Annotated in this window: 51 protein-coding genes (2 of these 51 only partly in view); 32 read left to right on the top strand and 19 right to left on the bottom strand. The window is 66.8% G+C overall.

Features of this window, described 5'->3' with window-relative positions:
- The 3 genes in view from ACP15H_RS10005 to ACP15H_RS09995 are tightly spaced (at most 26 nt apart) and all read left to right on the top strand, a layout consistent with a single transcriptional unit that may run on beyond the window.
- Positions 1-1,277 carry the 3' portion of a ribonuclease J gene (locus ACP15H_RS10005; protein ID WP_425066043.1) on the top strand. It extends 376 nt beyond the left edge of the window, so the window shows 1,277 of its 1,653 coding nt (coding positions 377-1,653); its start codon lies beyond the left edge, outside the window; its stop codon occupies positions 1,275-1,277.
- 26 nt (positions 1,278-1,303) lie between these two features.
- Positions 1,304-1,708, top strand: coding sequence for a methylmalonyl-CoA epimerase (gene mce / locus ACP15H_RS10000; RefSeq protein WP_295136855.1), 405 nt, complete (start codon positions 1,304-1,306; stop codon positions 1,706-1,708).
- Between the two features lie 13 nt (positions 1,709-1,721).
- Positions 1,722-1,967 carry a DUF1467 family protein gene (locus ACP15H_RS09995; RefSeq protein WP_425066042.1) on the top strand — a complete coding sequence of 82 codons (246 nt, stop codon included), beginning with the start codon at positions 1,722-1,724 and terminating at the stop codon, positions 1,965-1,967.
- A 256-nt stretch (positions 1,968-2,223) separates the two neighbouring features.
- On the opposite strand, the gene ACP15H_RS09990 is transcribed toward ACP15H_RS09995, so the two are convergent.
- Positions 2,224-3,516: an NCS2 family permease gene (locus ACP15H_RS09990; RefSeq protein ID WP_425066041.1), complete on the bottom strand. Its 1,293-nt coding sequence runs from the start codon at positions 3,514-3,516 to the stop codon at positions 2,224-2,226.
- 151 nt (positions 3,517-3,667) lie between these two features.
- Between ACP15H_RS09990 and proS the strand changes: the two genes are divergently transcribed.
- From proS to gloA, 17 genes are all read left to right on the top strand, one after another.
- The gene (gene proS, locus ACP15H_RS09985; RefSeq protein ID WP_425066040.1) at positions 3,668-4,981 is read left to right on the top strand and encodes a proline--tRNA ligase; all 1,314 of its coding nucleotides are present in this window, start codon (positions 3,668-3,670) and stop codon (positions 4,979-4,981) included.
- 19 nt (positions 4,982-5,000) lie between these two features.
- Entirely contained in the window at positions 5,001-6,311 is a 1,311-nt protein-coding gene (locus ACP15H_RS09980) for a lipoprotein-releasing ABC transporter permease subunit (protein ID WP_425066039.1), read from the top strand.
- The gene (locus tag ACP15H_RS09975; RefSeq protein ID WP_425066038.1) at positions 6,304-7,563 is read left to right on the top strand and encodes an ABC transporter permease; all 1,260 of its coding nucleotides are present in this window, start codon (positions 6,304-6,306) and stop codon (positions 7,561-7,563) included. The genes ACP15H_RS09980 and ACP15H_RS09975 overlap by 8 nt, the downstream gene beginning before the upstream one ends.
- On the top strand, positions 7,556-8,239 hold the full coding sequence (locus ACP15H_RS09970; protein ID WP_425066037.1) for an ABC transporter ATP-binding protein: 684 nt from the start codon (positions 7,556-7,558) through the stop codon (positions 8,237-8,239). Before ACP15H_RS09975 ends, ACP15H_RS09970 begins: the two co-directional genes overlap by 8 nt.
- A 31-nt stretch (positions 8,240-8,270) precedes the next feature.
- Positions 8,271-11,717 carry a DNA polymerase III subunit alpha gene (gene dnaE, locus ACP15H_RS09965; protein ID WP_425066036.1) on the top strand — a complete coding sequence of 1,149 codons (3,447 nt, stop codon included), beginning with the start codon at positions 8,271-8,273 and terminating at the stop codon, positions 11,715-11,717.
- Positions 11,714-12,733, top strand: a complete 1,020-nt coding sequence (locus tag ACP15H_RS09960; RefSeq protein ID WP_425066035.1) for a DUF72 domain-containing protein — start codon at positions 11,714-11,716, stop codon at positions 12,731-12,733. The genes dnaE and ACP15H_RS09960 overlap by 4 nt, the downstream gene beginning before the upstream one ends.
- A 163-nt stretch (positions 12,734-12,896) precedes the next feature.
- Positions 12,897-13,685, top strand: a complete 789-nt coding sequence (rpsB, locus tag ACP15H_RS09955) for a 30S ribosomal protein S2 (protein ID WP_425066034.1) — start codon at positions 12,897-12,899, stop codon at positions 13,683-13,685.
- A 75-nt stretch (positions 13,686-13,760) separates the two neighbouring features.
- Entirely contained in the window at positions 13,761-14,687 is a 927-nt protein-coding gene (gene tsf / locus ACP15H_RS09950) for a translation elongation factor Ts (RefSeq protein WP_425066033.1), read from the top strand.
- A gap of 66 nt (positions 14,688-14,753) precedes the next feature.
- Positions 14,754-15,479: a UMP kinase gene (gene pyrH / locus ACP15H_RS09945; protein WP_298308890.1), complete on the top strand. Its 726-nt coding sequence runs from the start codon at positions 14,754-14,756 to the stop codon at positions 15,477-15,479.
- Positions 15,476-16,036, top strand: a complete 561-nt coding sequence (gene frr, locus ACP15H_RS09940) for a ribosome recycling factor (protein WP_425066032.1) — start codon at positions 15,476-15,478, stop codon at positions 16,034-16,036. Before pyrH ends, frr begins: the two co-directional genes overlap by 4 nt.
- Positions 16,036-16,776 carry an isoprenyl transferase gene (locus ACP15H_RS09935; RefSeq protein WP_425066031.1) on the top strand — a complete coding sequence of 247 codons (741 nt, stop codon included), beginning with the start codon at positions 16,036-16,038 and terminating at the stop codon, positions 16,774-16,776. The genes frr and ACP15H_RS09935 overlap by 1 nt, the downstream gene beginning before the upstream one ends.
- Positions 16,745-17,449 (top strand): phosphatidate cytidylyltransferase, encoded by a 705-nt coding sequence (locus ACP15H_RS09930; protein ID WP_425066030.1) that lies wholly within the window; start codon positions 16,745-16,747, stop codon positions 17,447-17,449. The genes ACP15H_RS09935 and ACP15H_RS09930 overlap by 32 nt, the downstream gene beginning before the upstream one ends.
- Positions 17,446-18,648, top strand: coding sequence for a 1-deoxy-D-xylulose-5-phosphate reductoisomerase (locus tag ACP15H_RS09925; RefSeq protein ID WP_425066029.1), 1,203 nt, complete (start codon positions 17,446-17,448; stop codon positions 18,646-18,648). The genes ACP15H_RS09930 and ACP15H_RS09925 overlap by 4 nt, the downstream gene beginning before the upstream one ends.
- A gap of 30 nt (positions 18,649-18,678) precedes the next feature.
- Positions 18,679-20,058 (top strand): RIP metalloprotease RseP, encoded by a 1,380-nt coding sequence (rseP, locus tag ACP15H_RS09920; protein ID WP_425066028.1) that lies wholly within the window; start codon positions 18,679-18,681, stop codon positions 20,056-20,058.
- Between the two features lie 124 nt (positions 20,059-20,182).
- A complete protein-coding gene (bamA, locus tag ACP15H_RS09915) occupies positions 20,183-22,474 on the top strand; it encodes an outer membrane protein assembly factor BamA (protein ID WP_425066027.1) in 2,292 nt (763 codons plus the stop codon).
- A gap of 17 nt (positions 22,475-22,491) precedes the next feature.
- Positions 22,492-22,968, top strand: coding sequence for a 3-hydroxyacyl-ACP dehydratase FabZ (fabZ, locus tag ACP15H_RS09910; protein ID WP_425066026.1), 477 nt, complete (start codon positions 22,492-22,494; stop codon positions 22,966-22,968).
- Positions 22,969-22,993: 25 nt separating this feature from the next.
- Positions 22,994-23,404 carry a lactoylglutathione lyase gene (gloA, locus tag ACP15H_RS09905; RefSeq protein ID WP_425066025.1) on the top strand — a complete coding sequence of 137 codons (411 nt, stop codon included), beginning with the start codon at positions 22,994-22,996 and terminating at the stop codon, positions 23,402-23,404.
- Between the two features lie 142 nt (positions 23,405-23,546).
- On the opposite strand, the gene ACP15H_RS09900 is transcribed toward gloA, so the two are convergent.
- The 5 genes from ACP15H_RS09900 to gltX all read right to left on the bottom strand — a co-directional run bounded on the left by ACP15H_RS09900 (position 23,547) and on the right by gltX (position 29,297).
- Positions 23,547-23,750: a hypothetical protein gene (locus ACP15H_RS09900; RefSeq protein WP_425066024.1), complete on the bottom strand. Its 204-nt coding sequence runs from the start codon at positions 23,748-23,750 to the stop codon at positions 23,547-23,549.
- Positions 23,751-23,779: 29 nt separating this feature from the next.
- On the bottom strand, positions 23,780-25,078 hold the full coding sequence (locus ACP15H_RS09895) for a citrate synthase (RefSeq protein ID WP_422013803.1): 1,299 nt from the start codon (positions 25,076-25,078) through the stop codon (positions 23,780-23,782).
- Positions 25,079-25,199: 121 nt separating this feature from the next.
- The gene (locus ACP15H_RS09890) at positions 25,200-26,099 is read right to left on the bottom strand and encodes a DMT family transporter (protein ID WP_425066023.1); all 900 of its coding nucleotides are present in this window, start codon (positions 26,097-26,099) and stop codon (positions 25,200-25,202) included.
- A gap of 82 nt (positions 26,100-26,181) precedes the next feature.
- The gene (locus tag ACP15H_RS09885) at positions 26,182-27,879 is read right to left on the bottom strand and encodes a glutamine--tRNA ligase/YqeY domain fusion protein (RefSeq protein ID WP_425066022.1); all 1,698 of its coding nucleotides are present in this window, start codon (positions 27,877-27,879) and stop codon (positions 26,182-26,184) included.
- 14 nt (positions 27,880-27,893) lie between these two features.
- Complete coding sequence (gltX, locus tag ACP15H_RS09880) at positions 27,894-29,297, bottom strand: glutamate--tRNA ligase (protein ID WP_425066021.1); 1,404 nt, start codon at positions 29,295-29,297, stop codon at positions 27,894-27,896.
- A gap of 86 nt (positions 29,298-29,383) precedes the next feature.
- Here gltX and ACP15H_RS09875 point away from each other — a divergent pair, with 86 nt between their 5' ends.
- Positions 29,384-31,513, top strand: a complete 2,130-nt coding sequence (locus tag ACP15H_RS09875) for a ComEC/Rec2 family competence protein (protein ID WP_425066020.1) — start codon at positions 29,384-29,386, stop codon at positions 31,511-31,513.
- 67 nt (positions 31,514-31,580) lie between these two features.
- On the top strand, positions 31,581-32,042 hold the full coding sequence (locus ACP15H_RS09870) for a hypothetical protein (protein WP_425066019.1): 462 nt from the start codon (positions 31,581-31,583) through the stop codon (positions 32,040-32,042).
- Between the two features lie 11 nt (positions 32,043-32,053).
- Here the strand turns inward: ACP15H_RS09870 and lexA are convergent, their stop codons facing one another.
- From lexA to trpD, 8 genes are all read right to left on the bottom strand, one after another.
- Entirely contained in the window at positions 32,054-32,803 is a 750-nt protein-coding gene (lexA, locus tag ACP15H_RS09865) for a transcriptional repressor LexA (protein WP_425066018.1), read from the bottom strand.
- 127 nt (positions 32,804-32,930) lie between these two features.
- Entirely contained in the window at positions 32,931-34,103 is a 1,173-nt protein-coding gene (locus tag ACP15H_RS09860; protein WP_425066017.1) for a serine hydrolase domain-containing protein, read from the bottom strand.
- Entirely contained in the window at positions 34,100-34,981 is an 882-nt protein-coding gene (locus tag ACP15H_RS09855) for a sterol desaturase family protein (RefSeq protein WP_425066016.1), read from the bottom strand. The genes ACP15H_RS09860 and ACP15H_RS09855 overlap by 4 nt, the downstream gene beginning before the upstream one ends.
- Before the next feature lie 52 nt (positions 34,982-35,033).
- On the bottom strand, positions 35,034-36,125 hold the full coding sequence (locus ACP15H_RS09850) for a helix-turn-helix domain-containing protein (protein ID WP_425066015.1): 1,092 nt from the start codon (positions 36,123-36,125) through the stop codon (positions 35,034-35,036).
- 28 nt (positions 36,126-36,153) lie between these two features.
- Entirely contained in the window at positions 36,154-37,368 is a 1,215-nt protein-coding gene (gene glp, locus ACP15H_RS09845; protein ID WP_425066014.1) for a gephyrin-like molybdotransferase Glp, read from the bottom strand.
- A 105-nt stretch (positions 37,369-37,473) separates the two neighbouring features.
- A complete protein-coding gene (gene moaC, locus ACP15H_RS09840) occupies positions 37,474-37,956 on the bottom strand; it encodes a cyclic pyranopterin monophosphate synthase MoaC (protein WP_425066013.1) in 483 nt (160 codons plus the stop codon).
- Positions 37,953-38,753: an indole-3-glycerol phosphate synthase TrpC gene (trpC, locus tag ACP15H_RS09835; RefSeq protein WP_425066012.1), complete on the bottom strand. Its 801-nt coding sequence runs from the start codon at positions 38,751-38,753 to the stop codon at positions 37,953-37,955. The genes moaC and trpC overlap by 4 nt, the downstream gene beginning before the upstream one ends.
- Positions 38,750-39,763, bottom strand: a complete 1,014-nt coding sequence (gene trpD, locus ACP15H_RS09830) for an anthranilate phosphoribosyltransferase (RefSeq protein ID WP_425069879.1) — start codon at positions 39,761-39,763, stop codon at positions 38,750-38,752. The genes trpC and trpD overlap by 4 nt, the downstream gene beginning before the upstream one ends.
- A gap of 70 nt (positions 39,764-39,833) precedes the next feature.
- Here trpD and ACP15H_RS09825 point away from each other — a divergent pair, with 70 nt between their 5' ends.
- The 4 genes from ACP15H_RS09825 (at position 39,834) to ACP15H_RS09810 (ending at position 43,435) form a co-directional block, all read left to right on the top strand.
- Positions 39,834-40,034: a heavy-metal-associated domain-containing protein gene (locus ACP15H_RS09825; protein ID WP_296331134.1), complete on the top strand. Its 201-nt coding sequence runs from the start codon at positions 39,834-39,836 to the stop codon at positions 40,032-40,034.
- 135 nt (positions 40,035-40,169) lie between these two features.
- On the top strand, positions 40,170-40,637 hold the full coding sequence (locus ACP15H_RS09820; protein WP_425066011.1) for a MarR family winged helix-turn-helix transcriptional regulator: 468 nt from the start codon (positions 40,170-40,172) through the stop codon (positions 40,635-40,637).
- A complete protein-coding gene (locus tag ACP15H_RS09815; protein ID WP_425066010.1) occupies positions 40,630-41,817 on the top strand; it encodes an HlyD family secretion protein in 1,188 nt (395 codons plus the stop codon). Before ACP15H_RS09820 ends, ACP15H_RS09815 begins: the two co-directional genes overlap by 8 nt.
- A gap of 85 nt (positions 41,818-41,902) precedes the next feature.
- Positions 41,903-43,435 carry a DHA2 family efflux MFS transporter permease subunit gene (locus ACP15H_RS09810; protein ID WP_425066009.1) on the top strand — a complete coding sequence of 511 codons (1,533 nt, stop codon included), beginning with the start codon at positions 41,903-41,905 and terminating at the stop codon, positions 43,433-43,435.
- A 9-nt stretch (positions 43,436-43,444) separates the two neighbouring features.
- Here the strand turns inward: ACP15H_RS09810 and ACP15H_RS09805 are convergent, their stop codons facing one another.
- The 4 genes from ACP15H_RS09805 to ACP15H_RS09790 form a co-directional block, all read right to left on the bottom strand.
- Entirely contained in the window at positions 43,445-44,410 is a 966-nt protein-coding gene (locus ACP15H_RS09805; RefSeq protein ID WP_425066008.1) for a Bug family tripartite tricarboxylate transporter substrate binding protein, read from the bottom strand.
- 93 nt (positions 44,411-44,503) lie between these two features.
- Positions 44,504-45,106 carry an anthranilate synthase component II gene (locus tag ACP15H_RS09800; protein WP_425066007.1) on the bottom strand — a complete coding sequence of 201 codons (603 nt, stop codon included), beginning with the start codon at positions 45,104-45,106 and terminating at the stop codon, positions 44,504-44,506.
- A gap of 87 nt (positions 45,107-45,193) precedes the next feature.
- Positions 45,194-46,210, bottom strand: a complete 1,017-nt coding sequence (locus tag ACP15H_RS09795; RefSeq protein ID WP_425066006.1) for a hypothetical protein — start codon at positions 46,208-46,210, stop codon at positions 45,194-45,196.
- Positions 46,211-46,243: 33 nt separating this feature from the next.
- On the bottom strand, positions 46,244-47,932 hold the full coding sequence (locus ACP15H_RS09790) for an AMP-binding protein (RefSeq protein ID WP_425066005.1): 1,689 nt from the start codon (positions 47,930-47,932) through the stop codon (positions 46,244-46,246).
- Positions 47,933-48,015: 83 nt separating this feature from the next.
- Here ACP15H_RS09790 and ACP15H_RS09785 point away from each other — a divergent pair, with 83 nt between their 5' ends.
- Genes ACP15H_RS09785 through ACP15H_RS09770 form a run of 4 tightly spaced genes read left to right on the top strand, consistent with a single transcriptional unit; the run spans position 48,016 to position 54,415 of the window.
- Entirely contained in the window at positions 48,016-48,900 is an 885-nt protein-coding gene (locus ACP15H_RS09785; protein WP_425066004.1) for an EamA family transporter, read from the top strand.
- Between the two features lie 32 nt (positions 48,901-48,932).
- A complete protein-coding gene (locus ACP15H_RS09780; protein WP_425066003.1) occupies positions 48,933-51,587 on the top strand; it encodes a bifunctional acetate--CoA ligase family protein/GNAT family N-acetyltransferase in 2,655 nt (884 codons plus the stop codon).
- A 45-nt stretch (positions 51,588-51,632) separates the two neighbouring features.
- Positions 51,633-52,766, top strand: coding sequence for a divergent polysaccharide deacetylase family protein (locus ACP15H_RS09775; protein ID WP_425066002.1), 1,134 nt, complete (start codon positions 51,633-51,635; stop codon positions 52,764-52,766).
- 53 nt (positions 52,767-52,819) lie between these two features.
- Complete coding sequence (locus tag ACP15H_RS09770) at positions 52,820-54,415, top strand: gamma-glutamyltransferase family protein (protein ID WP_425069878.1); 1,596 nt, start codon at positions 52,820-52,822, stop codon at positions 54,413-54,415.
- Here ACP15H_RS09770 and ACP15H_RS09765 read toward each other — a convergent pair whose 3' ends face one another.
- Positions 54,416-56,107 carry an amidase family protein gene (locus ACP15H_RS09765; RefSeq protein ID WP_425066001.1) on the bottom strand — a complete coding sequence of 564 codons (1,692 nt, stop codon included), beginning with the start codon at positions 56,105-56,107 and terminating at the stop codon, positions 54,416-54,418.
- A 165-nt stretch (positions 56,108-56,272) separates the two neighbouring features.
- Between ACP15H_RS09765 and ACP15H_RS09760 the strand changes: the two genes are divergently transcribed.
- Entirely contained in the window at positions 56,273-57,268 is a 996-nt protein-coding gene (locus ACP15H_RS09760; RefSeq protein WP_425066000.1) for a Bug family tripartite tricarboxylate transporter substrate binding protein, read from the top strand.
- Positions 57,269-57,300: 32 nt separating this feature from the next.
- On the top strand, positions 57,301-57,671 hold the 5' portion of the coding sequence (locus ACP15H_RS09755; protein WP_425065999.1) for a glutathione S-transferase family protein. It continues 304 nt past the right edge of the window; only the first 371 of its 675 coding nucleotides appear in the window; the start codon lies at positions 57,301-57,303; its stop codon lies off the right edge, out of view.

The raw sequence follows: 57,671 nt of genomic DNA, 5'->3' as shown, positions 1-57,671 counted from the left end.
GCAAATTCAACCTCGGGCCGTTCGAGCTCGAGATGATCACCATGACGCATTCGATCCTCGAGCCGAACGCCATGGCGATCCGCACGAAGTTCGGCACGGTGTTCCACACCGGTGACTGGAAGATCGATCCCGAGCCGCTGCTGGGCGACCTCACCGACGAGGCGATGCTGAAGCGCATCGGCGACGAGGGCGCGCTCGCGATGGTCTGCGACAGCACCAACGTCTTCGTCGAGGGCGAGGCGGGCTCCGAATCCAAGGTCCGGAAGAATCTCGAGAAGCTGGTGCAGGGACGCAGGGGCAGGGTGGCCGTCACCTGCTTCGCCTCCAACCTCGCGCGGGTCGAGAGCATCGCGCTGGCCGCGGTCGCGGCCGGCCGCCACCCGGTCCTGTCGGGGCGGGCCCTCACGCGCATGCTCCAGGCCGCCCAGGAATGCGGCTACCTGCTGGATTTCCCGGAATGCGTGCCAGAGCAGCAGGCGGGTTTCCTGCCCCGCGACAAGGTGCTGTTCATCTGCACCGGCAGCCAGGGCGAGCCGCGCGCCGCCATGTCGAAGCTGGCCAACGGCGAGCATCGCGACCTCGTCCTCGAGGCGGGCGACACCACGATCTTCTCGTCGCGGGTCATTCCCGGGAACGAGCATTCCGTCGGACGGCTGCAGAACGGCCTGATCGCGCGCGGGGTCAAGGTCATTACCGACCGCGAGGCCGACATCCACGTATCGGGACACCCGGCGCGCGACGAACTGGTCCGTGTCTATCAGTGGGTCCGGCCGAAGATCGCACTGCCGGTCCATGGCGAGGTCCGGCACATGATCGAGCATGCCGAGCTGGCTCGGGCCTGCCAGGTCCCGGAAACGATCGTGGCGCCCAACGGCACCCTGGTGCGGCTGGCACCCGGTCCGGCCGAGATCATCGACCATGTCTTTTCCGGGCGCCTTGCGCGCGACGGCGACGGGCTGATCCCGCTCGACGGGGAGTCGCTGCGCGAACGGCGCAAGCTCCTGTGGAACGGCGCCGCCGCGGCGACCCTGGTGGTGGACAAGCGCGGCAAGCCGCTGGCGCCGCCGAAAGTCTCGCTGCGCGGGATCGACGACGCCGACGGCGAGCTCGAGGAGGCCATCGAGGACGCATTGTCCGAGATGCTGGCCGACCTCAAGACCGCCGAACGGACCGACGACCGGCGCATGGAGGAGGCGGCCCGCCAGGCCGTCCGGCGCGTCGTGCGGGCGCACCTCGGCAAGAAGCCGTTGACGGACGTGCACATCGTCCGCATCTAAAGGCCGCGCAGCCGCCGGAGAAGACCATGATCGGACGCCTCAACCACATCGCGATCGCCGTGCCCGACCTCGCCAAGGCGAGCGAACTCTACCGGACCGTGATGGGCGCCAAGGTGAGCGCCCCCAAGGAACAGCCGGCGCATGGCGTCACGGTGGTCTTCGTCGAGCTGCCCAACACCAAGATCGAACTCCTTCATCCGCTTGGCGAGAAGTCGCCGATCGCCAATTTCCTGGCGCGTAACGCCGATGGCGGCATCCACCACGTCTGCTACGAGGTCGAGGACATCTACGCCGCCCGCGACAAGCTGAAGTCGCAGGGTGCGCGCGTGCTGGGCGATGGCGAGCCCAAGATCGGCGCCCATGACAAGCCCGTGCTGTTCCTGCATCCCAAGGACTTCACCGGCACCCTGATCGAACTCGAACAGGTCTGAGGAGCGCCGCGCCATGGGCTGGGCTACCGGCGTCATGGTCTACCTGGTGATCTGGTGGATCGCGCTCTTCATGGTATTGCCGGTGGGCGTGCGGCGGGTCGAAAATCCGGGCAGGGGCCAGGAGCAGGGCGCGCCGGAGAAGCCGGAGCTTCTGCGCAAGGCGATCATCACCACCATCGTCGCGGCGGTGCTGTGGCTCGCCTTCTACGGGTTCTATCAGCTGGATCTGCTGAGTTTCCGGCGTCTCGAAGGATCCTGAGCCGCACGATCCGCGCGCCTTTCGCCCAAAAGGAAACGGCGGACCAGTGGTCCGCCGTCCTCTACCCCCGAAACTCGTCGTAGGCGGCTTCCGCCGCTCTCCTCCCTAAACTCGGGCTACGCCCAACGCGTAGGCTGTTTAGCGTGCCGCCTGGGAATTGCCAAGACCTTTTCTTTCGATCCATGGGGGACGAACAGAAGATTCTGCAAAGCAGGGGTCCCTCGACGACAAACTAATGTCCGTACGATTTCACTGATCATCCGATGACCACATATTTGATCACGAACAGCCCAGCGAGAATCGCGACCGCCGGATGAACGTCGCGATAGCGGCCTGCGGCCACCTTGATTCCGGCGTACGAGATGAACCCGAAGGCGATGCCGTCGGCGATCGAGAAGGTGAAGGGCATCGCGATGGCGGTGATGACCGCCGGCGCCGCTTCGGTGATGTCGTTCCATTCGATCTCGGTCAGGCCGCGGGCCATCAGGCACGCGACGTACAGGAGAGCCGGCGCGGTCGCGTAGGCGGGGATCGATCCGGCGAGGGGCGAGAGGAAGAGCGCTAGCAGGAACAGCACGCCGACCGCCGCGGCGGTCAGCCCGGTCCGTCCGCCGGCATTGATGCCCGAGGCGCTCTCGATATAGCTGGTCGTCGTCGAGGTCCCGAGGGCGGCGCCGATCATCGCCGAGGCGCTGTCCGAAATCAGCGCGCCGCGCAGGCGCGGCACGGTCCCGTCGGGCCGCATGAAGCCGCCGCGATGGGCCAGCGCGATCAGCGTGCCGGTGTTGTCGAACAGATCGACGAACAGGAAGGCGAAGACCACCGTCACGAGCCCGACCTTCAGGGCGCCGGCAAGATCCATCTGGAGGAACACCGGCGCGATCGAGGGCGGGGTGTCGACGATGCCGGCGAACTTCTGCTGCCCGGCCAGGATGGAGATCACGGTCACCACCAGGATGCCGATGATCACGCCGCCCATGACGCGGCGGTGCTCCAGAGCGACGATGATGGCGAAGCCCAGCACCGCCATCACCACCGGCCAGCTCGTCATCTTGCCATGAGCCACCAGCGTCGCCGGATTGCCCACGACGATGCCGGCATTCTTGAGCGCGATCAGTGCCAGGAAGAGGCCGATGCCCGCCGCGATCGCCATCTTGAGCGACTTGGGAATCGCGTTGACGATCCATTCGCGGATCGGCAGCACGCTGATGATCAGGAAGATGACGCCCGAGATGAAGACGCATCCCAGCGCGACCTGCCAGGTGTGGCCCATGCCACCGACCACGCCGAAGGCGAAGTAGGCGTTGAGGCCCATGCCGGGCGCGAGGGCGATCGGGTAGTTGGCGAGGAACGCCATCAGGAAGCAGCCGACCGCCGCCGCCACGCAGGTGGCGGCGAACACCGCCCCGAACGGCATCTTGGCTTCGGCCAGGATCGAGGGGTTGACGAAGATGATGTAGGCCATGGTCAGGAACGTCGTGAGACCGGCGACGAGCTCGGTCCGGACGTTGGTCCTGTTCTCGCTCAGCTTGAAAAGTCGTTCCAGCATCCCGCTCCCCCGAAACTCGCGCCCAATGTGCGGACAAGTGTGCGGGCACATGGCTGTGAAAAGCCAGCCTGACCGTCCAGGTTTGCCTTTGGCCGACCCGTTCCCTACAGTCCGCCGCCATCCCGAGACCCCGACCGAGGACCGATTCCGCATGCGCATGAGCCAGTACTTTCTGCCGACGATGAAGGAAACTCCGTCGGAAGCGCAGATCGTTTCGCATCGGCTGATGCTGCGCGCCGGCCTCGTGCGCCAGACCAGCGCCGGCATCTATGCCTGGCTGCCGCTCGGCCTGCGGGTCCTGCGCAACATCGAGCGGATCGTGCGCGAGGAGCAGGACCGGGCGGGGGCGCAGGAAGTGCTGATGCCGACCATCCAGTCGGCCGACCTGTGGCGCGAGAGCGGCCGCTACGAGGCCTACGGGGCGGAGATGCTGCGCATCAAGGATCGCCACGATCGCGAGATGCTGTACGGCCCGACCAACGAGGAAATGATCACCACGCTCTTTCGGGATGGCGTGAAGAGCTATCGCGACCTGCCGAAGAACCTCTATCATATTCAGTGGAAGTTCCGGGACGAGGTCCGTCCGCGCTTCGGCGTCATGCGCGGTCGCGAATTCCTGATGAAGGACAATTACTCCTTCGACATCGACAAGGCGGGCGCGGTCCATTCCTACAACCGGATGTTCGTGGCCTATCTGCGCACCTTCGCCCGCATGGGGCTGAAGGCGATCCCGATGCGCGCCGACACCGGCCCGATCGGCGGCGATCTCAGCCATGAGTTCATCATCCTGGCCGAGACCGGCGAGAGCGCCGTGTTCTGCCACAAGGGGCTGGTCGACAAGGATATCCTGAGCCGTACGATCGACTACTCGTCTGACCTGCAGGGCATCGTCAACGAGTGGACGTCGCTCTACGCGGCGACCGACGAGATGCACGACACGAAGGCGTTCGAGGCGCTGCCCGAGGGCGAACGTCTCGCCGCGCGCGGCATCGAGGTCGGGCACATCTTCTATTTCGGCACCAAGTACTCCAAGCCGATGAACGCCGTCGTCGCCGGACCCGGCGGGGAGCAGATCACGGTGGAGATGGGATCCTACGGCATCGGCGTCTCGCGCCTGGTGGGCGGCATCATCGAGGCGAGCCACGACGATGCCGGCATCGTCTGGCCCGACGAGGTGGCGCCCTTCAAGGTGGCGATCGTCAATCTGAAGCCGGATGACGGCGCGGTGGGCGGCGCCTGCCAGAAGCTCTACGAGGCGCTCACCGCCAAGGGCGTCGCGGTGCTGCACGACGATCGCGACATTCGGCCGGGCGGCAAGTTCGCCGACATGGACCTGATCGGCATCCCCTGGCAGGTCATCGTCGGCCCCAAGGGGCTGGCCGCGGGCAAGCTCGAGGTCAAGAACCGCAAGACAGGCGCCCGCGAGGAGCTGGCGCCCGAACAGGTTCTCGCGCGCTTCGCCTGAGCCGCGGACAGGCTCCGCCATGTCCTTCGCCGCCGAACGCCTGATCGCCTTCCGCTTCCTGCGTGCCCGCCGCGAGGAGGGCTTCATCTCGGTGATCGCCGGCTTCTCGCTGATCGGCATCACGCTGGGCGTCGGAACGCTGATCGTCGTGATGTCGGTGATGAACGGCTTTCGCGTCGAGATGCTGGCCCAGATGTCGAGCATCAGCGGCCAGCTGGGCGTGCAGTCCAATGGGGGCCCCCTCGAGCCCACGCCCGACTTTCTGAAGCGCCTGGCGGCGGTGCCGGGCGTGGAGTCCGCCACGCCGACGGCCGAGGGCCAGCTCATGGCGGTCGCCGGCGATCGCGTGCGCGGGATCGTGCTGCGCGGTATGCGGCCGGACGACATCCGCGATCGCGCGCCTCTGGCCTCGGCGATCGAGGGATCGCCGGAGAGCCGCGAACGCTATCGCGCGCTCTGCAAGGCCGACGACGACAAGCCGATCGACTGGGGAACCCTCAAGGGCTTCGGCGACGACTTTAACGTGGTGATCGGCCGCCGCCTGGCCGACCTCATGAACCTGAAGGTCGGTGACCGGCTCCAGCTCGTATCGCCGGTGTCGGTGGCGACGCCGCTCGGCGTCATGCCGCGCTCGGCCGCCGTCAAGGTCTCCGCGATCTTCTGCACCGGCATGTACGACTACGATTCGAACTTCGTGTACGCGCCGCTGCAGGACGCCCAGCACATGCTCAACCTCGGGCCCAACGTCACGGGCATCGAGGTGTTCGTGTCAGACAAGGCCTCGACCGCCGAGACACGCAGGCTGCTCATGCAGGCGGTGGGGACGCAGGGCTGGGTGTTCGACTGGTTCCAGGCCAATGCCGGCTTCTTTTCGGCGGTGGTCGCCCAGACCAACATGATCTTCCTCGTCCTGACGATGATCGTGCTGGTCGCGGCCTTCAACATCGTGTCGAGCCTGGTCATGCTGGTTCGGACCAAGACCGCCGACATCGCCATCCTGCGCACCATGGGCGCCAGCCGGGCGGCCATCATGCGGATCTTCCTGCTCGACGGGCTGTCGATCGGCGGGGCGGGGACGATTCTGGGCGTCGTGCTGGGGCTCACCTTCGCCCGCAACATCGAGGCGATCCGGCAGTGGCTGCAGCGGACCTTCGACATCGTCCTGTTCGACCAGACCCTCTACCTGCTGGCCGAACTGCCTTCGCGGATCGAATGGAGCGAGGTCGCGGGAATTGCGATCATGGCGCTGGTCTTCGCGTTGCTCGCCTCGATCTATCCGGCGGCCCGGGCGGCGCGCCTCGATCCGGTGGAGGGCCTGCGCCGTGAGTGACCGCGCGCCCGCCGTCGAACGCTGGCTCGCCTGGCGCTACCTCGCCACGCGCCAGCGCGAGGGGTTCGTCTCCTTCATCGCCATGTTCTCGCTGATCGGCGTGGCGCTGGGCGTCGGCACCCTCATCGCCGTGCTCTCGGTCATGGGCGGCTTTCGCGAGCAGCTGCTGGGCCGGATCATCGGCATGAACGGCCATGTCGTGATTGCCGCCCGCGGTGGGCTGCTGCAGGCCACGCCCGAACTGCTGGCCAGGCTGAAGGACGTTCCGGGTGTCGAGGCGGTACGTCTCACGCTGGAGCGCCAGGTCCTCGTCACCGGGCACGGCCAGACCCGGGGCGCCCAGCTGCGCGGCGTGCGGCGGGAGGATCTCCTGAACCGGGAGATCGTTTCCAGGAACATCATTTTCGGCGACCTCGCCGAGTTCGGCACCAAGCCTGGCCTGGTGATCGGCGAGCGGCTGCGCCAGCAGATGCAGGTTCGGGTGGGCGAGCCGCTGACGGTGGTGACCCACCAATTGAACGAGGGCGGCACGATCGCGCCGCGCTACAGCGACTACGAAATCCTCGCCACCTTCATGAGCCGCCGCTACGAGTTCGACAGCACCCTGGTGTTCATCCCGCTGGCGGCGCTGCAGGAGGATCTCGAATACGGCAAGGAAACCGTGAGTTCGATCGACCTGTTCCTGAAGGATCCGCAGTCCGCGCCGAGGGTGGCGCAGGAGCTGCGGCAGGCGCTCGGCCGCGACGATCTCCGCGTATCGCATTGGCTCGGCCTCAACGCCCGCTTCGTCGGCGCCCTGCAGGTCGAGCGGGTGATGATGTTCATCATCCTGACCTTGATCGTCGTGGTGGCCGCCATGAACGTGGTCGCGAGCTTCACCATGCTGGTGCGCGTGAAGCGCGGCAGCATCGCCATCCTGCGAACCATGGGCGCGGCGCCCGGGACGATCGTACGCGCCTTCTTCATGGCGGCGGCGGCGGTCGGCGTCGTCGGAACGGCGATCGGGGCGGCGCTGGGCCTGCTGCTTTGCGCCAACATGCCCACGATCGGCCGCGCACTCGCGAACGTGACCGGCGGCGCCGGTACCGCCGGAGCCGAGGTCGATTTCATCACCTCCATGCCGGTGCGCGTGGACCCGGTCGAGGTGGCGTTCATCATCGCCGTCGCGATCGTGCTTTCGCTCATCGCCGCGGCCTATCCGGCATGGCGGGCCACCCGGGTCGAACCGGTCGAAGGATTGCGACATGAGTGACACCGCCAAGCCGCTTGTCCTGCAGAACATCCGCCGCACCTTCGTGCAGGGCGACCGCCGCCTCGACGTATTGCGCGGCGTCTCGGTCGACCTGCATCCCGGAGAGATCGTGGCCATGGTCGGCCAGTCGGGCAGCGGCAAGTCCACCCTGCTGCACATCGCGGGCCTGCTCGAACGGCCCGACGAGGGCGAAGTGGTGGTCGACGGCAAGGCGACGGTCCGGATGGCCGACAAGGAGCGCACGGGCTTTCGGCGCAACTTCCTGGGCTTCGTCTATCAATACCACCACCTCCTGCCGGAGTTCTCGGCCGTCGAGAACGTCATGCTCCCGCAGATGCTGAACGGCGTCGCCCGCACGGCGGCGCGCAAGCGCGCGGCCGATCTCCTGGGCCTGGTCGGACTCGGTGACCGACTGGACCATCGGCCGGGACGCCTGTCGGGCGGCGAACAGCAGCGCGTGGCGATCGCCCGCGCCGTTGCCAACGCCCCGCGCGTGCTGCTGGCCGACGAGCCGACCGGCAATCTCGATTCCACGACGGCCGAGACGGTGTTCCAGCAATTGCTCGCGCTGGTGCGTGAAACCGGCATGGCGGCCCTGGTCGCCACCCACAATCCCGAACTGGCGGCCCGCATGGATCGCACGGTCCGCCTGAAAGATGGCGTGCTCGATGCCTGACAGTCCACAGGCCCCGGGGCGATGATGTTCCGTGGCAATCGCTGACTTCATCCATCTCAAGGTACGTTCCGCCTATTCGCTTACCGAAGGCGCGAACAAGGTCGACAAGATCGTCTCCCTGGCAAAGGAGGCGGAGATGGCGGCGGTTGCCGTCACCGACCGCAATAACCTGTTCGGCGCCCTCGAATTCTCCCAGTACGCCGCCAAGGGCGGCATTCAGCCGATCGTGGGCTGCGACCTCGGCATCCGGCGCGAGGAGGAGGGTGGCGTCGCCACGGCGAGCAAGCTGCCGACCGTCGACTGGCTGACCGTGCTGGTGCAGAGCGAGGAGGGTTATCTCAACCTAATGCGGTTGGTGAGCCGCGCCCATCTCGAATTCAAGGCGGGATCGGTGGCCGCTCTGCCCCTGGCGGAGCTCGAGGGGGCGACGGCGGGACTCATCGCGATCACGGGCAGCAACGGCAGCAGCGTGGGCCGGCTGCTGGCGGCCGGCCAGACGCCGGCCGCGGAGCATCTGCTCGACCGCCTGCAGGGGCTGTTCGGCGACTGCCTCTATATCGAACTGCAGCGCCATGGCGAGGAGGCGGAGCGCCGGACCGAGGAGCCGTTGATCGAGCTGGCCTATGCCCGCAACCTGCCGCTGGTCGCGACCAACGACGTGCACTTTCCCAAGAAGTCGATGTACGAGGCGCACGACGTGCTGCTCTGCATCGAGCAGGGCGCGCATATCGAGGACCCGAACCGCCGCCGTTTGACGCCGGAGCACTACTTCAAGTCCGCCGCCGAGATGCGCAGCCTGTTCTCGGACATTCCCGAAGCCTGCGACAACACGCTGGTGATCGCCCAGCGCTGCGCCTACATGCCGGCGCCTCGCAAGCCCATCCTGCCGCGCTACACCAAGCTCGAAGGTCGTACCGAGGGCGAGGCGCTGCGCGACCTTGCAAAGACCGGGCTCGACGAGCTCCGGGCGCTGGGCAGGCTGGCCGAAGGAATCGACTTCGCCCGCTATGGCGAGCGGCTAACCTACGAACTCGACATGATCGAGAAGATGGGGTTCGCCGGCTACTTCCTGATCGTGGCCGACTTCATCCAGTGGGCCAAGGACCATGGCGTGCCGGTGGGGCCGGGACGCGGCTCGGGTGCCGGCTCGCTGGTCGCCTGGTCGCTCAAGATCACCGATCTCGACCCGCTGCGCTGGGGGCTGCTGTTCGAGCGCTTCCTCAATCCCGAGCGCGTGTCGATGCCCGACTTCGACATCGACTTCTGCCAGGACAAGCGCGACCGAGTGATCCGCTACGTGCGCGACGAATACGGGCACGACCGAGTCGCGGCGATCATCACCTTCGGCAAGCTGCAGGCGCGCGCCGTGCTGCGCGACGTCGGCCGCGTGCTCGGCATGCCCTATGGCCAGGTCGACCGGATCTGCAAGCTGGTGCCCAACAATCCGGCCAATCCGGTGACCCTGGCCAAGGCGCTGGAGACCGAGGACCTGCTCAAGGAGCAGTACAACGCCGACGAAGAGATCAAGCGCCTGATCGATCTGGCGCTGCAGCTCGAAGGCCTGTTCCGCAACGCCTCGACCCACGCCGCCGGCGTCGTCATCGGCGACCGGCCGCTCGATCAGCTCGTACCGCTGTTCCGCGATACCGACGGCGTCGACTCGCTGCCGGCCACCCAGTTCAACATGAAGTGGGTCGAGACGGCCGGGCTGGTGAAGTTCGACTTCCTCGGCCTCAAGACGCTGACGGTCATCGAAAAGGCCTGGGATTTCATCGGCCGCGAGAACATCGATATCGCGAAGCTGCCGCTCGACGACCGCAAGACCTTCGAGCTGCTCTGCCGCGGCGACGGATCGGGCGTGTTCCAGCTCGAAGGCAACGGCATGCGCGACGTGCTGCGCAAGATGAAGCCCGACCGCTTCGAGGACATCATCGCCGTGGTGGCGCTCTACCGGCCGGGCCCGATGGAGAACATCCCGAGCTACATCAAGCGCAAGCACGGCGAGGAGGAGCCGGACTACCTGCATCCGCTGCTGGAAGGGATCCTGAAGGAAACCTACGGCATCATGATCTACCAGGAGCAGGTCATGCAGATTGCCCAGGTGCTGAGCGGCTATTCGCTGGGCGGCGCCGACCTGCTGCGCCGCGCCATGGGCAAGAAGATCCAGGCCGAGATGGATGCCCAGCGGGTGAGCTTCGTCGAGGGCGCCGAGAAGAACAACGTGAAGGCGGACAAGGCCTCGTCGATCTTCGACCAGGTCAACAAGTTCGCCGGCTACGGCTTCAACAAGTCCCACGCCGCCGCCTACGCGCTGGTCTGCTACCAGACCGCCTATCTCAAGGCCAACCATCCGGTCGAGTTCTTCGCCGCCACGATGACCCTCGACATGGGCAACGTGGAAAAGCTCAACGGCTATCGCCGCGACCTCGACAAGATCAACGTCGAGCTCCTGCCGCCCGACGTGAACAAGTCCACGGCCGAATTCACCGTCGAGCAGACCGCCGACGGCAAGAAGGCGATCCGCTACGCGCTGGCCGCCATCAAGGGGGTCGGCAAGGAGGCCATGAGCCGGCTCACCGAGGAGCGCGAGGCCAACGGCCCGTTCAAGGACCTGTTCGACTTCGCCGAGCGACTGGACTCGCGGGCGCTGAACAAGCGGCTGCTGGAAAGCCTCGTGAAGGCGGGGGCCTTCGACACGCTGAACAAGAACCGCGCCCAGACCTTCGCCGCCGTCGAGGCGCTGACCCGCCATTCGCAGGCGACGCACGAATCTCGCGGCAGCAACCAGAACAACCTGTTCGGCGACGACACCGCCCAGCGGCGCCCGCAGCTTGCCAAGGTGCCCGACTGGGCGCCGATGGAGCGCCTGCAGAACGAATTCGCGGCCATCGGCTTCTACCTGTCGTCGCACCCGCTGGCCGCCTACGAGCGCAGCCTGCAGCGGCTCGGCGTCTGTCGCGCGGCCGACCTGCAGACCCTGCTGGCCCGTGGCACGCCGGGCCGCATCAAGCTGGCCGGCACCGTCATCGACCGCATGGAACGCACCTCGGCGAAAGGCAACCGCTTTGCCTTCCTCCAGTGCTCCGACCAGTCCGGCGCCTTCGAGTGCGTGGTCTTCAGCGAGCTGCTGAACTCGAAGCGCAATCTCCTCGAGGCGGGGCAGGCGGTCCTGATCTCGGTCGACGGCCGCCTCGACGGCGAGCAGGTCAAGCTGACGGCGCAGACGGTCGAGAAACTCGACGACGCGGTTGCCAATTCGGCGGCGGGCCTGCGGATCGTGATCTCCGATCCCGTCGCGCTGGAGGCGCTGCGCAAGGCGCTGGAGGGCAAGCGGGGGCGCGGACGGGTCACGCTCGTCGTTCCCATGACGGACGATTCCGAAGCCGAGGTCACCTTGCCCGGCGCCTATTCGATCGCAGGCGGCCTGCGCGACACGATCGGCAGTCTGCCGGGCGTCGCGCAGGTGGAGGAGATTTGAGCCGGCAGCCCGGCCTCTTCGAAACCGGCGCGGCCGCAGCGCCCAGGCGGCGCGCTTCGGGGGCGGGCGATGTCCGGCCGGCTCGAGAGTCGCCGCTGCTTGAGGCGCCGGCGCTGCCCCTCGACATCCGCCTCGGCACATCCTCCTGGTTCTTCCCCGGTTGGCGCGGCCTGGTCTACGACGGCGTTCATCCCCAGGTGACGCTCAGCCGGAAGGGGCTGGAAGCCTATGGCCAGATCCCGCTGCTGCGGACCGTCAGCCTCGACCGGACCTTCTACGCGCCGATCTCGACCGTCGCTTACGCCCAGTATGCCAGCCAGGTGCCGGAGCATTTCAGCTTCGTGGTGAAGGCGCCCGCTCTCGTCTGCGATGCTGTGATGCGGGACGAGGAGGGCCGGGGCAGGGTTGCGAACCCGCACTTCCTCGATTCAGCCATCGCCACTCGCGAGTTCGTCCTGCCCTGCCTGGAGGGGCTGAAGGGCAAGGCGGGGCCGCTGGTGTTCCAGATCTCGCCGCTGCCGCGCGGTCTGGCCGAGGAGTCCCGGCTCCTGATCGACCGGCTGGAGGCGTTCTTCGGCGCCCTGCCGCGCCAACTGGCCGGGCAGACGCCTCTTTATGCGCTGGAACTGCGCAATCCCGAGCTTTTGACGCCCCGCCTGATGCGCATGCTGGGCAACGCCGGGGTGCGCTATTGTGTCGGCCTGCACGACCGGATGCCCGAGGTCGAACGCCAGGAGACGGCGCTCAAGGTGCTCGACGGGGAGGAGGCGGGCCCCCTTGTGGTGCGCTGGAACCTGCACCGCGGGTTCCTGTACCAGGCGGCCAAGCAGCGGTACGAACCGTTCGACCGGCTGGTCGACGAGGACGTCGAGACCCGCCGGGTTCTGGCCCGGATGGCCGCCGCCGCCTACAAGGCCCGCCGCAAGGTGTGGATAACGGCCAACAACAAGGCCGAGGGCAGCGCCCCTCTCTCCCTCCTCGAACTGGCGCGGGAGATCGCCAATGCGATCGGCTAAGGCCTTGATTTCATTGGCGCTTGCATTTTCGGCCTCAAACCCCTAGAAACGCGCCACTTCGCACGCGGGTTTGCGGTCGACGGGGAGACATCCCGCCGCTCGCTCCGGTGTTCCCATGTCGGGGACGACGCCCGCGGAGGCTCAACCGGAAAAGGAGAACGGCATGACCATGCCGACATTTACGATGCGCCAGCTGCTGGAAGCCGGCGTCCATTTCGGCCATCACACGCGCCGCTGGAACCCGAAGATGAAGCCGTACCTGTTCGGGGTGCGCAACGGGATCCATATCATCGATCTCACCAAGACGGTGCCGCTGCTGGAGCAGGCCCTTCGTCAGGTTCGCGACGTGGTCGCGAGCGGCGGCCGGGTGCTCTTCGTCGGCACCAAGCCGGCGGCAGCCGAACGCGTCGCCGACGCGGCCAAGCGCTGCGGCCAGTATTACGTGAACCACCGCTGGCTGGGCGGCATGATCACGAACTGGAACACGATCTCGGCGTCGATCAAGCGCCTGCGTGAGCTCGACGAGCGCCTGAAGGGCGACGTCGTCGGCCTCACCAAGAAGGAACAGCTCGATCTGACGCGCGAGCGCGACAAGCTCGAGCGTTCGCTGGGCGGCATCAAGGAAATGGGCGGCACGCCCGACCTGCTGTTCATCATCGACACCAACAAGGAGTCGATCGCGGTTCTGGAAGCCCGCAAGCGCGGCATTCCGATCGTCGCGATCGTCGACAGTAACTCCGATCCCGACGGCATCGACTTCCCGATCCCGGGCAATGACGATGCGATCCGCGCGGTGACGCTGTACTGCGACCTGCTCTCGGGCTCGGTGCTCGACGGCATCCGCGCCGAGATCGCCGCTACCGGCGGCGATGTGGGCGCGATGAGCGAGCTGCCGGCCGAGGAAATTCCCGTCGCCGAAGCCCCGGCGGCCGAGGCAGCACCGGCCGAGTAGCCCGGCCCCTCATCAACGAGAAGCAAACGGGGCCGGTCGGAAGACCGGCCCTTGTTGTACCAAACGGAGCAAGACATGGCTGAGATCACTGCATCGCTCGTCAAGGAACTGCGCGAGAAGACTGGCGCGGGCATGATGGATTGCAAGAAGGCGCTGGGCGAGACCGCGGGCGACGTCGAAAAGGCGGTCGACTGGCTGCGCACCAAGGGCCTGTCGGCGGCCTCGAAGAAGGCCGGCCGCGTTGCCGCCGAGGGCCTGGTCGGCGTTGCCGCCGACGGCACGCGTGGCGCCGTCGTCGAGGTCAATGCCGAGACCGACTTCGTCGGCCGCAACGACCAGTTCCAGAAGTTCGTCGCCGCGGCGACCAAGCTCGCGCTCGAGAATGGCGGCGACCTCGCCAAGGTCGCGGCGGCGCCGTTCCCCGGCACCGGCCGTGACGTGCAGGGCGAGCTCACCAACCTGATCGCCACGATCGGCGAGAACATGAGCCTGCGTCGTGCCGCCTCGCTGTCGGTGTCCGACGGCGTGGTCGTGGCCTACACCCACAACGCCGTCGCGCCGGACCTCGGCAAGATCGGCGTGCTGATCGCCCTCGAATCGACCGGCGACAAGGCCAAGCTCGGCGCGCTCGCCAAGCAGCTCGCCATGCATGTGGCCGCGACCAATCCGCAGTCGCTCACCGTTGCCGACCTCGACCAGGCGGCGATCGAGCGCGAGCGGGCGGTCCTCGCCGAGAAGGCCGGCCAGCAGGGCAAGACCCCCGAGATCGTCGCCAAGATGGTCGAGGGCGGCCTGCGCAAGTTCCACCAGGAAGTCGTCCTGCTCGAGCAGGCTTTCGTGATCGACGGCAAGACCAAGGTCTCCAAGGTCGTCGAGGAAGCCGCCAAGCTGGTCGGTGGGCCGGTCCGTCTCGTGGGCTTCCTGCGCTTCGCCCTGGGCGAGGGCATCGAGAAGAAGTCCGAAGACTTTGCAGCCGAGGTGGCTGCCCAGCTCAAGAAGTAGTATTGAACTCCACCGGCGCGCGGACCTGGTCCGCGCGCCCAAGACAAACGTAATCAGAGGCATCTGATGCCGTCGGGCCCCCAATATCGCCGCGTCCTTCTCAAGCTCTCTGGCGAGGGGCTCATGGGGAATCGAGAATACGGTCTCGATCCCGACATGGTCGGAATGGTCGCACAGGAAGTGAAGACCGTTCACGAGATGGGCGTTCAGGTCTGTCTGGTGATCGGCGGCGGCAACATCTTCCGCGGTGTATCGGGCGCGGCTTCGGGCATGGACCGGGCCAGCGGCGACTACATGGGCATGCTGGCGACCGTCATCAATTCGCTCGCCATGCAAAGCGCGCTCGAGCGGCAGGGCCTGCAGACGCGGGTCCAGTCGGCCATCCCGATGACCACCGTTTGCGAGCCCTATATCCGGCGCCGCGCCGTCCGCCACATGGAGAAGGGCCGCGTCGTGATTTTCGCGGCCGGCACCGGCAATCCCTTCTTCACGACGGATACGGCGGCGGCTCTGCGCGCGGCCGAAATGGGCGTCAATGCGCTGCTGAAGGGCACGCAGGTGGACGGGGTCTATTCCGCCGATCCCCTCAAGGACAAGAACGCCAAGCGTTACGACACGCTCACCTACCTGGAAGTGCTGGCCCGCGACCTGCAGGTCATGGATGCCTCCGCGATCTCGCTTGCCCGCGAGAACCGCATTCCCATCATCGTCTTCGACATCCACAAGCCGGGCGCGTTCGCATCGACGATGCGCGGCGAGGGGACCTTTACGATCATCAAGAACGAGGCATGAACATGTCTGCCGATCTCAACGAGCTCGAGAAGCGCATGCACGGCGCGATGGATGCGCTGAAGAAGGAATTTGGCGGCCTGCGGACGGGACGGGCCTCGGTCAATCTGCTGGATCCGGTGATGGTCGAAGCCTACGGCCAGCGCATGCCGCTGAACCAGGTCGGTACGGTGAGCGCGCCGGAGCCCCGACTGCTCACCGTCAGCGTGTGGGACAAGGGCCTGGTGACGCCGACTGCCAAGGCCATTCGTGAAGCAGGCCTCGGCCTCAACCCGTCTCCGGACGGCCAGATGATCCGCATCCCCATTCCCGAGCTGACGACGGAGCGCCGCAACGAACTGGCCAAGCTGGCGCACAAGTACGCCGAGCAGGGCAAGGTGGCCGTCCGCAACATCCGGCGCGACGGCATGGATGCGCTGAAGAAGGCCGAGAAGGATCACAAGATCTCGGAAGACGAGCACCGCCAGAAAGCCGACGAGGTCCAGAAACTGACCGACCGCTACGTCAAGCTGGTCGACGAGGCGCTGGTCCATAAGGAAAAAGAGATCAAGACGGTCTGATGCCCACTGCGCCGTTGCCCGCCAATCCCGACCCAGGGTCGGGACCTCAGCACGTCGCCATCATCATGGATGGCAACGGCCGGTGGGCGAAGGCGCGCGGACTGCCCCGCGTCGCAGGGCATCGACGCGGCGCCGACGCGGTGCGCCGTGTCGTGCGCGGTGCCGGCGAACTGGGCATTCCGGTCCTGACGCTGTTCGCCTTTTCGACCGAGAACTGGACGCGGCCGGCCGACGAAGTGGCCGATCTCATGGGCCTGCTGCGTCATTACCTGCGCAGCGAGCTCGAGGAGCTGCGCAAGAACGGCGCGCGGCTGCGGGTGATCGGCAACCGCGAGGGACTCGCGGCCGACATCGTGAAAGACATTTCCGAAGCCGAGAGCAAGACGGCGAGCAACACGCGGATCGACGTCAACATCTGCATCAACTACGGCTCCCGCGACGAGATCCTGCGGGCGACCCGCCGTCTGGCGCAGCGGGTCGCGGCGGGAGAGATCACCGCCGACGGCATCGACCAGCGGAGCTTCGAACGCGAGCTTCTGACGGCGGGGCTGCCGGACCCGGACCTCCTGATCCGGACCAGCGGCGAGCAGAGGATCAGCAATTTCCTGCTCTGGCAGTGTGCCTACTCGGAGCTGGTTTTCGTCGACACGCTGTGGCCGGACTTCGGCAAGGAACACCTGGAACGGGCCATCGTGGAGTTCCGTCGGCGTGAGCGGCGTTATGGCGGCATCGGAAAGTAGCGCCCCGGCACGCGGCGGTCGCTTCGCCGGCCTTTTGGTGCGGGCGCTCTCGGCCGTGGTTCTGGGGCCGTTGCTGCTCGCGGCGATCTGGTATGGCTACCCCTGGATCGATCTCGTGGCGGCGATCGCAGCGCCGGTCATGATCCTCGAATGGTCGCGCCTCACCCGCGGCGCTCCCGTCCTGCGCGTTCTGGCCTGGATCTATGGGCTCGCGGCACTCGTCGCACTGCTCTGGTTGCGCCATCAGCCGGTGTCCGGGCGTGAGACGATCCTGTGGGTCTTCGCCTGCATCTGGGCCACCGACATCGGCGCGTATTTCGTGGGACGCACCGCCGGCGGGGCCAAGCTCGCGCCGAGCATCAGTCCCGGCAAGACCTGGTCGGGCTTGGTGGGCGGCATGGCCTGGGCTGCCGTCGCCAGCGCCGCGATGGGCTATGCCTTCGGCCTGGGAGACACTTTGCATCTGGCCATCGCCGGCGCCGCGCTCGCGATCGTGGGGCAGGCGGGCGATCTGCTCGAATCGGCGGCCAAGCGGCGGGCCGGCGTCAAGGACAGTGGGCGCCTCATTCCCGGCCATGGCGGATTGCTCGACCGGATCGACGGATTGATGGCCGTCCTCGTCGCGGTGGGAATCGCCCGGCTGGTCGCCGGTGGCGCGTGGCCCTGGACATGACGAAATGGGTCGCGCCGTCGCCTGAAAATCCGCGCCGCATCACGATCCTGGGCTCGACCGGGTCGGTCGGCCAGAGCACGGTCGATCTCATTGCGCGCGATCCGGCAAGTTATCGGGTCGAAGCGCTGGTGGCCCGTCGTTCAGTGGAACTTCTGGCGGAGCAAGCCAGACGCCTGCGGGCCCGTCTCGCGGTCGTCGCCGACCCCGGTCAGTATCCCGCCCTCAAGGAAGCGCTGGCCGGCACCGCGATCGAGGTCGCGGCCGGCCCGGACGCCGTCGTGGAAGCGGCGTCGCGTCCGGCCGAATGGGTGATGGCCGCCGTGGTGGGCTTCGCGGGCCTTGCCCCGACCCTGGTGGCGGCCCGGCGCGGCGCCATGGTGGCGCTGGCAAACAAGGAAGCGCTCGTCTGTGCAGGAAGCCTGCTGATGGACGCGATCGAGCAGTCGGGCGGCGTCCTCCTGCCGGTCGATTCCGAGCACAACGCCATCTTCCAGGTGTTCGAGCCCGACCAGCATCGCGCGATCGACCGGCTCATCCTGACGGCGTCGGGCGGGCCGTTCCGCAACTGGTCGCTGGCCGACATGGCCGACGTGACGCCGGAGCAGGCCCTTGCGCATCCCAACTGGGACATGGGCGACAAGATCTCCATCGATTCGGCCACCATGATGAACAAGGGGCTCGAGCTGATCGAGGCCCATCTCCTGTTCGGGCTGCCGGAAAAGCAGGTCGACATCGTCGTGCATCCGCAGTCGGTCATCCACTCGATGGTCGCCTATAGCGACGGGTCGGTGCTGGCCCAGCTCGGGACGGCCGACATGCGCATCCCGATCAGCCACGCGCTCGGCTGGCCGTCGCGGATCGACGGGCCGGCGGCGAAGCTCGATTTCATGGGCATTCCGGCGCTGACCTTCGAGCGGCCCGATTCCGGCCGCTTTCCCGCTCTAAGGCTGGCGCGCGAAGCTCTGGTGACGGGCGGTTATGCCCCGATCGTTCTGAACGCGACGAACGAGGCGGCGGTGGCGGCTTTCCTGGCGCGCCGGATCGGCTTCCTCGACATCGCCCGGATCGTCGAGGACGTCATGGCAGGCTGGGACGGTCTCTCGGATGCCGTCGATGGCTTGCAGCAGGTTGAAGCTGCCGATCTCGAGGCGCGCAGGCTGGCTGAAGAGATCTGCCGGACCAGAGTGCGGAATGGTTGAAGTATCGTGAGATTTGAGGTCGAGTAGGGCATGCAGAGCATGGTCAGCCTGTTTACGACATATCTGCCGTACTTCGTCCTGGTGTTGACGCTGCTCGTCTTCGTTCACGAATACGGTCACTACTGGGTCGGACGTCGCTTCGGCATCCATGCCGAGGTGTTTTCGATCGGGTTCGGCCCCGAGATTTTCGGCTGGACCGATCGCAACGGCACCCGATGGAAGGTCTCGGCGATCCCGCTCGGCGGCTACGTCAAGTTCCTCGGGGACAGCGACGCCACCAGCGCCACGGCGAGCGACGAGCCACTGTCGCCCAGCGACCGGAAGCGGGCTTTTTTCAGTCAGCCGCTCTATGCCCGGGCAGCCGTCGTGCTGGGCGGTCCGGTGGCCAATCTCCTGTTTGCCTTCGTGCTGCTGACCGGCGTCTACTTCTTTGCCGGCGAGCCCTATACGCCGGCGACCGTTGCCGTGCAGGCCGATGGGCCGGCCGCCAAGGCCGGCCTGCGTTCGGGCGACGAAATCGTCCGTCTCGCCGACATGCGCGTCAATCGCTACGAGGATATCCAGGAAGCGCAATTCCTCTACTGGGCCAAGCCGATGGCGGTCGAATACCGTCGCGGCAACGAGCTCCTGCATGGCGAGATCCAGCCGCAATATTGCGAGCGCACCGATCGCTACAACAACACGCTGCGCTACGGCGACCTTGGACTGGATCAGTCCATTCGCCCCGTGGTCGGCGGGTTCACGGCGAACAGTCCGGCCGAGGCGGCCGGCCTCAAGGTCGGTGACCTTCTGGTGGCGATCGACGGCAAGCCCGTCGATTATTTCTCGCGTATCCCGGAATTGATCGGCAGCCGTGGCGGCCAGCCGGTAACGGTCAAGTACGAGCGTGACGGCCGGTTCGGGGAGACGACCGTCGTGCCGATCGTCGACAAGGCGGTCGATTGCGCCGGCAAGGAGCAGATCGTTGGACGCCTGCGCGTTCGTCCGGCGGCGACGACGGAACTTCGCGACCACGGCGTCATCGGCGCCATGGGAGCCGGGGTGCGCGCCGTCTGGGGGATGACCTCGATGTTCTACACATCGATGGGCCAGATCCTGACGGCGACCCGACCTGTGGATGAATTGGGCGGGCCGATCCGCATCGCCAAGGCCGCGGGTGAGGCGTCCTATGCGGGATGGGCGGGAATCCTCAATCTCGTCATCGCCCTGTCCGTGGTGCTGGGCATTTTCAACCTGCTGCCGGTGCCCATGCTCGATGGCGGCCATCTTGCGATGTATGCTTACGAAGCGTTGCGCGGTAAGCCGCTCAGCCTGCGGGCCCAGGAGGTTGGTTTAAAGCTCGGATTTGCACTCGTGATCGGCATGGCGCTGATCGCAACATTCAATGACATCAGGCTTTTGCTGCGCTGAGTTGATGCGTTGGCGCGACTTCGGAACGGGGGACAAAAGGGGTGGCTTAGTCCCCCTTGCCGGTCTAGAAAGCTGCGTTCACGTCTTTGACCATCGGCAGGTCTGACTGGCGCCGGGGGTAAGTTTGATCGTTCGTTGGGCCGTACTGGCCATTGCTGCAATCCTCGCTTTTACCGCGCCGGCACACGCACAGCGTGGTGCTGCGGCTGGTGGTACGATTGCCGGTATTCAAATCCAGGGTAATGTCCGCTCGGAGCCGGAGACGATCCGCTCGTACCTGCAGCTGAAGGTCGGCGAGCCGTTCGACACGGCAGCGGCCGACCGCTCGCTCAAGGCGCTTTTCGCGACGGGCTTGTTCTCCGACGTCGTGATCGAGATGCAGGGGTCGACCCTGGTCGTGAAGGTCACGGAAAACCCGATCATCAACCGCGTCGCGTTCGAGGGAAACAAGAAGGTCGACGACGACAAGCTGCGCGACGAAGTGCAGTCGAAGCCGCGGCAGGTCTTCACCCGCGCGCGTGTCCAGGCGGACGTCGATCGCCTCCTGACCATCTATCGCCGCAGCGGCCGCTACAATGCCTCGGTCGAGCCCAAGATCATCAGGCTCGAACAGGGACGCGTCGACGTGGTCTTCGAGATCAACGAGGGCGACGTCACGGGCGTGAAGCGCATCAGCTTCGTCGGCAACCAGGCCTTCGGCGACGGCACCCTGCGGGGCAAGATCCGGACCTCCGAGAGCGCGTGGTGGCGGTTCCTGTCGTCGGACGACCGGTTCGATCCCGACCGCCTGAACCTCGACCGCGAGCTTCTGCGCAAATTCTACCTCTCCGAAGGCTACGCGGACTTCCGCGTGGTCTCGTCCGTCGCCGAGCTTGCCCCCAATCGCGAAGGCTTCTTCATCACCTTCACGATCAGCGAAGGCGACCGCTACAAATTCGGCAAGGTCGACGTCACGAGCCGCTTCCAGGGCCTGAACGTCGATGTCCTCAAGTCCTTCCTGACCATCGCCGAAGGCGACTGGTACGACGCGGACGAGGTCGAAAAGTCGGTCTCGAACATCTCCGAGGCGGTGGGATCGCTGGGCTACGCGTTCGTGGACGTACGCCCCAACATCCGCCGCAACAGGGACAACAACACCGTCGACGTGACCTTCGACGTCCAGGAAGGTCCGCGCGTCTATGTCGAGCGCATCAATATTTCCGGCAACACGCGTACTCTAGACAAGGTGATCCGGCGCGAGTTCCGCCTGGCTGAGGGCGATGCCTTCAGCACCGCCAAGGTCCGCCGCAGCCAGCAGCGCCTGCGCAACCTCGGCTTCTTCGAGAAGGTCGACGTCGCGGCGGCGCCGGGCTCGGCGCCGGACAAGACCAATCTCGAGGTCCAGGTCGTCGAGCAGAGCACGGGCGAAATCTCGCTCGGCGCCGGCTATTCGACGACCGCCGGCATCGTCGGCGACATTTCGATCAAGGAACGCAACCTGCTCGGCAAGGGCCAGGAGGCGCGTCTGGGCCTCTCCATCGGCACGCTGAGCACCTCGGTCGATCTGGGCTTCACCGAGCCTTACTTCCTGGACCGCCAGCTTTCGGCCGGGTTCGATCTGTTCAGGACGTCGAACGATCGCCAGTCGGTCGCGAGTTACAGCGACCGCAGCCTGGGTTTTGCGTTGCGCGCCGGCTGGGCCTATTCGGAAGAAATCCGCCAGCTCGTCCGCTACACGCTGCGGCAGACCGATATCTACAACGTTCAGTACTGGGCCTCGCCCGTCATCCAGCAGAATGCCGGTACCCAAGTCGTCTCCGAACTGTCCGAGACGATCATCTGGGACACCCGCGACCAGCGCCTGAATGCGACCAAGGGGTTTATGGTCCGCAATTCGATTGCTGCCGCGGGCGCCATCGGTACGGAGCAGTATGTCCGCACAACGGCCGACGCGGTCTATTACAAGTCGCTGTTCGAGGACATCGTCGTTTCGGTCGGCGGGTCGGCGGGTCTCATCCTGCCGTTCGGTGGCTCCTACGTCCGCCTGAACAACCTGTTCTTCATCGGCGGCGACTCGCTGCGCGGCTTCGCCGTCGGCGGTATCGGCCCCCGCGATGCCAACACGACCGACGCCCTGGGCGGCCAGTTCTACTACACGGGTTCGACCGAGCTTTCCTATCCGCTGCCCATGGTTCCCAAGGAAGTCGGACTTATCGGCAAGGCGTTCGTGGACGTCGGATCGCTCTGGGGTGTCCAGGCGCAGAGCTACGGCCTGGCATCCGTGCTCACCAGCCAGCTGATGCGCGCGTCGACCGGCGTCGGCGTCCAATGGATGTCGCCCTTCGGCCCGATCCGCATCGACTATGCGATACCGCTTCAATATGAGTCGTGGGACAAGCAGCAGGCCGTGCGGTTCAGCTTCGGCACGCGGTTCTGAGCGGAGAGGCCACGGTCATGAACGCCCAAATCGAGAATTCCAGCCCCGCTGCAGCGACATCCGTCGACATCAAGCGGATTCTGGAGATGATTCCGCACCGTTATCCGATGCTCATGGTCGATCGGGTGATCGACATGCAGCTCGACCAGAGCGCGGTCGGCATCAAGAACGTCACGATCAACGAGCCGTTCTTCCAGGGCCATTTCCCCTCCGAGCCGGTGATGCCGGGTGTGCTGGTCGTCGAGGCCATGGCGCAGACGGCCTGTGTTCTCGTGGTTTCGACGTTCGGGGCCCAGTCGGAAGGCAAGCTGGTCTATTTCATGTCGATCGACGGCGTGAGGTTCCGCCGTCCCGTGGTGCCGGGCGACCGTCTCGAGCTGCACGTCACGAAAGTGCAGAGCCGCGCCAACGTTTGGAAGTTTTCAGGCAAGGCGATCGTCGACGGCAAAGTGGCCGCGGAAGCGACCTTCGCCGCGATGATCCGCGACCGCTGAACCGAGAATGAGCAGGGAGGGGATAATGCCCGATACCCAGTCCAATTTCCGCATGCTGCACACGATGATCCGCGTCATGGATCTCGACAAGTCGCTGGCTTTCTACACCGGCCCGCTCGGCATGAAGCTGCTGCGCAAGCGCGACGTGCCGGATGGCAAGTACAGCCTGGCCTTCGTCGGCTACGGCGACGAGCCCGAACATTGCGTCGTCGAGCTGACCCACAACTGGGACCAGGCAAAGCCGTACGAACTCGGCACCGCGTTCGGCCACCTCGCGATCGGCGTGCCCGATGTCTACAAGCTGTGTGAGGACGTCACCAAGGCCGGCGGCAAGGTTACCCGGCCGGCCGGTCCCGTGAAGTTCGGGACGACTGTCATCGCCTTCGTCGAAGATCCCGACGGCTACAAGATCGAACTGATCGAGCGCAAGGGCTGAAAGGGCTGAGCGAAGCTCAGCCCGAGGAGCGACAGGACATTGCCTTTGGCAATGTCCGAGAGCGCCGAAGGAAGCTCCCCAGCGAAGCTCAAGAAAAAAGGCCCGCAGCGCGGGCCTTAAATCGTTGATAGACAGGTCGGCCCTAGAAGAACCGCCAGTTGGCGGCGACCAGCGCCAGCGCCGCACCGGCAAGACCGGCAATCAGCAGCCATGTCCGCACGCGAGGGCGGCGGAAATTGTCATTGGCAGGACGGCCCACCCGCACGACGCGCAGCTGGGCCATGGGTGTCTGATTGGCCGCCCAGGATGTTTCCCCCTGGCGCGGCCCGAACGATGATCTTGCCATGTGTCTCGCTTCCCTCCCGGACAGCGATTTCAGCCCCGCATGTGAAGCGGCTTGTAGGGGCGCTCGGTCTGCCCGTTGTAGAGCTGGCGGGGACGACCGATCTTCTGGTCCGGATCCTCGATCATCTCGTTCCACTGCGAAATCCAGCCGACCGTACGAGCCACCGCGAAGAGAACGGTGAACATGGAGGTCGGGATGCCGATCGCCCGGAAAATAATGCCCGAGTAGAAGTCGACGTTCGGATAGAGCTTCTTGGAGACGAAGTAGTCGTCCTTGAGGGCGATCTGCTCCATTTCCATGGCCAGCTCGAGCAGCGGGTCGTGGGTGATGCCCAGCGAGGTCAGGACCTCGTGGCAGGTCTGGCGCATGACCTTGGCGCGCGGATCGTAGTTCTTGTAGACGCGATGGCCGAAGCCCATGAGGCGGGTGTGGTCGGCCTTGTCCTTCACGCGGGACAGGAAGCCCGGGATGTTCTGCTTGCCGCCGATCTCGTGCAGCATGTTGATGACGGCTTCGTTGGCGCCGCCATGGCTCGGGCCCCACAACGAGGCGATGCCGGCGGCGATGCAGGCGAACGGGTTGGCGCCCGAGGAGCCGGCGAGGCGGACCGTCGAGGTCGAGGCGTTCTGCTCATGGTCGGCATGAAGCATGAGGATGCGGTCCATCGCCTTCTCGACGATCGGGTTGACCTCGTACTCCTCGGCCGGAACCGAGAACATCATGCGCAGGAAGTTGGCGGCGTAGGAGAGGTCGTTGCGCGGATAGACGAACGGCTGGCCCACCGAATACTTGTACGCCATTGCCGCGATGGTCGGCATCTTGGCGACCAGGCGATAGGAGGCGACCATCCGCTGGTGCGGATCATGGATGTCGAGCGAGTCGTGATAGAAGGCCGAGAGGGCGCCGACGACGCCGCAGCAGATCGCCATCGGATGGGCGTCGCGGCGGAAGCCGCGATAGAACTGGCTGAGCTGCTCGTGAACCATCGTGTGGTTCGTGATGTCTTTGACGAACTTGTCCTTCTGCGCCTTGTTCGGCAGATCGCCCTTCATCAGCAGATAGGCGACTTCCATGAAGTCGCTCTGCTCGGCGAGTTCGGCGATGTTGTAGCCGCGATGGAGCAGGATGCCTTCGTCGCCGTCGATATAGGTGATCTTCGAACCGCACGAACCGGTCGAGGTGAAGCCCGGATCGTAGGTGAACATGCCGGAGTCGCCGTAGAACTTGCGGATGTCGACCAGGCGCGGTCCGAGTGTACCGTGGATGATCGGCATCTCGTAGGTCTTGCCGGTTTCGTTGTCGGTCAGCGTCGCGGTCGATTTGGCCATCGGGTGAACTCTTTTCCAGGCTCGATTCAAGCAAGGCGCGTGCATCCCACAGGATGCCGTTCGCCGGTTCGGCGGCACCCTAACAAGCCCCTAAAGAAGGCGCAATTGAACAGCCGGGCCGCTATTTCGCGGGGCGTAGAAAACCCGCTATCCGGCCGTCGATCAGGGCCAGGGAGAGGCCGATCAGGATCATCCCGCCGAAGTGGCGCGGCGCCAGCCGTTCACCCAGGATCAGTACGCCGAGCAGGATCGCGGTAACCGGTATCAGGAACGTAACCAACAGCAGATTGGTCGCCCCGGCGACAGCAAGAATGCGGAAATACAGGACATATGCGAGGGCCGTCGAAAGCAGCGCGAGGCAAGCGAGCGCCGCCCCTGTCGTCGCACCGGGAGGGGCAGGGAGCAGCCAGGGCTGGTCGACGATCAGCATGATCGGCAGAATCAACATGGCACTCGCGGTGACCTGTCCGGCTGCCGCCTCGAGAGGCGCGACGCCCAACGTCGCGAAGCGCCGTCCGTAGACACCGGCGAATGCATAGGAGAGGGCGGCTCCCAGGCAGGCGATCTGGCCCGCCGCGCCGCGGCTGTCGACGATCGCCGTCGGTCCCATCAGCACCGCGACCCCAACCATGCCGATCAAGAGGGCGCCGAGCTTGAGGCCGCCGATGCGTTCGTCATGGGTGATGAAATGCGCGACCAGCAGGGTGAAGAGCGGCGTGGTTGCGTTGAGGATCGACGCGAGCCCGGATGCAATCTGCGTCTGGCCCCAGAAAATCAGGCCGAACGGAACGAGGTTGTTGAGGAGCCCCATCGCGGCGTAGCTGCCAAACGGCGCCCCGGCCCGAACCAGACTCCTGCCGGATGCGGCCAGCACGAGATTGAGGGCCACTGCGGCGAGCGCCACGCGGCAGAACACCACCGTGAGCGGCGCCAGTTCAGCCAGAGCGACCTTGGCGAAGAAGAACGAGCCGCCCCACAGGACGGACAGCGACAGCAACAAGATCCAGATACGCAGGCTCATGGGTCGAACCTGCGGGCATTGCGCGGACCGATCTATCCGGCTGCGGACAGCAATCGCGCCTCGTCCCGGAGCACCGCCACTCCTAACTCTGGACCTGCACCTTTGCCCAGGTGTCCCGCAGGTCGATCGTGCGGTTGAACACCAGAGCCGTCGCTCGGCTCGCGACGTCCGGGCAGAAATAGCCCAGCCGCTCGAACTGCACGGCTTGCCCTTCAGGTATCTCCGCCAAGGAGGGCTCCAGCAGCGCGCCCGACAGGACTTCGAGCGAGCCCGGATTCAGATCGGCGTCGAGATCGCCACCGGCACCCGGGTCAGGGCGGTTGAAGAGCGTGCTGTACAATCGGATTTCGGCGGGACGTGCATCCCGGGCGGACACCCAGTGCAGGGTGGCCTTCACCTTTCGACCGTCCGCCGCGTTGCCGCCGCGACTCGCTGGATCGTAGGTGCAGCGCAGCTCGACCACGTTGCCGTCGGCATCCTTGATCACCTCGCGACAGGTGACGAGATAGGCGTAGCGCAACCTGACCTCTCGTCCGACCGCCAGCCGGAAGAATTTGTTCGACGGGTTCTCCATGAAGTCGTCGCGCTCGACGAAGATTTCCCGGCCGAAGCGAAGGGTACGTGTGCCGGCGGCCGGATCCCCCGGATGGTTGACGGCCTCCAACTCTTCGACGTGGTCTTCGGGAAAGTTCTCGATCACGAGCTTGAGCGGCCGCAGGACCGCCATACGCCGATGAGCCACCTGATTGAGCTGGTCGCGGATCGCGTGATCGAGCATGGCGAGATCGACGACGCTGTTGGCCTTGGACATGCCGATGCGCCGAACGAAGTCGCGGATCGCCTTCGGCGGCACGCCGCGGCGACGCAGGCCTGCGAGGGTCGGCATGCGCGGATCGTCCCACCCGTTCACGATGCCACGCCGCACCAGATCCGTCAGGTGGCGCTTGGAAAGGACGGTGTAGCCGATATTGAGGCGGGCGAATTCAGTCTGGCGCGGCCGCGCCGGCACCGGCAAGTGGTCGAGGAACCAGTCGTAGAGGGGACGATGGTCCGCGAACTCCAGGGTGCAAAGCGAGTGCGTGACATGCTCCAGGGCGTCGGACTGGCCATGCGCGAAATCATAGGTCGGGTAGATGCACCACTCGGTGCCGGTGCGCGGGTGAGACGCGTGCAGGATGCGATACAGGACGGGGTCGCGCAGGTTCATGTTGCCGGACGCAAGGTCGATCTTTGCGCGCAGCACGCAGGCGCCGTTGGGAAACTTTCCGGCCCGCATGTCGCGAAACAAGCCGAGATTCATTTCCACCGAGCGGTCGCGATCTGGCGAGGCGCGTCCCGGTTCGGTCAGCGTTCCCCGCATTGCCCGCATCTCGTCGGGCGGCGTGTCGTCGACATAGGCGAGGCCGGCGCGAATGAGGTGCTCGGCCCAGTCGTACAACGTCTGGAAATAGTCCGACGCGTGGTACAGATGTTCGCCCCAGTCGAAGCCGAGCCAATGTACGTCCCGCTTGATGGCGTCGATATATTCCTGCTCCTCCTTCACGGGGTTGGTATCGTCGAAGCGAAGGTGGCAGCGGCCGCCATATTCGGTGGCAATTCCGAAATTCAGGCAGATCGACTTTGCGTGGCCGAGATGCAGGTAGCCGTTCGGCTCCGGCGGAAAGCGAGTCACGATGCTTTGCACTTTTCCGCTGGCGAGATCCGACTGAACCAGGTCGCGGATGAAATCCCGCGCCTCTTCGTTCGCAGCGGCCTCCGGCATCGGCTTCTTGTCATCCATTGCGTGTCTCCCGTTCAAGCGGCGGCCGCCAGCAAACGAACCTTGCTCTCGGCGGGCCCCAGCACCGCCAGCACCTCGAAGATGCCGGGCGAGGCGGTCGAGCCGGTCAGCGCGACGCGGAGCGGCTGAGCGACCTGGCCGAGCTTCAGCCCGTTGGCCTCGGCGAACTCGCGCACGGCTTCTTCGAGCGCCTTTTCGCTCCAGTCGCTCGCCTGCGACTCCAGCGCCGGCGCGAGCTTCGCCATCACGGCACGGGCGTCGGATGTCAGGAGCGCACGGGCCTTGTCGTCGGCGATCGGCGGCGCGCCGGCGCGGGCGTAGAAGGCAAGACTGTCGGCGAGTTCGATCAGGGTGCGCGCGCGCTGCTTCACGCCGGAGAGGCCGCGCACGATGCGCTCGCGGCCAGCGGCATCGACGGTGCCCAGCTTCTCCTCGATGCGCGGCAGCACAAGCGGCAGCAGCTCGGCATCCGGCGTCTCGCGAAGATAATGCGCGTTGAGATTGGTCAGCTTGGCCATGTCGAAGCGCGAGGCCGAGCGGCCGACGCCGGCGAGGTCGAACCATTCGATCGCCTGCGCCGTGGAGATGATCTCGTCGTCGCCATGGCCCCAGCCCAGTCGCAGCAGGTAGTTGCGCAGCGCGGCGGGCAGGAAGCCCATGTCGCGATAGGCGTCGACGCCCAGCGCCCCATGGCGCTTGCTGAGCTTGGCGCCGTCGGGCCCGTGGATCAGCGGAATGTGGGCATAGACCGGCTCGGGCCAGCCCATCGCGCGGATGATCTGGAGCTGGCGGAAGGCATTGTTGAGATGATCGTCGCCGCGGATCACATGGGTCACGCCCATGTCGTGGTCGTCGACGACGACGGCCAGCATGTAGGTCGGCGTTCCGTCGGCGCGCAGCAGGATCATGTCGTCGAGCTGGGCGTTCTCGACCGTCACCTCGCCCTGCACCGCATCCTTGATGACCGTCTGGCCGGACTGCGGCGCCTTCAGGCGGACGACCGGCTTCACGTCGGCAGGGGCGTCCTTCGGATCGCGGTCGCGCCAGCGGCCGTCGTAGCGCATCGGCTTGCCGGCGGCCTTCTGAGCGGCCCGCATCTCGTCGAGTTCCTGCGGCGAGGCATAGCAGTGATAGGCATGGCCCTTGGCCAGCATCTCGTGCGCGACCTCGGCATGGCGGGCGGCGCGCGAGAACTGATAGGTGACCTCGCCGTCCCACGGCAGGCCGAGCCAGGAGAGACCGTCCAGGATCGCGGCGATCGCCGGCTCTGTCGAGCGCGCGCGATCGGTGTCTTCGATGCGCAGCAGGTACTTGCCGCCGTGGTGTTTGGCGAACAGCCAGTTGAACAAGGCCGTGCGGGCGCCGCCGATATGCAGGTAGCCGGTAGGCGAGGGGGCGAAGCGGGTAACGACGGTCATTGGCCTGGGAACTTATGCTCGGTAAGCGCGGGTTTTGCCGCAATTCGGGCGGAAAAGCGCGCCGTAGGTAGGGGAGCGTCCGGTTAGTGTCAAACCCGCGCGCCTGGATCCTGGAACAGCTTGAGGCCGAGCGTGGCCGCTGGATGCTGTGGCTTCCGGTTGCCTTGGGTCTGGGCATTGCCATCTACTACGAACTCCCCACCGAGCCGGCGCTCTGGCTCGGTCCGGCACTGGCGGCGGGATCGATTCTCATCGCTTTCCTGGCGCCGTCCGGCAGCCTCGCGCGCGCCCTGGCCATCGGCGCCGTCGCCGCATCGTCCGGCCTCGGTCTCGTCGCCTGGCGTACCGCCAGCCTCGCGGCGCCGACCCTTACCCGGCCGCTGTTCAGCCTCAACGTCGAGGGTCGGATCGCCGACATCCAGCGCCTGCCCGACGGCGTGCGCGTCGTCCTCGAAGCCGTCCGGCTCCGCGGCAACGGCGTGCCGCCGCCCGAGATGATGCCGGCCAGGGTTCGCGTGACCCTGAGCCGGGGCGCGCCGCCGCTGGCGATCGGGGACCGGCTGCTCGTGCTCGCGAACCTGTCGCCGCCGGCCGGACCCGCGGCGCCCGGCGCCTTCGATTTCCAGAGGGTCGCCTGGTATCAGCAGCTCGGTGCGGTCGGCTACGCGCTGGCGCCTGCGACCGTGATCGAACGCGGCAAGCCCGACGGGTTCGTGCGCACCATCGACTCGCTGCGCGCCGACCTGGCTGCGCGTATCCTCCACGTTTTGCCCGGTCCTGCAGGCGGCGTGGTCGCCTCGCTGCTGGTCGGCGAGCAGACGGCAGTCGACAAGGACGTGGCGCAGGCGATGCGCGATTCCGGCCTGGCGCACATCCTGTCGATCTCCGGGCTGCACATCGTCTTCGTCGTCGGCTTGGTGATGGGCCTCGTGCGTTACGGCATCGCTCTGATCCCGCCGCTTGCCCTGCGCATCGACGCCAAGAAAGTGGCGGCCGTGCTCGCGCTGATGGCCGCGCTTTTCTACACGGCGCTGGCCGGCGCGCCGGTCCCGGCGCAACGCGCCTGTGCGATGGCGGCGTTCGCGCTGCTCGCCATCCTGCTCGATCGCACGGCATTGTCGCTACGCCTCGTCGCCTGGTCGGCCGTCATCGTGCTGGTGATTGCCCCGGAGTCGCTGACCGGCGCGTCCTTCCAGATGTCGTTCGCCGCCGTCGTCGCGCTGATCGCCGGCTGGGAATCGGCGGCATCGTGGCGGCGACGCCTGCACGAGCGGGCCGAAATCTCGCGCCACCGCTGGCTTTGGCGCCTCGGCGCGGCGTTGGGCGCCAGCCTGCTCACGACCCTGATCGCCTCGGTGGCGACCGGCGCCTTCGCGGCCTACCACTTCAACCGCCTGTCGCTGCTCGGCGTCGTTGCCAACCTGCTGGGCGTGCCGCTCACCGGCTTCTGGATCATGCCCTGGGGCCTTCTCGCCATGCTCCTGATGCCGTTCGGGCTCGAGGCCGTCGCCCTGGTGCCGATGGGCTGGGGCGTCGACTGGCTCAACGCCATCGCCTTTCGCGTCGCGGCGTGGCCCGAGGCCGCGATGCTGGTGCCGTCGCTGCCCGAGGCCAGCCTGTGGCTGCTGACCGCCGGCGGTCTGTGGCTCTGCCTGTGGCGGCGACGATGGCGCTATGCCGGGCTCCCCGTGGCGGCAATCGGACTGATGCTCGGGCCGCCTCCGGCGCCCGACCTGCTGATGAGCGAGGACGGCCGCGTGCTCGGTCTGCGCGACGAGCGCGGCGTGGTGCACGTCGCCTCGGCGCGCGTCGATCGCTACGTCAGCGATTCCTGGGCGCGACGACAGGGGCAGGAGGGGGCCAAGCGCTGGACGGTCAGCGCCGACGAGCAGGCGGCCGGAATCGGCTGCAGCACGGGCCTCTGTCGCTGGCGTAAGGGACCGTGGCGCATCGCCCTGGTGAGCGACGACAAACGGCTGGCCGAGGCCTGCGGCTCGGCGGACATCGTCCTCTCGACCGTCGATGCACAGGCGCGCTGTCGCGGGCCACGGCTCGTCATCGACCGACGAGATGCCTGGAAGGACGGCGCGCACGCGCTGTGGCTCGACGATCTCAACGTACGGCGTGAGACCGCCAACGGCCGTCGCGGCGACCGACCATGGGTTCCCAACAGCTCGATGCGTCAGACCGTCCCGGTCAAGGCACCCGGAGCATAGTTTCCTCCTGCGTGTATTGCAGAACGGCGCGCCCATGCTAGTTGTACCTGGCATAGGGGGAATACGAATGAAGTGGATCGTCGTCGCGTCGGTGCTGCTCCTGGCGGCCTGCAATCCCGCGGAGCGGATGACTTACCAGGTGAAGGGCGTAGGAACCGGCTATGACACGGTCCGGGAGGACAAGATTCCCGGCGCGTTCCGCGCCCAGGGCGTCTACGATCCCAAGGACCCGAAGGTCAGCGGCGAAGAGGTGAAGTGGCGGACCTTGTACAACGGCTTGGAAAGCGCCCAGAAAGCCGGTTACGACCTAGCCACCTTCAACGCCTATACGGCGATGCTTACGCTCACGCGTTCCAGCCGCTCCTATAGCTTCGTCGAAGGCCAGTATCCGGGCTTCACCTTCATCGTGCGCGGCTACAAGTCTGATGGCGAGCATCCGGCGAACGCAAAGCCGATCGCAGCCCTGATGGACGAAGCCAACCGGCGGGCCTTCGCGGCCGTGAAGCCCCCGCCGCAGCCCCAGCCGTGATAGCGCCGGCGCTAGTGATAGCGCCGGTATAGTCCTGCAAGGCGTCCCTGGATCTTGACCCGGTCGGGTCCGAAGATGCGCGTCTCGTAGGCGGCGTTCGCCGGCTCCAGCGCGACCGACGCGCCCTTCTTGCGCAGCCGCTTGAGGGTCGCCTCGGTGTCGTCGATCAGGGCCACGACGATCTCGCCGGACTCGGCGGTGTCGGCGCTCTTGATGATGGCGATATCGCCGTTCTGGATGCCGGCCTCGATCATCGAGTCGCCCTGGACTTCGAGGCAGTAGTGGGCGCCCGAGCCCAGCAGCGAAACCGGGACGTCCACGGTCGTCGAATTGTCGCGCAGCGCCTCGATCGGAGTACCGGCGGCGATCCGGCCGTAGAGAGGCAGGCTGAGTGCCTGGGCCTCGTTGGCAGCCATGATGGCGCCGGCCAGCGGTACGCGGTCGGCGCGCACGATCTGAGGCACGAAGCCTTCGCGCGGTTCGGAGAATCCGGCGCGGCGGGCGTCGGCGAGCAGAGGGGTCACGTTGGGCGCCGGCATCGCCGCGCTCTCCGGGAGCTTCACGACCTGCAGCGCGCGTGCGCGATGCGGCAGGCGGCGCAGGAAGCCGCGCTCCTCCAGCCCGGTGATGAGGCGATGGATGCCGGACTTCGACTTCAGTCGCAGCGCTTCCTTCATCTCGTCGAAGGAGGGCGACACGCCGTCATCGTTGAGCCGCTTGTTGATGAACAGGAGCAGTTCGTTTTGCTTGCGGGTTAGCACCGTCTTCTCCCCAGAACGCCTACCGGATTTAGGAACAAATCCTGAAACCCGGCACATGTTCTAGTTTGGTTCCTGTTCTGGGTCAAGTTTTCCCGGATTTCCGGTGCATCACACGGCGCCATTGTCGTCAGGGTGAGCCTCGAAGAACGGCCGGCAGGACGAACCCATTGAGGATTGCCGACGGGATGACCGCCTGCAGCGGGCTCCCGCCCTGGCCGCTCCCGTAGTGGCCGGCGGTGATGGCGAACACCAGGTCGAGCGCCGGCACGATGTAGAGGCGCTGCCCGCCTAGGCCGAACGCCGCGGTCCAGGTGAGTTCGTGTCCGCCGCTGAAGCTTCGGCCCAGCCACCATTGATAACCGTAGAAGTACAGACCTTCGCCGTTGATCCGGGGCGTGGCCGACTCGGCCGCCCAACCCGGCGGGAGCACGCGCCGGCCGTTCCACTGTCCGTCGGTCAGCATGATCTGGCCTAGCTTGAGCATGTCACGCGGCCGCAAACGCAGGCCCCCGGCCGCGCCCATTTTGTGACTGACGCCCATCTCGTCCCAGTCGAAGTCGGAAACCTCGAGCGGTGCGAAGAGCTTCTCGCGTGCATAGTCGTTCAGCGACCGACCGGTGCCCTTGACCAATGCGGCCGCCAGCAGCGCCGTGGCGCCGCCGTTGTATGCGTAGACGGTGCCCGGCGCCGCGGCCATCGGTTGGGACAGCAGGTAGCGGAAAGGGTCGGCCGCCTCGACCAGGCCGTACTCGTTGCTGAGCGGATCGGCGTATCCTCGGCTCTCGTCCCATTTCAGCCCGGCCGACATGGTGAGCAGGTCGCGGAAGGTGATGCGCCGCTTCTCCGGTGTCGCCAAGTCGCCGTATTGCGGGAAAGCGTCGAACACCGACGAGTCCAGCGCCGGGAACCTGCCCTCGGCCAATGCGATGCCAACCAGCAGCGAGGTGACGCTCTTGGAGACCGAGCGCATGTCATGCTTCACATCGGCCGCGAATCGCACGATGCCCAAGGGGCGTGCCATGCGCTCGTCGACGCCGGCGTAATAGCGCTCCATCACCAGCTTGCCGTGGCGTGCGATCAGCACCGCGTGGATGTTCCGTCCGGGCCACTGCGAAATGAACGCATCGAGGCCGCACAAGGCCTTTGCGTCCATCGCGACGTCCGCCGGTGCGGCCACCGCCCAGCCGTCTGCGAGCGACGCCGGCGTGCCACATTCCCTTGGCTCCTGGGCGCTGGCCGGCGCCGCCATAGCGGCGAGCGCCAGGGCGGCCATGATGATCGTGCGCCGGATATACCTCATGGAACACCGGGGGCGCTGCGCGTCGGAACGATCGTCGCGGGTTGCCGGGGCCGCCAGCCCGGGGGACCGAACAGGTAGCCCCAACCCTCGCGCCAGGAGCGGGCGGCGCGCAGGTCGCTGGCGAGGTTGAGCCACTCGTGGAACGCGATCCGGATCGGATTGTGGGAGATCAGCGGCTTCACGAGCCCGTAGCGGCAGGGCAGGTCGGCGCGTTCGCCGACGTAGGTGCCGAACAGGCGGTCGAAGACGATCAGCACGCCGCCGTAGTTGGCGTCGATATAGTCGTGGTTGGAGGCGTGGTGGACGCGGTGGTGGGAGGGCGTGTTGAGGACGTATTCCAGCCACCCCAGCTTGGGCACCCATTCGGTGTGCAGCCAGAACTGATAGAGCAGGTTGAGGGCCAGGGCGGCGAAGACGGCCTTCGGGGCGAAGCCCAGCCAGATCATGGGCACGAAGAAGAGGGCGTTGCCGGCAATCCTGCCGGTCCACCCGAATCGATAGGCAATGCCAAGATTGAATTCGTTCGGTGAGTGATGCACGGCATGCGTCGCCCAGAACCAGCGCACCCGATGGGCGGCGCGATGATACCAGTAGTAACAGAACTCCTGTCCCAGGAAGAGCAAGGCGAAGCTGGCCACGCCGTTCAGAGGGACTGTCGTCAGCCGATGCTGCCAGGCGAACTCGATGAAGGGCGCGGCCAGGCTGATGCCCACGAACGCATAGACCAGATACTCCCGAACCAGCACGTCGGTGAGCGACGCGGCGAAGGACAGCCAGTCGTAGGGACGCCGGGCGACGAAGGTCAGGATCAGGCCTTCGAGGCTGGCCAGGGCGATGACTGCGGGCAGGGACCAGGTGAGAAGGGTGGACAGCGTCATGGACGGGCCTTTGCGGAGGGCGATGCGGGAGCAGATTGCGTCCCGCCCTCCGTCAGGTCTCGCCGGTTTCAGCACTCCGTTGGCCGATTCCCTGAATCGGCCCGTCATTTCGCGATTCGGCCTGCTTGCGATAGGCCGTCGGCGTCATCCCGGTATGCGCCTTGAAGGCCCGGTTGAAGGGCCCGATCGACTGGAATCCCGAATCGAGCGCGATCGTGAGGATCGGGACGTCCGCCTGGCCGGGATCGGCCAGGGCCGCCATCGCCTCGGCCAGACGGTAGCCGTTCACGAAGCTGCTGAAGTTGCGATGGCCGAGGCGCTGATTGATCAACCGGCGCAGCCGGTACTCAGGCACGCCCAGCGCGGCGACCAGCAGGTTCAGTCCAAACCCTTCCTGGCGATAGATCTTCTCGTCTTCCATCAGCTGGCGCAGGCGCGCCAGAAGGGCCTCCTCCTGGGTGTCGACGGCAGCGCCGGAGGACGGCGCATCCTCCGGCGCCGGCGGGCGGGTCTCGATCGGCGAGGGCTCGAAAATGGGGCGGGCCGCCCGCAGCCCGACCATGGCGAAGGCAACGGCGAGAGCGGCCAGGATCGACGCCTCGACTGTCCGGCTGGTCGGGTCGAGGGGCTGGCCGCGGCCCAGCATGTTCATGAGCAGGACACCGCCTGCGTACAGAACCGCCAGACCCACCAGCACGGGGCGCAGGCGGCGGCGGCGCTCCACGAGATCGTCGCGCAGGCCGGCCAGTACGCGCCAGGCGGTGAGGAGCACGAACGACAGTCCGATCAGGTCTTCCGCCGTGGCCATCCAGGGGCGCCACTGACAGATGCCCACAATGCCGAGGATCGGCAGAAGCGCCCACGCCGCCGCGTCCCGCCAGGAGGGACGGAAATCATCGACGAACTGCGCGCCCGCCCAGATCCACAGCAGCGCTGGTGTGCCCATCGCCACCAGCATGACCGGCCACAGCCAGGGTGAACGGGCGCCGGTGACCGACAGAACAGCGGTGGCTGCCACGCTGAGCGCGAGCAGACCGCCGAAAGGTCCCGTCGTCATGTGCCGCCGGTCGCGCAGCAGCAACAGGCCCGTCAGGAGCAGGATTGCCGCGGTTCCGCTCTTGAGAACGAGTTCGACGGGCGGCATCGCTCGATTCGCTTTTCGAGCGCCTGGCTCAGTACCCGCCCGGCAGGCCGTGGAGGTCGACGACCTGTACCGTGTCGCCCGCCTTGCGCGCGGGATCGTGCGGCGGGCGGACCATCAGCCCGTCGCAGGCGGCCAGAACCGACAGCATCGAACTGTCCTGCACCGGGTGGGGATCGACGGTGAGGGTGCCGTCGGCGCTGCGGCCGAGGCGGGAGCGGACATAGTCTTCGCGCTGGTCGTTCTGCTTCACGTCGATCGCGAGGCGGGCGGGCTGGGTCCGCACCAGGTCGCCCGGCTGGCCCATCATCCGCTCCAGGGCGGGCTTCAGGAACAGGAGCGCGCAGACCATGGTGGAAACCGGATTGCCCGGCAGGCCGAGCACGCGCGCGCGGTCCCGCGCGGCGAACATCAGCGGCTTGCCGGGGCGCATGGCGATCTTCCAGAAATCCATGTCGAAGCCCTGGGCCTTGAGCGCGCCCTGCACCAGATCGTGGTCGCCGACCGAGGCGCCGCCGAGTGTGATCAGCAGGTCGTGCTGCGCACCGGCTTCGATGCAGCTCTCGATCAGCCTGGCATCGTCGCGCGCGATGTCGAACAACGTGGCCTCGCCGCCCCAGCCGCGCACCAGCGCCGCGACGGCGATGCCGGAGGAGGAGACGATCTGGTTGCGACCGACCGGCTCGCCCGGCATCACCAGTTCGTCGCCGGTCGACAGGATGGCGACCCGCGGCTTGCGATGGACCGAGAGCCACGGGTGGTTCATCGCGGCCGCCAGGGCGAGGTCGCGCGTCGTCAGCGTGCGGCCCACTGCGAGCGGCGTATCGCCGACCGAGAAATCCAGTCCGGCCTTGCGCACGTGGCGGCCGAGCCGCGGCGCCTCGAGGATGGCGATGTTCGTGCCATCGGCTTTGGTGTCTTCCTGGATCACGATCGAGTCGGCACCCATCGGCAGCGGGCCGCCGGTGAAGATGCGCACGGCTTCGCCGGCCTTCAGGGTCTGATCGTAGGAGCCGCCGGCCGGCGCCTGGCCCACCAGCGTGAGTGTCGCGGGGGCAGCCGCCACGTCGGCCGCGCGCACGGCATAGCCGTCCATCGCCGAAAGATCCGTCGGCGGCTGCGTCAGTCGCGCCTTCGGCGAGACAGCAAGAACGCGGCCCGCGGCTTCGGCGACGGACACGGTTTCCGACGGCAGCGGAGAGAAGGCCGCGATCACGCGGGCATGGGCATCACGAACGGAAAGCATTCCCGGCCTCATTGCTGGGGGCGCGCGACTCCGGTCGCGCGGCTTTGGCGGTGCCAGGGAAGATCGCGCCACTGGAGTGGCGCGCGCCCAGCGAAGAAAGACAGTCTAAGCATCCCACGTTCCAGATTTGCCGCCGGACTTGTGGAGGAGCTTCACTTCGGAGATCACCATGCCGCGGTCGACCGCCTTGCACATGTCGTAGACGGTGAGGGCGGCGACGGAGGCAGCGGTCAGCGCTTCCATCTCGACGCCGGTGCGGCCCTTCAGCTTGCAGGTCGCCTCGATGTCGACCGCCTTGCGCTTCGCGTCGAGCGACAGTTTCACGTCGACCGACGACAGCGCCAGCGGATGGCAGAGCGGGATCAGGTCGGGCGTTTTCTTCGCCGCCATGATGCCGGCGAGCTGCGCCACCGCGAGCACGTCGCCTTTCTTGGCCTTCTTGTCGCGGATGAGCTTCAGCGTGGCGGCCTGCATAGTGACGCTGGCGCGGGCCACGGCGACACGCTCGCTGATCTCCTTGTCGCCGACATCGACCATGCGGGCGTTGCCGCCCTCGTCGAAATGGGTGAGCGCCGCCTTGCGCGTCATGCCGCCTCGCGCACCAGCATCTCGCGGACCGCCGCCTCGACGTCGGGCTTGCGCATGAAGCTCTCGCCGATCAGGAAGGCCGAGGCGCCGACCTTGGCCATACGCGCGAGATCGGCGGGAGAACCCAGGCCGCTCTCGGCCACCAGCACGCGGTCCTTCGGCACCAGCGGCGCCAGCTTCTCGGTCGTGGCGAGATCGACGGCGAGCGTCTTGAGGTTGCGGTTGTTGACGCCGATGAGGTCGGCATCGACCTGCAGTGCGCGTTCGAGCTCGGGCGCGTCGTGCACCTCGACCAGAACGTCCATGCCCCACTTGTGCGCCAGCTTCGCCAGCTCGGCTGCCATCGCGTCGTCGAGGCAGGCCATGATGAGCAGGATGCAGTCGGCGCCCAGCGCCCGGGCTTCCGGCACCTGATAGGGATCGATCATGAAATCCTTGCGCAGGACCGGCAGCTTCACCGCCGCGCGCGCCTGCGTCAGGAACTCGTCCTTGCCCTGGAAGTAGGGCTGGTCGGTCAGGATCGACAGGCAGGTGGCGCCACCGCGTTCATAGGACCGGGCGAGGGAAGGCGGGTCGAAATCCTCGCGGATCAGTCCCTTGCTGGGCGACGCCTTCTTGATCTCGGCGATCAGGCCGTAGCGGCCGTCGGCGATCGTGGCCTTGAGCGCCTTGGCGAAGCCGCGCGGCGAATCGGTGTCGCGGGCCAGGTTCTCGACGACCCTGAGCGAGCGTTGCGACATGCGCCCGGCCACATGGCGCTTCTTGTCGGCAACGATCCTGTCGAGCGTGTCGCTCATGCGCAAATCCTCTTCAATGTCGCCAGCGCGTCCCTGGCCTTGCCGCTGTCGATCGACTGGGCGGCCAGGGCCGCGCCTTCCTTCAGATCCTTAGCCTTGCCCGCGACCATGATCGCGGCGGCGCTGTTTAGCAGGACGATGTCGCGGAAGGCGTTCTTCGCGCCGTCCAGCAGCGCGTGGATCGCCTCGGCATTGTGCGCCGCGTCGCCGCCCTTGAGCTCGTCGAGCGTGGCGCGCTTCACGCCGATCTCCTCCGGCGCGATCTCGATCTCGGTCACCTTGCCGTTCTCGAGTGAGGCGGCCCAGCTCTTGGTCGTCGTGGTGAGCTCGTCCATGCCGTCCTGGCCGTTGACGACCAGCGCGCGTTCCAGCCCAAGCTGGCCCAGCGCCTGCGCGACAGGCTTCAACCAGCGGCGGTCGAACACGCCCACGAGCTGCCGCTTGACCAGGGCAGGGTTCGACATCGGGCCGAGCAGGTTGAAGATGGTGCGCGACGGCGCCAGCTCGACCCGCGGGCCCGCGACGTTGCGCATGGCGCTGTGATGGCGCGGCGCCATCAGGAAGCAGACCTTGGCTTCGACCAGGGCCTGCTCGAGTTTCTCGATCGGGACTTCAAGCCCGATGCCCAGCGCGGAGAGCACGTCGGCTGCGCCGGACTTCGAGGTGAAGGCACGGTTGCCGTGCTTGGCCACCGGAATGCCGGCGCCTGCCACGACGAACGCCGAGCAGGAGGAGACGTTGTAGGTGCCGTGATGGTCACCGCCGGTACCCACGATGTCGATGGTGCCTTCGGGCGCCTTCACGCGCAGCACCTTGGCCCTGAGCGCCCGCGAGCCGCCGGCCAGTTCCTCGGCCGTCTCGCCGCGGACCTTCAGGCCCATCAGGAAGGCGCCCATCTGGGCAGGCGTCGCGTCGCCCGAGGTCATGATGTCGAAGGCGCGCTCTGCCTCGTCGATGCCCAGGGTCTCGCCGTTCCCCACCTTGGCCAGAAGGCCGCGAAAATCGTTTATGTCGCCGCTCACCAGAACCCCGTGCTTTTGCCTCTTGCCGGTTCGGCCGGCCGGCGCGAAGCTATATCACATGGCTCAAGAACTCATCCTCAAGGTCACTGGCATGGATTGCGACGGCTGCGTAAAGGCCGTCACCCGTGCCGCCACCGGCGCCGGCACGGCGCCTCTCTCCGTCGACTTGAAGAGCGGCGAGATGCGGCTCCCCGAGGGCGCCGACGTCCCGGCGATCACCAAGGCGATCCAGCGAGCAGGCTTCGGCGTAGCGCCCTAGCCCATCGGATCGGATGAGAAGTCAGCCGTAAGTCGCTGATTTCAAGCATCTTTTAAAGATCGATGGTCAAATTTCGGAATGGTCTTGTCAAAATAGTAAGCAAGCTTATCTTAAGGAAACTTAGAAGATAGGCTCATGGAACTTCCCGAACGCAATCTTGGTTTCCTGCTGCACGATGTGGCGCGCCTGATGCGCAAGCGCTTCGAGCAGAACGCGCGCGACCTCGGTCTGACGCGCTCGCAGTGCCAGGTTCTGGCGCATCTGGCGCGCAACGAGGGCATCCAGCAGAGCGGATTGGCCGACCTCCTCGAAATCGAGCCGATCACCCTGACCCGGCTGCTCGACCGGCTGGAGGAGGCAGATCTCGTGGAACGCCGGGCCCATGCGACCGACCGGCGCATCCGCCAGCTCTACCTGACCGAGAAGGCCCATCCGCTGCTGGCCGACATTTTCACCATAGGAGCCGCGACCCGCGGGGAGGCGTTGGAAGGCGTCGCCGAGGAAGATCGCGACCGTTTGTTTGCCCTGCTGTCGAGCATGAAGGCCAATCTTCTGGCCAGGGCTGCGCCGGCGGCGGCCGAGAGGAGTACGAGTAATGGCTGACAGGAGTTCCTTCCGTCGCAGCGCCGACGAGGTCACGGCCCCCGTGCCGGCGGCCAACGATGCCGACCAGCTTGCGGCCGAGAAGCTGCTGCAGCGCTTCGACACCGCCGCCGCGCGGCCGAAGGACAAGGCGAAGGAGGGCCGCAAGCCACGCAACCTGCGCCGTATCCTGCTCATCCTGGGACCCGCCGTCGTCCTTGCCGGCAGCCTGTTCGCCTACATGACGGGCGGCCGCTACATCTCGACCGACAACGCCTATGTCCATGCCGGCAAGCTCACCGTGGCGACCGACGTTTCCGGCATCGTGGCCAACGTGGCCGTGCATGAGAGTCAGAGGGTGGAGAAGGGCCAGGTCCTGTTCACCCTGGACCAGGAGCCGTTCAGGATCGCGCTGGCCGGCGCGGAGGCCAATCTCGGCACCGTGCGCAACCAGATCCTGACGCAGCAGGCGACCTATCGCCAGAAGCTCGCCCAGATCGAGCAGGCGAAGACCGACATCGGCTTCTTCGAGACCAGCGCGCAGCGTCAGCAGGACCTGCTGAAGCGCGGGGTCTCGGCCCAGGCGACCTTCGACCAGGCCAAGCGCGACCTCGATACGGCGCGCGAGCGACTGCTGGTGGCGCAGCACGATGCCGAGGCGACGCTGGGGCAGCTCGGCGGCCGGGCCGATGCGCCGATCGAGCAGAATGCGAACTATCTCGCGGCCCAGGCGCAGGTCGACAAGGCGCGCCGCGACCTCAACCGCACGACGGTCGTGGCGCCGATGCCCGGCATCGTCACCAACGTCGACGCGCTGCTGCCCGGGGAGTACCTGCCCGCAGCGCAGGCGGCGTTCAGCCTCATCTCGACGCAGGACGTCTGGGTCGAGGCCAATCCGAAGGAGTCCGACCTTGCGAACCTGAAGCCGGGCGACAAGGCGACCGTGTCGATCGATGCCTATCCGGGCCGCGAGTGGCAGGCGACCGTCACCAGCCTCGCGCCGGCGACGGGCGCGGAGTTCTCCGTGCTGCCGGCCCAGAATGCGACGGGCAACTGGGTGAAGGTCGTGCAGCGCGTGCCGATCCGCCTCGGTGTCGAGATGCCGGAAGGCGCACCGCCGCTGCGCACCGGCATGAGCGCCTATGTCGAGATCGACACCGGCCACCACCGCCAACTCCGAGACCTGTTCAGCGGGTTCTGATCCGCTGGGGGCGTGCCACTCCAGTGGCGCGATCATGTCTTGAACCAGGAGAATGGCGCGTCCCTGGAGTGGCGCGCCCCCAGCCATGAGCAACGCCACCTCCAAACCCCTCCCTCAGCACATCGTGCCGCTGACGCTCTGCGTCATGCTGGCCACGATCATGCAGGCGCTGGACACGACCATCGCCAACGTGGCGCTGCCTTACATGCAGGGCTCGCTGTCGGCGACGACCGACCAGATCAACTGGGTGCTGACTTCCTACATCGTGGCGGCAGCCATCGCGACGCCGGTGACCGGCTTCCTCGAGGCGCGGCTCGGCCGCAAGCGGCTGTTCCAGATCGCGGTCGCGGGCTTCACCGGCGCCTCGGTTCTGTGTGGCATTGCGACCTCGCTGCCGGAGATGGTGGCCTTCCGTCTGCTGCAGGGCCTGTTTGGCGCCTCTTTGGTGCCGCTGTCGCAGGCGGTGCTGCTCGATTCCTACCCCAAGGAGAAACATGGCTCGGCCATGGCGCTGTGGGGCATGGGCGTCATGGTGGGCCCCATCCTCGGGCCGACCCTGGGCGGCTGGCTGACCGAGGCCTACAACTGGCGCTGGGTGTTCTACATCAACGTGCCGATCGGTCTGGTCACCTTCCTCGGCCTCTCGGCCTATCTCGAGGAGACCAAGACCCGCCGCGATTCGTTCGACTGGTTCGGCTTCCTGATGCTCAGCCTTGCCATCGGCTCGTTCCAGATGATGCTCGACCGCGGCGAGCAGATCGACTGGTTCTCCTCGACCGAGATCGTGGTCGAGGCCGTGCTGGCCGCGCTCGCCTTCTATCTGTTCCTCGTCCAGACCTTCACGGTGAAGCAGCCCTTCATCGATCCCAGCATCTTCAAGGACCGCAACTTCTCGGTCGGGCTGTGCTTCATCTTCGTGGTCGGCATCATTCTGCTGGCCTCGCTGGCGCTGATCACGCCCTACCTGCAGAACCTGATGGGTTATCCGGTGGTCACGGCGGGCCTGATCCTGGCACCGCGCGGCATGGGCACGATGCTGGCGATGATGCTGGTCGGCCGCATGATCAACCGGGTCGATCCGCGGCTGCTGCTGGCCGCCGGGCTGCTGATCACCGCGGCGGTGCTGTGGGAGATGACGGGCTTCACGCCGAACGTGTCCGAATGGACGCTGATCCGCACCGGCGTGCTGCAGGGCATGGGGCTGGGCTTCATGTTCGTGCCGCTGTCCACCATCACCTTCGCCACCCTGCCGGGCCATCTGCGCACCCAGGGGACGGCGCTCTACAGCCTGATGCGCAATATCGGGTCGAGCATCGGCATCTCGATGGTGATCTTCCTGCTGACGCGCAACACGCAGCTCGTCCATGCCGAGCTGGCGGGCCAGGTGACCCCGTTCAACGACGCGCTGGGCCAGGCGGGGCCGTCGCAGTTCTGGAACATGGCGACGACGGTGGGCCGCGCGACGCTCAACGCCGAGGTGAACAAGCAGGCGGCCGTCATAGCCTATGCCAACGACTTCAAGCTGATGATGCTGGTGGCCCTTTTGGCGCTGCCGCTGATCCTGCTGCTGCGCAAGGCCAAGGGGCAGGGCGGTGCGGGCCACGCGGTCCTTGAGTAGAGTCGCGCGCTACTCGATCTTAACGCCCGCATCCTGGATGATCTTGCGCCACTTGGTGTTCTCGATGGCGATATAGGCCTCGAATTCCTGGCGCGATTCCTTGGCCGGCACGAACGACAGGCTCTTCATCTTTTCCAGAACCTCGGGATCCTTGAGGATGCGCATGACCTCGGCGCTCAGCTTGTCGAGGATCGGTTCGGGCGTCTTCGCAGGGGCGGAGAGGCCGATCCAGCCGACGGCGACGACGCCGTAGAGGCCCTGTTCCGCCACCGTCGGCACGTCGGGCAGGAAGGGCGAGCGGCGTTCGTCGGCGATGCCGATGGCCTTCACCTTGCCGGAGCGCACCGGGCCGACCGCGCCGGGGACGGCGTCGGACAGGAGCTGGATGTCGCCGCTCTGCAGCGCGAGCTGGGCCTCTGCATTACCCTTGAACGGCACGTGCGTGAGCTTGATGCCGGCCGCGCTCTTCAGCATTTCGACCGCGAGATGGCTGGCCGAGCCGTTGCCCGAGGAGCCGTAGTTGAGATCCGCACCGGCCTTGGCCTTGGCGACGAGATCGGAGACCGAGCCGATGCCGCTCTTGAGGCTGGTCATCAGCACCTGCGGCGTCAGCCCGATGTTGGCGATCGGCGCGAAATCCTTCTGCGGATCGTAGGGCAGCTTGGGATAGAGCGCCGGGCTGATCCCGTGCGTGGAGATCGTCACCATCAGCAGGGTGTAGCCGTCGGGCGCTGCCTTGGCGGCGACATCGGCGCCGATCTGCCCGCCGGCGCCGGGCCGGTTCTCCGCGATCACCTGCTGGCCCAGCGCCCTGGTGAGCTGGTCGGCCATCATGCGCGCCAGGATGTCGGTCGCCTGGCCGGCCGGAAACGGCACGATGATGCGGATGGGCTTCGCGGGCCACGTCTGCGCGAAGGCCGACGGCGCGACGCTCGAGGCTGCGAGCAGTGTGACGAGGGATCGCCGATCAAGCATTCATGTCATCCCGAGCGAAGCGAGGGACCCTTGCGGGCACCGGTGAAAGGTCCCTCGCTTCGCTCGGGATGACAATGTGTTTGTTTGAGGCGCCTACGCCGCCTTCTTGTTCTGCTGACTCGGGTGGTCGCCCGCGATCTTGAGGAAATTCTCGAGGATCTTGTGGCCGTGCTCCGAGGCGATGCTCTCGGGGTGGAACTGCACGCCGTGGATCGGCAGGGTCCGGTGGCGCAGGCCCATGATGATGTCGCCGGTCTCGGCGGTGACCTCGAGGTCCTTCGGGAAGTCCTTCCGGTCGACGATCAGCGAGTGATAGCGCGTCGCCTGGAAGGGCGAGGGCACGTCCTCGAAGACGCTCTGGTTCTTGTGAGAGACGCCCGACAGCTTGCCGTGCATCGGCTCGGGCGCGCGCACGACATGGCCGCCGAACACCTGGCCGATCGCCTGGTGGCCGAGGCAGACGCCGAACAGCGGCACCTGCTCCTTCGCCGCGGCGCGGATCAGGTCCATGCAGATGCCGGCCTCGTTGGGCGTGCAGGGGCCGGGCGAGAGCACGATTCCGGCCGGCTTCAGCGCCAGCGCTTCGTCGACCGTGATCTGGTCGTTGCGATGCACGACGCAGCGCGAGCCGAGATCGCCCAGGAAGTGGACGAGGTTGTAGGTGAAGCTGTCGTAATTATCGATCAGGAGGAGCATGGCGGGATAATAGCGGTCCGGCGGACGTTCTCATAGGGCTCTGACGCTTGCTGCAGGCCGCAGGCAGCGCCTGTTCGCTACGGTCGTTCACCGCGCCCCGGTCGGCGGTCCCTCGTCGAACCGCTGGGTGACCTTGTTCCAGACCAGCGGAACCTGACAGGTCTTCGCCGTCGCAGGCGGGACGGCAGCGGCGCCGCCGCATTGGTCGCCGCTGCTTCCGAGCCAGACCGTGCTGCCGCGGATCTCCACCCCGAGGGCGTAGCGTGCAAAGACCTTGCGAGCGTGACCGTTCGGCAGCCCGACGAAAATCTCGACCATGGAGCCGCCACCACCGCCACCGGTCAATCCCGCGCAGGCGATACCGCCGGTATTGATCAGCCAATCGTCGATGCCACTACCCGTCAGCCCGATGCGGGTGACGTAGTCGCCGACCGGCGGTGGCGTCTTGTTCATCACCTGGCAATTGCTCTGCAGGCTGGACACTTCCTGCGCGACCTCGGGTGGCATCCCGGCCGGTGCGGGCGTTGCCGCAGGAGTCGCAGGCACCGCCGACGGCTGCGCCGCGGCTTGTGGCGATGGGGGCGGCGATACGGGCGACGCTGGAGGCGGCGGCGCGGCGCTCGCGGCGTAGCCCTGCTGGCACAAGGCGGCCGCATTGATTGCGGCCGCGCTGCCGTCGAGAGAGAAGGTCGTGTACACGGCGCCGAGCTGGAGGGTGAGCATGGCTCCCTGGCGCAAGGCGTCGACCAGCGTGGTGTCGGGCAGCGGCGTCGAGAACGTCGTGGGGCTCGACGTGCGGAGCACGAGCGGATAGGGCACGCGATCGATGAACAGCGTGACCGTGACATCCTGCCCGACGGTGAACTGCCAGCCGGTATTGGTAAAACCGATCTGCCAGCTGCCCGACGCGGACTGGCCGATATGCACCGAGGCACCGCCTCCGTCGCGGGTTGCGTCGCAATATGCGAACTTGCCGCTCGCGTCGTTGTCCGCCTGCACGATCCAGCTGCCCACCAGCTGAACCGATCCGGGAACGGGCGCGGCGTCCGCCGTCCATCCAATCAGCGCCAACACGGCGGCACCCAGCCCGATCCGTCGCAACATCCTGGCCTCTCGAAGTAGCCTCTACACTCAATCCTACTTTGCCAGCTCCGGGAAATCCTCCTCCCGGAATTCGCCCGTACCGCGCCGGTTGTCGGCGGCGCGCTTTTCCTCGTCGCGGCGGAGTTCGACCCGGCGGATCTTGCCGGAGATCGTCTTGGGCAGCTCGGCGAACTCGATCCGGCGGATGCGCTTGAACGGGGCGAGGCGGCCGCGCAGGTGCTGGAAGATCGAGAGCGCGGTCGCGCGGTCGGGTTTGCCGCTGGCCGTCAGGGTTATGTAGGCCTTCGGCACGGCGAGCCGCATTGCGTCGGGCGCGGGCACCACGGCGGCTTCGGCCACGGCCGGGTGCTCGATCAGCACGCTTTCGAGTTCGAACGGGCTGATCCGGTAGTCCGACGCCTTGAACACGTCGTCGGCGCGGCCGACGTAGGTGAGGTAGCCCTCGGCGTCGCGCGAGGCGACGTCGCCGGTGCGATAGACCGCGCCGGTGAGCGGCAGGATCGAGCCGTCATCCTGCTGGTAACCCTGCATCAGCGCTGCCGGCCGGTGCGTGAGGTCGATGCAGATCTCGCCTTCCTCGGCGTCCTTGTCGTCGGCATCGAGCAGGCGGATCCGGTAGCCGGGCAGGGGGCGGCCCATCGATCCGGGCTTGATCGGCTGGCCGGGCGGATTGCCGACCTGCGTCGTGGTCTCGGTCTGGCCGTAGAAATCGCGGATGGTGAGGCCCCAGGCCTTCTCGACCTGCTCGATCACCTCGGGATTGAGCGGCTCGCCGGCCGCCAGCACCTCGCGCAGCGACGTCCGGCAGGACTTCAGGTCCTCCTGGATCAGCATGCGCCACACGGTCGGCGGCGCGCAGAGCGTGGTCACCTTGTTGGCGACGACCGCGTCCAGAAGATAGCGCGCGTTGAAGCGCGGCTGGTTGGCGATGAAGATCGTGGCGCCGGCGATCCAGGGCGCGAAGAAGCAGCTCCAGGCGTGCTTGGCCCAGCCGGGTGAGGAGATGTTGAGATGCACGTCGCCCGGCCGCAGCCCCAGCACGAAGATCGTGGTGAGATGGCCCACGGGATAGCTGCGATGGGAATGCAAGACGAGCTTGGGCTTCGCCGTCGTGCCCGACGTGAAATAGAGCAGCATCGGGTCGTCGGCCTGGGTCGGCCCGTCCGGAACGAACTCGGCTGGGTGATCGAGCAGCTTGGCGTAGGCGTGCCAGCCCGGCGGTGCGTCGCCGACGGCGATGCGCGTCAGGCTCTTGTCGAACCCGTCGAACTTGGCCGCTTCGCTGGCGGCGGCCACGACATGGCGCGCCCGGCCGCGCTCGAAGCGATCGGCGAGATCGACCGGCGTCAGCAGGGTGGTGGCCGGGATGACGACGGCGCCGAGCTTCATGGCGGCCAGCATGACTTCCCAGAGCGGCGCCACGTTGCCCAGCATCAGCAGCATGCGGTCGCCGCGCTTCACGCCCAGCGCGCGCAATCCGTTGGCGACGCGGTTGGAGCGTTCCGACAGTTCGGCGAAGGTGAGGCTCGCCGCGCCGTCGCCGACGATCGTCAGTGCCGGCTGGTTGGCCTGCGCTCCACGCGCCAGCTCGGCATCGAACCAGTCGAGCGCCCAGTTGAAGTGCTGCATCTCAGGCCAACGGAAATCGCGATAGGCCGTCTCGTAGTCACCGCGATGGGACAGCAGGAATTCACGCGCCGCCTTGTACGCCTCGACCGTCATCGCATGCCTCGCATCTTGTTTCCGCCCTTTCACGAATTTGGACACGGGCGTAGGTTGAGGGCAACAAGAAGAAAGTAGCCCCCTTGGTCGTCGAGCCCCTGATCGTCGCGCTGCTGCTGGCAGCAGCGCTGATGCATGCCACCTGGAATGCGATCCTCAAGTCGGATCAGTCCGACAGGCTGGCCACTTTCGGCCTGATCATGACGACCGGCACGGTCATGGGCCTTTGCGTCGTGCCCTTCGTGCCGATGATCGAACCGGGCGCCTGGAAATTCCTCATCCTCTCGGTCGCGATCCACGTCGCCTACTATTTCTTCCTGCTGAAAGCCTATTCCTACGGCGACCTCAGCCACACCTATCCGATCGCGCGCGGCTTGGGGCCGCTGCTGGTGGCGCTGGTATCGGGCCGGGTGATCGGCGAGCATCTGCGGACCCAGGACATCGTCGGCGTCTTCCTGCTGAGCTTCGGGCTCGTGGCCCTGGCCCTGCCGCTCAAGAACATCGTGCCGAAACCTGGCAGCCGCCATGGGCTGGCGACGCTGTTCGCGGTCCTCACCGGGATCACCATCGCGGGCTACATCATCTCCGACGGCATGGGCGTGCGCGCCGCCGGCGAGACGCTGGAGCATCGAATCTCCTACATCGCCTGGCTGGCCGTGCTCGAGGGGCCGTGGCTGCTGCTGCTGGCCTTCTGGAAGCGGCCGGCGACCGTCTGGTCCCACATGAAGAAAACCTGGTATCGCGGGGTCGGCGGGGGCGTGATCGCCAATGTCGGCTACGGCATCGCGATCTATGCGCTGGCACTGGGTCCGATGGCCCATATCGCGGCCCTGCGCGAGACGTCGGTGCTGTTCGGGGCGCTGATCGGCACACTCGTGCTGGGCGAGCCGTTCGGCGGCCGGCGGGTGGCTGCGGCGTTCGTGATCGTTTCAGGGCTTGTGCTGATGAACGGTCCGGCGCTCTTCTAGAGGGCATGTCGACCCGCAATCTCGATAGACTCATGTCCCCGCGCTCGGTCGTCATGATCGGCGCCAGCGAACGCCCCGGTTCCGTGGGGGCCGCCGTCACGCGCAACGTGCTGGCCGGCGGCTTCCAGGGCCAGATCCACCTCGTCAACCGCAAGGGCGGCACGATCGCGGGCCGCACGGCCTTCCGCAGGGTATCGGACCTGCCGGAGCCGGCGGACCTCGCCGTCATAATGACTCCAGCCGCGACCATCCCCGGCCTGATCGTGGCGCTGGGCGAGGCGGGGACGCGGGCCGCCGTGGTGATCAGCGCCGGTCCCGGCAACGGCCCGGATGCCGCGTCGGTCAATGCGTTGTGGCGGCAGCGGCTGCTGCGCGCGGCCCAGCCCTACCTGCTGCGCATCATCGGACCGAACTGTATCGGCTACGCGGCACCCCGCCTCGGCCTCAACGCCAGCTTCGGCCCGACGCGGTTCAAGGCCGGTCGCATCGCCGCGGTTGCCCAGTCGGGCGCCGTGCTGGCGGGCCTCGCCGACTGGGGCGTGGCCCAGGGGATCGGCTTCTCGCACCTGATCTCGATGGGCGACATGGCCGATGTCGATTTCGGCGACGTGCTCGACATGCTGGCGCGCGATTCCGATACGCGCGCGGTGCTGATGTATGTCGAGGGCATCACCCAGGCGCGGAAGTTCATGTCGGCGGCGCGCGGCGTGGCCCGCATCAAGCCGGTGATCGTGCTGAAGGGCGGGCGGCATGCCGCGGCCGCCCAGGCGACCGCCTCGCATACCGGCTCGATGGCGGGATCGGCCGCGGTTTACGACGCCGCGTTCGCGCGCGCGGGCCTCGTGCGCGTGCTGGGCCTCGGCGAACTGTTCGATGCGGCCGAGACGCTGGGCCACAGCATCGCCCCGCGCACCGAGCGGCTGGCGATCCTGACCAACGGCGGCGGCGTCGGCATCATCGCCACCGACCTGCTGATCGACGAGGGCGGCGAACTGGCGACGCTCCTGCCAGCCACCATCGCGCGGCTGGACAAGCAGATGTCGCAGCGATGGTCGCGCGCCAACCCGGTCGACATCGTGGGCGATGCCGACGGGCCGCGCTATGCCGTTGCCCTCGACGGGCTGGCTGACGATCGCGGCGTCGGCGCGGTGCTCGCCATGAACGTCCCCACGTCGCTCACCTCGTCGATCGACGCGGCCCGCGCCATCACCGGCGCCGCCGGCCGCAAGGTCGTCCCCGTGATCGGCTGCTGGATCGGCGGGCGCGAGGCCCAGGCCGGTCGCGACGTGCTGCACGATGCCGGCATTCCCGCCTACGACACGCCGCTGCGCGCCGTCCGCGGCTTCATGCACATCGTCGAGTATCGCCGCGGCCAGCGCGCCTTGCAGCGCACGCCGCCCTCCGTGCCGGAGCTGCGGTCCGACACCGCACTCGTGCGCTCGATCGTACAGGGCGCGCTCGCCGAGAAGCGCAAGGTGCTCACCGAGCCGGAGGCCAAGCGCGTACTGGCGGCCTACGGCATTCCCGTCGTGCCCACGGAGATCGCGCGCGACGCCGCCGAGGCCGCCGCCATCGCCGTGCGTATCGGATTTCCCGTCGCTGTGAAGCTGCTGTCGCGCGACATCACCCACAAGAGCGATGTCGGCGGCGTGTCGCTCGACCTGGTCTCCGAGCAGGCAGTGCTCGATGCCGTCCGCGAGATGACCGGCAAGGTCCTGGTGCTGGCCAACAAGGCCCGGATCGATGGCTTCGTGGTGCAGCCCATGATCCGCCGCCCGCATGCCGTCGAGCTGATCCTGGGCGCCGCCGAGGATCCGGTGTTCGGGCCGATCCTGCTGGTCGGCCATGGCGGCGTAGCCGCCGAGGTGATCGACGACAAGGCGCTCGCCTTGCCGCCGCTCGATCCCGTGCTGGCGGAGGATGCGCTGAGCCGCACCCGCGTCGATCGCCTGCTGCGCGGGTTCCGCGACCGCGCCCCGGCCGACCGGGAGGCGGTGGGCGCCGCGATGGTGCGCCTGTCGCAGCTCATCGCCGATGTCGGCGAGATCGCCGAGCTCGACATCAATCCGCTGCTGGCCGACGCCGACGGCGTGATCGCGCTCGATGCGCGCATCGTCGTGAATCATCCGAAGAAAGGGCAGGAGCGGGCGGCGCGCTTCGCCATCCGGCCCTATCCGGTGGAACTCGAGGCCGAGATCCAGCATGGCGAGGAGAAGCTGCGCATCCGTCCGATCCGGCCCGACGACGAACCGACGCTGCAGGCCTTTACGCGTCGGTTGACGCCCGAGGATGTGCGCATGCGCTTCTTTGGCCCCATGCGCGAACTCAGCCACGAACTCGCGGCACGGCTGACGCAGATCGACTACGACCGCGAGATGGCGTTCGTGCTGCTCGATGGCGACGAGATGGTCGGCGTCGGACGACTGGTCGCCGATCCCGATTTCCAGCAGGCCGAGTTCGCGCTCACCGTCGCGTCCGATCGCCAGGGCCGCGGCTATGGCGAACTGCTGCTGCGGCACGTGCTGCACTATGGCAAGTCGCGCGGCGTGAAGCGGGTGGTCGGTCATGTGCTGCGCGAGAATCGCAAGATGCTGGACCTCGCCAAGCAGGTCGGCTTCCGCCGCGAGAGCGGCCGCTCGGGCGAGCCGGACATCCGGGTGATGAAGTCGCTCTCCAGCCTGGATTGAGGCCAAATAGTGGCCCGCGCCAAGAGGTTAGGGCATAACTCTCAGATGGCGTCGAGGAAGAACAGAACCGGGAAGACGAACAGAAGGAGTCCGAAACGGCCGCCCGGCTTTGCGGATCGCCTTCGTGCCCGTTTCGCCGGGCTCTCTGCGTGGGTCGCGGCCCATCGCTGGCACTCGATCGTCATCGCCGTCGTCCTGATGTTCGCCGGCAGTGTGTTCGGCGGTTACTGGATCGCCGAGCGATTCGATTTGCGCAGCGGCGACCGCGTGGCGCGCGACACGCTGGAGGCCATGAAGCGCAGCGCCGCGACGACCGGGCCAGCCGTTGCCCCGAGATATTCGCGCATCGAGGAGCTGCCGGACTTCCCGAAATACTCCGAGGCCGAGCCCGGCAAGCCGACACCGAACGTCGAGGAGAAGCCGCCGGTGAAGAAGGTGGCCGCCGCGTTCCCGGCGGAACAGACCTGGCGCCGCAATGCCGTGCCGTTCCGCGATCTCAAGAGCAAGCCCCTCGTTGCGATCGTGATCGACGATGTCGGGCTCGACCGCGCGCGCTCGAAACGCGCCTGGGAGTTGCCGGGGCCGATGACCATGTCGTTCCTGCCCTATGCCAAGGACCTGCCGGAGCAGGCGCGCGCCGCACGGGCGCGGGGGCACGAACTGATGCTGCACATGCCGATGGAGCCCAACGGTCGCAACGATCCCGGGCCGGGGGCGCTCACGGTGTCGATGCCAGACGTCGAGGTGCGCCAGAAGCTGCTGATCGCGCTGGAGAGTTTCGCCGGCTATGTCGGCATCAACAATCACATGGGCAGCCGCTTCACCGCCAATCGTCCCGACATGGAACTGGTGATGCGCCAGCTCAAGCCGCGCGGCCTGATGTTTCTAGACTCACGCACCAGCCCTCAGTCGGTCGGCGACCAGACGGCGCAGGAGATCGGCGTGCCGTCGATCGTTCGCCACGTCTTCCTCGACGACGAGGAGACGCTGGAGGCCGTGCGGCGCAAGCTCGCCGAGACGGAGTCGGTGGCACGGCGGCAGGGCTTCGTCGTGGCGATCGGCCATCCGCACGATTCGACCCTGCAGGCGCTCGCGGAGTGGCTGCCGACGGTGCAGGGCAAGGGCCTCGCACTTGCGCCGTCGACCGCGATATTGCGCAAGCGCAACGGTTGGGATTGAGTCGCGCCAACGAACAAGTTGGAGGAAGCGACGTGCGATACCAGAAGCAGGCGATGATCGTGGCTCCGCAGCCCGAGCCGACGGAAGCCGGGGCCGACGTGCTGCGAGAGGGCGGCAATGCGGTCGATGCCGGCATTGCGTGTGCGCTGGTCCAGGGCGTGGTCGATCCGCAGATGTGCGGCATCGCGGGCTTCGGCTCCTGCGGCATCTACATGCCGGGCAAGAAATTCCACGGCTATATCGACGCCCATGCGCCGGCGCCGCTCGCCGCGCGGCCCGACATGTGGGCCAACCTGATCGAGAGCGAGGCGCGCGACGGCTACGGCTTCATCCTGAAGGGCCGCGTGAACGACATCGGCTACCAGTCGATCTGCGCGCCGGCCAATCTCAAGATGTACTACGACGCGCACAGGGAGCATGGCAGCCTGCCCTGGTCGCGCATCGTCGAACCGGCGATCCACTGGGCCGAGAAGGGCTGGACGGTGCGGCCGCACGTGCATTTCTGGTGGGCCGACGACGGCGCCTTCGGCCGCGCGCCCAACTTCGAGCGCACGGGCTTCACGCCGGCCGCGCGCGAACTCTACTGCCGACCCGACGGCGTGCCCAAGCGGGTGGGCGACCGGGTGGTCAACCGCGACTACGGCCAGACCTTGCGCGCCATCGCCAAAGGCGGCGCCGACGTCTTCTATTCGGGAGAAATCGCTCACGCGATCGCCGAGGACATGAAGAAGAACGACGCGCTTCTGTCGATCGAGGATCTCAAGGCCTGGAAGACCGTCCGCAACGCGCCGCTGTGGGGCGACTATCGCGGCTACAAGGTCTCGACCAACCAGCCGCCGGGCGGCGGTGTCATGCTCATCGAGATGCTGAACATCCTCGAGAATTTCGATATCGGCGCGCTTGAGCACGGTTCCACCGAGCATCTGCGTATCGTGGCCGAGGCGATGAAGCGGGCGACGATCGACAAGGATGCCAAGGTCGGCGATCCGAAGTTCGTCACCGTGCCGGTCGGGGAGCTGACCTCCAAAACCTACGCCAAGGCGATGGCGGCCGAGATCGCGCGCGGTGAGAAGGCCAGCATCACGCGCTTCAATTCGGGCGCGGTGTCGAAGGATACGACGCATATTTCCGTGCTCGACAAGGATGGCAACTGTTTCACCATGACCCATTCGCTCGGTATGCCCTCGGGCGTGATCACGCCGGGCCTGGGCTTCATGTACAATGGCTGCATGGGGGTGTTCGACCCGCGCCCCGGCCGCGCGGGCTCGATCGCGCCCGGCAAGGCGCGCTTCAGCTCGGTGGTGCCGTCGATCCTGTTCAAGGACGGCAAGCCGCACCTGATCATCGGCGCGCCCGGCGCCACCCAGATCGCCATGGGCGTGCTGCACGTGATCCTGAACGCACTCGATTTCAACATGACGATGGTCGAGGCAGTGAGCGCACCGCGCTTCTCGGCGACCTCGGATGCGATCGACATCTCCAACCGCATCCAGGGCCGGGTCGAGCGCGAGCTGCAGGCGCTGGGCTATCCCGTCGTCCGCAGCCCCTACGGCTTCGGCTTTGCCGCCGTCCACGGCATCCGCATCCACGAGGACGGCCTCGATGGCGGCGCCGATCCGGGCCACGACGGCGTGGTGATCGCGGTCTAGCTACAGAGCGGGCAGGTCCGGCGGCGGACGGCGCGCGTTCGTTGCCTGTTCGTAGGCATAGGCGAGCCGCAGCAGCGTGGCCTCGCTCCAGGCGCGGCCGGCGAAGGTGAGGCCGAGCGGATAGTCGGGCGTTTCCGTCTTGCCGACGCCGGAGATGAAACCGGCCGGAACCTGCACGCTGGGATAGCCCGGCTTGGCGGCAATCGAGGAGCCGCTGGCGCCGGGAAACACCACGGCATCGAGCCTGTGCCGATCCATATAGGCATCCATGCCGCGCTCCTTGGCGGCCATCAGGTCCATCGCGCGCGCCGACTTGTATTCCAGCTCCGAGAGATCGCCCCGGGTCGCCTCTGCGGCGAGGAAAAGGTCCTGCCCATAGCGCAGCGCCTTGTCGGCGTTCTCGGTATTGAACGCGATGATTTCGGCCATCGTCTTGATGTTGGTACGGGTGGCCCAGTCACGCAGGTAGAGGTTGAGGTCGCGCTTCAGCTCGTACAGGAACACGACGGACGCCGGGCCTGGCGTGCCCTTGCCGGGGCTGAGTGGATTGCGATTGAGCACCGGCATGGTCGTGCCCGGGCCGCCAATCCAGCCGATCGCCGGAATGGCCGCGCGCACGATCGTGGCGCCGAGGTCTTCCAGCACAGTGATCGCCTGTGCCATGACCTGCCTGGCGCGGGGCGTGAGCGGCCCGAAGAACGGATCGTTGAGCGGATCTTCCGGATCGCTGGGTACGCCGATGCGTGCGCCCTTCAGACCGTCCTTGTCGAGGTCCGCGGTGTAGTCCTGCGGCCGCTGCAGCAGGTGCGTCGCCGGATCGTCCGGGTCGCGCGCCGCCAGCACGTTCAGCAGGATCGCGGAATCGCGCACCGTCCGGGTCATCGGTCCGGCCGTGTCCTGGCTGTGCGAGATCGGGATGATTCCGCTGCGGCTGATCAAGCCGACCGTCGGCTTCACCGTGACCAGGCCGTTCTGGGTGGCGGGGCTCAGCAGCGAGCCCGAGGTCTCGGTGCCGATCGCCGCGGCGCAGAGGCCTGCCGCAACGGCCACCGCCGAACCGGCGCTGGAGCCGCCGGGCAGCACGACCGGCGCGCCATCGGCCATCAGCCGGGGCGAGTAGGGGTTCCGCACATAGCCGGCGATCGAGCTGTAGCCCGACGGCATGCCGACCGCGAGGATGTTGGCGAACTCGGTGAGGTTGGCCTTGCCCAGGATCACCGCGCCGGCTTCGCGCAGCCTCTTGATGACGGGCGCGTCGTCCTTGGCATGGGCGCCGTCGAGGGCCAATGAGCCCGCGGTCGTGGGCTGCCGGTCGCCGGTGGCGATGTTGTCCTTCACCAGGATCGGCAGGCCCGCGAGCGGCCGGCTGGCGGACGGCTTCACGGCATCGAGGCCGGCGGCGATCGACAGGGCGTCGGGATTGGTCACCCGCACGGAGTTCAGGCCCGGCCCCAGCCGGTCATACGCCTCGATGCGGGCGAGGTAGGCGCGGGTCAGGTCGCTCGACGTGACGCGGCCCTGCGCCAGGGCCTCCTGCAGGTCCGACAGCGAGGCATTGTCGAGGGCGAGTGCCGGCTGTGCCGACGCCGTGCCCGCACCGACCGCGCCCAGCACGACCGGCATCATCGCCAGCTCGCGACGGCTGAGGCCGCCGTCATGAGAGGTTCCGGAACCGTCGTCAGGTTTGGTCACGTCACTCACCCTTGTTTCGCCGCCAAGATAGATGGCCTCGGCATCTTTACATGATGCAGATCGATCTTGCTCCAGCTTCCGCGCGCCGATTGCGGTTTCCCCGGCCCGGCAACACCATAGAATGACGACGTCAAAATCAATGAAGATGAATAGGGAAGGACACACATGCCCAGAATAGTGGGTCGCCGCGTCGTCGCGGCAGCTGCGGTGATGGCCACGGCCGTCACCGCCGTATTTGCCTCGCCCGAGGCGATCGCGCAGGGGACCTATCCGGACAAGCCGATCCGCATGGTCATCGCCTTCGCGGCCGGCGGACCGACCGACGTGGTCGGACGCCTGCTGGCGCCGCGGGTGTCCGAAATCCTGGGCCAGCAGGTCGTGGTCGAGAACAAGCCGGGTGCCACCGGCAATATCGGCACCGCGATGGTCGCCGACGCCAAACCCGATGGCTACACGATCCTGTTCAGCGCCTCGACCATGGCCATGGCGCCGGCGCTCTACGGCAAGCAGCTCGGCTACGATCCGGTGAACGGGCTTTCCGCCATCGCCTATGTCGCCAGCGTGCCGCTTATCCTTCTGGCGCCGATGGACGGCGCGAAGAGCACACCGGAACTCGTCGGCATGCTGCGCAAGGATCCCGGCAAGTATTCCTACGCCTCGTCGGGCAATGGCGGGATGATCCATCTCGCCAGCTACCTGTTCGCCACGCGGGCGGGCGGTGACGCGCTGCATGTGCCTTATCGCGGCTCGGCCCCCGGCATGGTCGACATGATCGCCGGCCGGCACGGCTTCCAGATCGATACGCTGCAATCGAGCAAGGGCTTCATCGACGGCGGCAAGGTGCGCGTGTTGGGCGTCGCCTCCGACAAGCGGCTCAAGCAGCTACCCGATGTCCCGACGATCAGGGAGTCCGCGGGCTTCGACTATGCCATCAACACCTGGTACGCGGTCTATGCGCCGGCCAAGACGCCGCGCCCGATCATCGACCGGCTGAACGCCGCCTTCAACCAGGCCCTGAAGCAGCCCGACATGGTGAAGAAGGCCGACGAGCTCGCCATCGAACTGGTCGAATCGACCCCCGAACAGGCCAAGAAGTTCTATGATGAGCAGATGGCCTTCTGGGATCCCATCATCAAGCAATCCGGCGCCAAGCCGGAATAGCGATCGCAAGCAAAGAGTAAACGGAGAGTGTGATGATCAAGTTCTATTACAACATGGCGCCGAACCCGATGAAGGTGGCGCTCTGCCTCGAAGAGATGGGCCTGCCGTACGAGTTGGTGCCGGTCGATACCCGCAAGGGCGAGCAGCATGCTCCCGAATACCTGGCGATCAATCCCAATGCCAAGGTTCCGGCCATCGTCGATGGCGACGAGACGGTGTTCGACAGCAACGCCATCCTGCTCTACCTCGGCGAAAAGACGGGCAAGTTCATGCCGCCCAAGAAGGGCGAGATGCTGTCCTGGCTGATGTTCGTGGCGACGGGCATCGGGCCTTACTCCGGCCAGGCCGTTCACTTCCGAAACTTCGCCCCCGAGCCCAAGGAATACGCCGTCAACCGCTACAC

This window comes from Reyranella sp. (assembly GCF_965249915.1).
Classification (GTDB): Bacteria; Pseudomonadota; Alphaproteobacteria; order Reyranellales; family Reyranellaceae; genus Reyranella.
This window is presented reverse-complemented; position numbering and strand designations above follow the sequence as displayed.

Bases quoted from the DNA above. Each gene is read 5' to 3' on its own strand.
- mce (WP_295136855.1), top strand. From the start codon at position 1,304: ATGATCGGACGCCTCAACCACATCGCGATCGCCGTGCCCGACCTCGCC.
- ACP15H_RS09995 (WP_425066042.1), top strand. From the start codon at position 1,722: ATGGGCTGGGCTACCGGCGTCATGGTCTACCTGGTGATCTGGTGGATC.
- ACP15H_RS09990 (WP_425066041.1), bottom strand. From the start codon at position 3,516: ATGCTGGAACGACTTTTCAAGCTGAGCGAGAACAGGACCAACGTCCGG.
- proS (WP_425066040.1), top strand. From the start codon at position 3,668: ATGCGCATGAGCCAGTACTTTCTGCCGACGATGAAGGAAACTCCGTCG.
- ACP15H_RS09980 (WP_425066039.1), top strand. From the start codon at position 5,001: ATGTCCTTCGCCGCCGAACGCCTGATCGCCTTCCGCTTCCTGCGTGCC.
- ACP15H_RS09970 (WP_425066037.1), top strand. From the start codon at position 7,556: ATGAGTGACACCGCCAAGCCGCTTGTCCTGCAGAACATCCGCCGCACC.
- rpsB (WP_425066034.1), top strand. From the start codon at position 12,897: ATGACCATGCCGACATTTACGATGCGCCAGCTGCTGGAAGCCGGCGTC.
- tsf (WP_425066033.1), top strand. From the start codon at position 13,761: ATGGCTGAGATCACTGCATCGCTCGTCAAGGAACTGCGCGAGAAGACT.
- pyrH (WP_298308890.1), top strand. From the start codon at position 14,754: ATGCCGTCGGGCCCCCAATATCGCCGCGTCCTTCTCAAGCTCTCTGGC.
- frr (WP_425066032.1), top strand. From the start codon at position 15,476: ATGAACATGTCTGCCGATCTCAACGAGCTCGAGAAGCGCATGCACGGC.
- ACP15H_RS09935 (WP_425066031.1), top strand. From the start codon at position 16,036: ATGCCCACTGCGCCGTTGCCCGCCAATCCCGACCCAGGGTCGGGACCT.
- ACP15H_RS09925 (WP_425066029.1), top strand. From the start codon at position 17,446: ATGACGAAATGGGTCGCGCCGTCGCCTGAAAATCCGCGCCGCATCACG.
- rseP (WP_425066028.1), top strand. From the start codon at position 18,679: ATGCAGAGCATGGTCAGCCTGTTTACGACATATCTGCCGTACTTCGTC.
- fabZ (WP_425066026.1), top strand. From the start codon at position 22,492: ATGAACGCCCAAATCGAGAATTCCAGCCCCGCTGCAGCGACATCCGTC.
- gloA (WP_425066025.1), top strand. From the start codon at position 22,994: ATGCCCGATACCCAGTCCAATTTCCGCATGCTGCACACGATGATCCGC.
- ACP15H_RS09900 (WP_425066024.1), bottom strand. From the start codon at position 23,750: ATGGCAAGATCATCGTTCGGGCCGCGCCAGGGGGAAACATCCTGGGCG.
- ACP15H_RS09895 (WP_422013803.1), bottom strand. From the start codon at position 25,078: ATGGCCAAATCGACCGCGACGCTGACCGACAACGAAACCGGCAAGACC.
- ACP15H_RS09890 (WP_425066023.1), bottom strand. From the start codon at position 26,099: ATGAGCCTGCGTATCTGGATCTTGTTGCTGTCGCTGTCCGTCCTGTGG.
- ACP15H_RS09885 (WP_425066022.1), bottom strand. From the start codon at position 27,879: ATGGATGACAAGAAGCCGATGCCGGAGGCCGCTGCGAACGAAGAGGCG.
- gltX (WP_425066021.1), bottom strand. From the start codon at position 29,297: ATGACCGTCGTTACCCGCTTCGCCCCCTCGCCTACCGGCTACCTGCAT.
- ACP15H_RS09870 (WP_425066019.1), top strand. From the start codon at position 31,581: ATGAAGTGGATCGTCGTCGCGTCGGTGCTGCTCCTGGCGGCCTGCAAT.
- ACP15H_RS09860 (WP_425066017.1), bottom strand. From the start codon at position 34,103: ATGAGGTATATCCGGCGCACGATCATCATGGCCGCCCTGGCGCTCGCC.
- ACP15H_RS09855 (WP_425066016.1), bottom strand. From the start codon at position 34,981: ATGACGCTGTCCACCCTTCTCACCTGGTCCCTGCCCGCAGTCATCGCC.
- ACP15H_RS09850 (WP_425066015.1), bottom strand. From the start codon at position 36,125: ATGCCGCCCGTCGAACTCGTTCTCAAGAGCGGAACCGCGGCAATCCTG.
- glp (WP_425066014.1), bottom strand. From the start codon at position 37,368: ATGCTTTCCGTTCGTGATGCCCATGCCCGCGTGATCGCGGCCTTCTCT.
- moaC (WP_425066013.1), bottom strand. From the start codon at position 37,956: ATGACGCGCAAGGCGGCGCTCACCCATTTCGACGAGGGCGGCAACGCC.
- trpC (WP_425066012.1), bottom strand. From the start codon at position 38,753: ATGAGCGACACGCTCGACAGGATCGTTGCCGACAAGAAGCGCCATGTG.
- ACP15H_RS09825 (WP_296331134.1), top strand. From the start codon at position 39,834: ATGGCTCAAGAACTCATCCTCAAGGTCACTGGCATGGATTGCGACGGC.
- ACP15H_RS09820 (WP_425066011.1), top strand. From the start codon at position 40,170: ATGGAACTTCCCGAACGCAATCTTGGTTTCCTGCTGCACGATGTGGCG.
- ACP15H_RS09815 (WP_425066010.1), top strand. From the start codon at position 40,630: ATGGCTGACAGGAGTTCCTTCCGTCGCAGCGCCGACGAGGTCACGGCC.
- ACP15H_RS09810 (WP_425066009.1), top strand. From the start codon at position 41,903: ATGAGCAACGCCACCTCCAAACCCCTCCCTCAGCACATCGTGCCGCTG.
- ACP15H_RS09805 (WP_425066008.1), bottom strand. From the start codon at position 44,410: ATGCTTGATCGGCGATCCCTCGTCACACTGCTCGCAGCCTCGAGCGTC.
- ACP15H_RS09800 (WP_425066007.1), bottom strand. From the start codon at position 45,106: ATGCTCCTCCTGATCGATAATTACGACAGCTTCACCTACAACCTCGTC.
- ACP15H_RS09795 (WP_425066006.1), bottom strand. From the start codon at position 46,210: ATGTTGCGACGGATCGGGCTGGGTGCCGCCGTGTTGGCGCTGATTGGA.
- ACP15H_RS09790 (WP_425066005.1), bottom strand. From the start codon at position 47,932: ATGACGGTCGAGGCGTACAAGGCGGCGCGTGAATTCCTGCTGTCCCAT.
- ACP15H_RS09780 (WP_425066003.1), top strand. From the start codon at position 48,933: ATGTCCCCGCGCTCGGTCGTCATGATCGGCGCCAGCGAACGCCCCGGT.
- ACP15H_RS09775 (WP_425066002.1), top strand. From the start codon at position 51,633: ATGGCGTCGAGGAAGAACAGAACCGGGAAGACGAACAGAAGGAGTCCG.
- ACP15H_RS09770 (WP_425069878.1), top strand. From the start codon at position 52,820: ATGATCGTGGCTCCGCAGCCCGAGCCGACGGAAGCCGGGGCCGACGTG.
- ACP15H_RS09760 (WP_425066000.1), top strand. From the start codon at position 56,273: ATGCCCAGAATAGTGGGTCGCCGCGTCGTCGCGGCAGCTGCGGTGATG.